The following is a 56,270-nucleotide window of genomic DNA, read 5'->3' on the forward strand; positions in this document are numbered from 1 at the left end:
CAGGATCCGAAGCCGAGGTCGAGCAGTTCTTCCAGATTTCCAGGGTCGGCCTCGCGGACCTGGTCGAGGCCCGTGATGCCCACGTCGGCGGCGCCGTCGGAGACGTACTCGGGGATGTCCGCGGCGCGGGCGTACAGCACGGTGACGTCCGGGTCGACCGTCGCGGCGTAGAGCTGTCGGTCCGCGCCGTCGACGACGTGCAGCCCGGCGCGTTCCAGCAACTCGACCGACGGGTCGTGCAGGCGGCCCTTGTTGGGCACGGCAATGCGCATAGCGGGACGTGGCGGGCCCGAGGCAACTGTCTTTCCCTCCGAGAGTGCCCCCTGGACCCGACACCGGCGTGGCCGACGGTCGAAATGCGGTTCCGTGGCCGCCCGAGCGAGCGGGTACGGCCATACGCCGACCGACCGGTGTCGGACGAGAGGGGCCTCTGATGTCACGGAACGTTTTTATCTCACCCGAACCACGCCAAATTAACGATGGCTTCACCCGCCGTTGGGCTGATCGCCCCGTTCCTGCTACTCTTCCTCGTCGTCTCGATGGCGACGCATGCCTGGCGACTGCGACGGCTGGACCGCGAGATAGCAGTCCGGAAGTGGCGCGGCGCGAATCGCGGCGTCGGCGTGCTCGTCTGGATTCCATTCCCGCTGCTACTGGGGCTCGCGGGGCTCGGCGTGGCCGTCAGGCGGACGACGGTGGACTTCGCGGGGCTGTCGTCCTCCCACCCGCTGCCCTACCTGGCGGAGGCCGCAGCGCTCCTCGCGGTCGCCGTTCCCGCGAACGTCGCGGTGTACACGGTCGGGGCGGCGGTGGCTCGGGAGTATCGCGACCTCGACCGGTCGCTGCCGTCGACAGTCGGCCGGGCGACCGTCGGGATAGCGATGCTCGCGCTCTTCGCGCTCGTCCCCGTGACTGTCTTCGTCGTCCCGTGGCTGGGGACCGCCGCGCTCGTCGCCTCGTTGCTTTTCGTCTACCTCGCCTGGTGGCTCACGTGGTGGACCACCCGCAATCTGCTCCACTCGGTCCGGGAGCCGACGGCGGCCGAGCGCGAACGGCTGGCGGCGGCGTTCGCGGGGACCGGCTTCGAGCCGCAGACGACGCGCGTGGTGAATACGGCGCCCGAAGAAAAAGTGAACGCGGCGCTCAGTGGCCCGGCCCCGTGGCGGAGCGTCGTCGTCACGAACTACCTCCTCGAGACGGCTGACGACGAAGTCCTCCGGGCCATCGCCGGCAACTTGGCCGTCGCGGATCGACTGCGGGCACCCGAACGAGGCATCGCCCGGGTCGCCGGGGTGTTCGCCGCCATCGCAGTCGCCCTCTTCCTGCTCCAGCCCCCGTGGTCGAGCGCCGCCGTGCTGGCCTGTCTGCTCGGATTCTCTCTCCTCCAGTGGCACTCACGCCGAGTCGTCTACCGAATGGACGAGGCCGCCGCAGACCTCGTCGGGGCGGAGGCGCTTCTCGCGGCGTTCACGTGGCGCGTCGAACGCCACGGTGCGCCTCTGGACCACTCGGTGCTCCGGACAGTCTTCACCGGCGTCCCGCCCCGGCGTGAACGGATGCGACGGCTGATCGACGACCCGGACGTCGCGCCGTCGGACCTCGTCCAGACGACGGACGAGGAACCCGACGGGACTCCCTCACGCGAGACTGACGACGACCGCGATCAGGTGCAGTCTGACGGGGCCCAGCCGGGCAGAGACGGTGAGTCGCCCGACGGCGTGGTGACAGACGGCGAGGCCACTCCGAACGAAGCCGAGGGCAGTGACGACGCCGACGCCGACCGGACGGACGTCGACGCCTGGGGCGTCTCCGAACCCGCCGACGGGCATTCCGGCGGCGGTCGCCGGTAGGACGACCTGGCGAACCGCTAGCGGTTCGTCGTGCATCGAGCGCCGGCCGGTTGGACCGGCAGCGGTTTTCGGCCGAGCTACTGGCCCGTGAGCGGGCCAGCGAGTCGTCCCAATCCAGCACAGTGACGTACCCGCGCCCAGAAACCCACGTCCATGAGCGAACTTCTCGTCTCGGGCGGGCAGGTCCTGCTGCCGGACCACACGGTCACCGAAGCTGACGTCCTCGTCGACCAGGACACCGGGAACATCGTCGACGTCGACGACCCCGGCGCACTGGAGGGCGACACCCAGGCGCTCGACGCCAGCGACGGCCTCGTCATCCCGGGGCTCGTCAACGCCCACACGCACGTCTCGATGACGCTCCTGCGGGGCTACGCCGACGACAAGCCCCTCGACGCGTGGCTCCAGGAGGACATCTGGCCCGTCGAGGCAGAACTCACCGCCGAGGACGTCCGCGTCGGCGCGGAACTCGGGCTGATCGAGATGATCAAGTCCGGCACCACCGCGCTGGCGGACATGTACTTCTTCATGGAGCAGGTCGCCGAGGCCGTCGACGACGCCGGGATGCGCGGCCTGCTCGGGCAGGGATGTATCTCCGTCGGCAAGGACGAAGAGGACGCCCACGAGGACTTCCAGTCCGGCCTCGCCTTCGCCGAGGAGTACGACGGCTACGCCGACGGGCGCGTCCGGACGGCGTTCATGCCCCACTCGCTGACGACCGCCGGCGAGGCGTACTACCGCGAGTACGTCCCCGAGGCCCGCGACGCTGGCCTGCCCATCCACTTCCACGCCAACGAGACCGAGGGCGAGGTCGACCCCATCGTCGAGGAACACGGCGAGCGCCCCCTCGAATACGCCGACGACCTGGGACTGCTCGAACCCGAGGACTTCCTGGCCCACGGCGTCCACGTCGACGAGACGGAGATCGACCTGCTCGCCGAGCGTGGGACCGGGGTCGTCCACAACCCGGCCTCGAACATGAAACTCGCCAGCGGGATGGCGCCGGTCCAGGCGATGGTCGACGCGGGCGTCCCGGTCGCGCTCGGCACCGACGGCGCGGCGTCGAACAACGACCTCGACCTGTTCGACGAGATGCGCGACGCGGCGATGCTCGGCAAGCTGGCGGCCGACGACGCCAGCGCGATGGCCGCCGGGACGGTCCTCGAAATCGCGACCCGCGGCGGCGCCGAGGTGCTCGGCTTCGACTCGGGACGCGTCGCGGCGGGCGCCAACGCCGACCTGGCGGTCGTGGATCTGGACGCCACCCACCTCACGCCCCATCACGACCTGGTGAGTCACCTCGTCTACGCCGCGAAGGGGAGCGACGTGCGTCACACGGTCTGCGACGGCGAGGTTCTCATGCGCGACCGGGAGGTGCAAGTCTTCGACGAGGAGTCCGTCCGGGAGCGGGCCGAGACCGCGGCCGGGGACCTGGTGGCCCGCGCCGAGCGCGACAGCGGGCAGTAAGCGGTCCGCGGCGATCCGCCGTGATCCAGGGCCGGGAGGGGCGGCGAGCGGTCACGAAAACGCACCGGGGAGCCGTTCCCGGTTGTCGACCAGCAGTTCGAGCATCACCGCGACCTCGCCGTAACAGGGACCGCGGCGGACCACCTCCTCGTCGCTGTCCCAGTCGACGTAGTCGTATTCCGCGAGTTTCGGCAGGTGTTTGTGGACCATCGTGGTCACGTACCGTCTGTAGTCGGTGTGGTCTGGCGCCAGCTCGGCGAGCGACGGCGCGTCGCCGACCTCCGGACAGGCGTCGCTGAGCAGGAGCAGCACGCGACGTCGGTGGAGAGAACTGAGAGCATCGAAGGTCCGATCCAGTGCCTGCGTCGACCGGGAGTTGTCGTTCATCTCACGAGATAGTACCCGGCGTCGGTGGGAGAATGTTGGGTTGATCCAGAAACAGTACTAAAGGCCTTTGGCCGGTCAGCTACCGGGGCGCCGCTCGCCGCTCCCGGACATCTCCTCGGCGACCAGTTTCCGAACGCCGGCCCGAATGTGTTTCGAGAGCGCCTGGGACGAGATGTCCAGGTCGGCGGCGAGTTCGTCGAGGGTCGCCTCGCTCGGCGTCTCGAAGTAGCCCGCCTCCAGGGCCAGCCGCAGGCACTCGCGCTGGCGATCGGTGAGGTCACCGGTCCCACGTCCGGGGGTCTGCTCGGAGTAGATTCGGTCGACGACGGGGTTCGAGCCGAGCTCTCGCAACTCTCCGACGATGGTCCTGAGCGTCTCGCGGTCGGGCACGCGTAGCCGGAGCCAGAACCCGTCGACCGAGCCCTCGTTGTCGAGGATGGAGACGTCGTGACGGCGAAAATGGGGCGAGAGCATGTGGTTCTCCGAGAGCGAGTTCGTGGTCAGCCGGTAGAGTCGCCGTCGTCGACGGTCGCGAGTTCGCGGATTTCACAGACGTGCTGGTACTCCCGCAGCCGGCGTTCGAACTCTTCGAGGTCGCTTCCCTCGACCCACCAGAAGAAAGCGTAGTGCTCGCTCGGACCGTCGCTGAAGTGATGGAAGTTCTCGATCGTCGCCGTCGTATCCGGGACCGCACGGAACACCTCGGAGAACAGCGGTGGATCCCGAATAGTAAGCTCGACGACAACACCCATTACGCTATCTAGAGACGACCAGAAGGGGAGATTTAGGGGTAACGCTCGTCTCTTCGTTCAATTCGCCGTCACGTCACCATCCGGAATGGGGAAAATGACAGATCTGTTCCAATCGGTGTCCGACGCGTTCCGGACGCCACGGGGCAGTCGAGAACGGCCCCGTCGGCCGCGAGTCAGGACCGGTGGCGGACGAGCCAGGCTGCGTGCGTAACGCCGAGTCCCCGCTCAGAACGAGTCGACGACGGGAATCCCTACCGTCTCGAAGTCAGTCATCGCGTCGAGGGTCTCGGAGACGTCTTCGAGGCCGATGGTGCCCGAGACGACGGAGGCGGGGTCGAGCTTTCCGGTCGCGACCATGCGGAATATCTCGTCGTAGTCGGCCGGTGGCATCCCGAGCGCGCCGTGGAAGTCTACCTCGCTGGTGACCATCTCGTCGGTGGGCAGGGGGATCTGGCCGTGTTCCTCGCTCGTGGTCAGGCCGATCTGGATATGCGAGCCCATCGGGCCGAGACTGTTCACGGCGTTCTGGCACGTCTCGGCGATGCCCAGGGCGTCCATCGAGACGTCGGCGCCGCGGCCGATGAGGTTCTGGACGGCGCCGGGGACGTCCTCGACCCCGGCGGCGTTGAGCGTCTCGTCGGCGCCCAGGTCCTCTGCGAGGGCCAGTTTCTCGTCGTCGAGGTCGACGCCGACGACGTTGAGGCCCAGCGCGTCGCCGATGTGGACCGCGGAGAGGCCGACGCCGCCGCAGCCGTGGACGGCGAGCCAGTCACCGGCGCCGGCGTCGGCCCGGTGGGCGAGGCCGTGGAACGCGGTCATGAACCGGCAGCCGAGGCCGGCCATGTCGACCGACGACACGCCGTCGGGCAGGTGGACGAGGTTGTGGTCGGCGTGGGGGACCGGCACCTGTTCGGCGAAGGCCCCCGGCGCCGACGGCTGGAGGCCCAGCGCCTGGCGGTTCTCGCAGATGTTGGCGTGGCCCTTCCGGCACAGCGGACAGGTCCCGTCGCCGAGGCTGAACGGGATGGCGACGTGGTCGCCCTCGCGGACGTGGTCGACTTCGGACCCGACCGCGACGACGTGTCCGGCGGGTTCGTGGCCGAGGATGTGACCCGGGACGGGGTCGAGGCCGCGCCACTCCCAGTCGCCCTGCCAGGCGTGCCAGTCGCTGCGGCAGACGCCACAGGCCTCGACGGCGACGACCGCGCCGTCGGGTTCGGGTTCGGGGTCCTCGACTTCGCGGACGTCCAGGGGTTCGCCGTAGTCGGTAAACACTGCTGCGCGCATGCCCGTGTCGAGGGCCCTGGGGACCAAATACGCTTCCCTGGCGTTCGGCCGAACTGTGAGAGGCCGGGCTCGGGAGACGAACGGAGCGAGTCTATCGGCGTCCACGCGAACGAAGTGAGCGTGGGCTCGATAGACGAACGGAGCGAGTCTATCGGCGTCCTGTCGAGCGAAGCGAGACAGGGCTCATCGGATGAGCAGCGCGAATCCGATGGCGTTCGGCCACGTGCGCCCCTCGCGTTCGGCCCGTTCGCTTCGGGCGGATCGTGGGTGAGAACCGCCACAGCCCCGCCAACCAGAACGCTTCGCGATGGCGAAATAAACACTGAGGGGAGCTTTTGAACCGTATAACTATGTCTGGGGCGGTATCTCTGTGGCGGTGAACGACCTGAACCACCTGAACGAGATTACCGGTTTATCCCCATCCAGTCTCCAGTAGCGAGTACGATGCACACGAAACTGTTTGCACTGGTCGCGGCGGTCGGCATGCTCGGGCTCGCAGTTGGCCCTGGCGTCGCCGCGGCCGCGGCGAGCGACTCGGGCAACGCAGCGGCGAACGAACCCCTGAACGTCAGCGTCACGCAGGAAATGGGTGTGAGTATCTCCGTCACCCAGAACGGGACGGATGTCGAGAACGCAACCGTCGACGTCGCCGTCGTCGGGAACGGCTCCTACGACGAGGCAGGCACGCACACGACCAACGAGAATGGCGCGATCCTGCTGTCGCCGCCGGAGGAGGACGTCACTATCGACGTGACCGCGAGCGCGAACAACCAGACGGCGACCACGACGGCCAGCCTGACGGGGACGAACGGGACCGACGCCGCGTTCGGTCACCAGGTCTCCTGGTTCGTCCAGAAGCTACTGGGTAATGGCGAGACTGATATCGGTCAGCAGGTCTCCGAGTTCGTCCGGGCGAACAACCCCGGCAACGCGCCGGACCACGCTGGCCCGCCGGCCCACGCCGGCCCCGGTGACGGGAACGAGTCCGTGGACGAGAACGAGAGCGCCAACGAGACTAACGGCGGCAACGGCCCGCCCGCCCACGCCGGCGGCCCCGACGAGGGCGACGGTGACGCCGAGGGCAGCGCCAGCGGCAACGGCAATGGCGGCGGTCCGCCGGCCCACGCCGGCCCCGGTGACGACGCTGACGAGGAAGACGACGCAGACGAATAGGGCGACGAGACTGCAACCGAGACCGACGCTGAGTAGACTGGCCTCTGGACCCCGGTCCAGTTCTCGCAGTCCGGTTCTTTTCACGCGATGACAGGCGACGCTCCCGTAGCGGTAGCGTTTTCAGCGGTCTTCCCGTCTTTTCCCACATGACTGCACCCATTACGGAGCAACTGGACGACCCCGAATCGGCCCGCGAGTCGGGCCAGCGGAAGATGGACTGGGCGCGCCAGCACATGCCGATCATGGCCGCGCTCCGCGAGGAGTTCGAGGAGGACCAGCCCTTCGCCGGCGAGCGTATCGCGATGGCGATGCACGTCGAGGCCAAGACCGCCGTGCTCGCAGAGGTCCTGGCCGCCGGCGGCGCCGAGGTGGCGATGACCGGCTGTAACCCGCTCTCGACCCACGACGACGTGAGCGCGGCGCTGGATTCAGTGGAAGGCGTCACCTGCTACGCCAAGCGCGGCGTCGAGGACGAGGCGTACTACGGCGCCATCGAGGCGACCATCGCCCACGACCCGACCATCACCGTCGACGACGGGATGGACCTCGTCGCGGCCATCCACGAGGACTACCCCGAACTCATCGACACCATCGTCGGCGGCGCCGAGGAGACCACCACTGGTGTCCACCGCCTGCGCGCGATGGACGAGGATGGCGAACTGAAGTACCCCGTCTTCGCCGTCAACGACACGCCGATGAAGCGCCTGTTCGACAACGTCCACGGCACGGGCGAGTCCTCGCTGGCCTCAATCGCCATGACGACCAACCTCTCGTGGGCCGGCAAGACCGTCGTCGTCGCCGGCTACGGCTACTGCGGCAAGGGCGTCGCCAAGAAGGCCAGCGGCCAGAACGCCGACGTCGTCGTGACGGAGGTCGAACCCCGCCGCGCGCTGGAGGCCCACATGGAGGGCTACGACGTCATGCCGATGGAAGACGCGGCCGAAATCGGCGACGTCTTCCTCACGACGACGGGCAACCGCGACGTCGTCGTCCGGGAGCATTTCGAGCAGATGCAGGACGGCGTCCTGCTGGCTAACGCCGGCCACTTCGACGTGGAGGTGGACCTCGACGCGCTGTCGGACCTCGCCGTCGATACCTACGAGGCCCGCGACGGCGTCCAGGCCTACGAGATGGAGGACGGCCGCCGATTGAACGTCCTTGCTGAAGGTCGACTGGTCAACCTGGCGACACCCATCGCGCTCGGTCACCCAGTCGAAGTGATGGACCAGTCCTTCGGTGTGCAGGCTGTGTGTGTGCGTGAGCTGGTGGAGAACGGCGACGAGTACGGTGCGGGTGTTCACGACGTACCGGACCGACTGGACAAGGAAGTCGCCGAGATCAAGCTGGCTGCGGAGGGTGTGGAGTTCGACGAGCTGACGGACGCGCAGGCCGAGTATATGGATTCGTGGCAGCATGGGACGTAGGCTGGTTCCGACCGCAGGGAGGAACCAGCTTACATCCGAACGGGGAGCGTAGCGACCCGTGAAGAGGGCGGCGCCGACCGGAGGGAGGGGCCGCCTTGATTGCGAACGGCGACCGAAGGGAGCCGTGAGCAGCAGTGGCCCGTCCGCTCGTTTTTCGAGACGCGTGGAGATGCCGACCCTATGCCTCGTTATCTCGACTGATAAGCGCCAGCCAATCGTTATAACCCAGAACGGTGATCCTTCGGGAAATGAGTTCGCACACCCGCGGGTCGCCGGGCGGCGCCGACGTGGAGATGGCCCACTTCTGGCAGGAGGGCGGCGGCAAGCGGATGATCGAGGAGCTGTTCACCGACTTCCGGGCGCAGAATCCCGGCGTGGAGGTGACCGACCAGGCCAACACCATCGACGACCACGGCATGCTGGTCAAGAGCCAGATCCTGCGGGAGGAACCGCCGCCGGTGTTCGTCGAGTGGCCGGGCCAGAACCTGGCGCCGTACCAGCAGGCTGGCGCGATCCGGGACATCTCGGACCTGTGGGAAGAGAACGGCTGGGAAGACGTGTTCATCGAGGGCCCGCGTGAGCGCTCGAAACTCGACGGGGCGTACTACGGCATCCCCATCGACATCCACCGGATGAACAACCTGTTCTATCACGTCGACCTGGCCGAGGAATACGGCGTCGACCCGGCCCGCGTCGACAGCCCCAGCGAGTTCCTGGAGGTGCTGTCGGCCTGCGAGGACGGCGATCTGATCGGGATGGAACAGCCGATGAAGAACCCATCCGACGTCCTGCAGCTCTTTGCGAACATCGTCATCGGCGAGTTCGGGGCCGAGACGTACGCGGGGATCACGCAGGGCCAGACCCGCCGGTACGAGAGCGAACTCCGCCAGGCCGTCGAACTGCTCGACGCGTACGCCGACCTGGCCCGCGACGACGCGACGTTCGTCGACATGGTCCAGGCCAACGAGCGGTTCATGGGCCGCGAGTCGGTGTTCTTCCACCAGGGTGACTGGATGGCCGGCTCCTACGAGGACCAGGCCGACTTCGACTACGGCGTCGACTGGGACCACGCCGTCTTCCCGGGCACCGAGGGCGTGTTCATGCTCTCGACCGACGCGCTGGTCGCCGCCGAGCACGCCGACTTCGGCGAGGACACCCGCGCCTTCCTGGAGTTCATGGCCTCGCCGCCGGCCCAGGGGACGCTGAACCGGATCAAGGGATCGATCCCGCCCCGCGAGGACGTCGACATCAGCGACTACCCCCAGATCCTCCGCGAGCAGTTCCAGGACTTCAAAGCGGCGAGCCACTTTCCCGCGGGCCACGCCCTCCAGATCACGCCGGATGCGTTCGTCGAGGCGAAGATCGCCGCCTCGGAGTTCGTCACGACGCGCGACGTCGAGCGAACGGCCCAGGGGCTCCTCGAGGCCTACGAGTAACGCGGCGTCGGCCAGCGCTGTTCCCGGCGCCGGAGAACGACAGCTCGAAAACACTTTTGCGGCGTCCTCGAGAGTTCGAGTCATGACCGAGACGAGTCGGAGCGAGGTCGCGGCGGAAGCGGGAGGAACGTGAGCGACGACAGTCCGACGAACCGCTGGGACGCCGACGACTACGACGGCGACCACGCGTTCGTCCACGAGATGGGTGCGAGCGTCGTCGACCTGCTCGACCCTGCCTCGGGCGAGCGAGTCCTCGACCTGGGCTGTGGGACGGGCCACCTGACCGCCGAAATCGCAGCGGCGGTCGGCGACGAGGGCGCAGTCGTCGGCGTCGACCAGTCCGCCGAGATGGTCGCCGAGGCGCGCGACCAGTACCCCGACCTCGCGTTCGAGCGGGCAGACGCCACGGAGTTCGCGTCCGACGAGCCCTTCGACGCCGTCTTCTCCAACGCGGCGCTACACTGGATGACCGACCAGGACGCCGTCGTCGAGCGGGTGGCAGACGTCCTCCGTCGAGGGTCGGACGATTCGACCGGAGGTGGCAGGTTCGTCGCCGAGATGGGCGGCAGCGGCAACGTCGCGACCATCGTCGATGCAACTATCCGGGAACTGGCCAACCGGGGGTACGAGGCGAGCAGTCCCTGGTACTTCCCCACGGTGGGCGAACAGGCGAGTTTGCTCGAACGCCACGGCTTCGAGGTCCGCCTGATGCGACTGTTCGACCGGCCGACCGAACTCGACGGCGGACGGGAGGGCCTCCGGAACTGGCTCGGGATGTTCGGTGACTCGCTGCTGGCCGGGCCCGACGAGGCCGAACGGCGGGCGGTCGTGGCCGCCGTCGAGGACCGCTGCCGTGACGCCCTGTTCGACGCGGAGTCGGGGACGTGGACGGCCGACTACCGGCGGTTGCGGTTCGAGGCAGTCCGGACGACAGCGTGAAGAGCGCGTGGTGACGAGACGGCTGGACGGAGGAACAGCCTCGAGCGGTGCTCAGTCCTCGTCGACGGGCCGGTCCGAGACGGTGAACACCAGGCTGTCGTCGTCGAGGGCGTCGATGCGCGTCTGGGCGGTGAAGGTGGAGCCGTCCGCCCGGCGAAGCTCGCAGTCGCCGATCCAGCGCCAGCCGTCCGCGAGGCTGGGGAAGGCGTCCTCCGCCAGGCGGCTCACCTCCGCGTCGGGGAACAGCGCCCGCCACGGGCGACCGACGAACTCCGACGGCGCCGCGCCGAACTGGCGGGCGAACAGGGGGTTGACGTACTCGACGGTGCCGTCCGGTGCGACGATGGCGACGGCATCGGAGCCGTGAGCCAGCGCGGCAAGCGACCGGCGAGCCATGGCCGTCACCCGGCGGTATCCCACGACGGTACGGATCCGGTCGGCGAGGTGCGCGCGCTCGCTGCGGGTGGCCGCCGGCCGGAGCCGGTCAGTCCAGTCGAGTTCGGTGAGGGCGTCGCGGACCGCTCGCGACGGGGCGTGCGCCAGGAGGACCACCGGGACCGTCCGGTCGCGCTCCAGTATCGTCTCGAGCAGTTCGAGGGAGTCGTCCTCGGAGAGGTCGGACCCGACGACGACGCAGTCCGCCGCGTCGACGTGGGCCGGAGCCGCCGCCGGCGTCGTGACCGTCGGGACGCTGATCCGGTCGGCGTCGGCGAGGGGATCACCGGCGAGCAGCTCGCCGAGCCCCTCCTCCGCGTCGGGGTCGGCGGCGACGCCGAGGACGCTAATCGACGCGGCGGGCTGCTCCTCTCCCGGCAGGAGTTCGGCCGGCGAAGACCCTGACTCTATCATGGCCATCACGTGACGGTGAGCCGCGCTCGACGGACCATCGGCCCGTGCCGCCGAGACCCTGGTCTGTGTCGTCTCATGGGGCGATAGACTGGATTCGGTCCGACCGGATCCAGGCGTGGCCGTTCTCCGGGTCGGCGATGGTCGCGACCGTGCGCTCGCCGTCGGTGTGGACCTCGTAGGTTTCCCTGATCTCCCCGTCGGCGTTCGGGAGGCGTTCGCCCGTCGTCATCGGCCTGCGTCCACCGACGGGGAGACGTACTCCTCGCCGTCGACCGTGACGACTCCATTCGCTCCCACGTCGACGGCGTGGTCGCCGTACTGAAAGGTGACACGGACGCCGGAACCGGTCCTGACGAGCGCGTCGAGGGCGTCGGTGTCGATGACGGTCGCGAGGGGCGTCATCTCGAGGGGGTCCGTCTCGGTGTGGTCGGCGATGGCCTGGACGATGTCTGCACAGACGGCGTCGGTCTCTCGCACGGCGGTGGTGGCTTCCATTGTACTCGTACAAACGAGCAGACTGGTCATTTCGCTGTCCGCAATATGCGTTGCGACGGCGGGCGACGGGGGTAACGTGTATAGTGTCCCCGCCGATTCGCATCCGGCCCGACCCGCCGCGACGGGGCAGGCTCGCCGTGCTTCCGGCGGCTCTGCAGTGCTCCGGGGAGCATCCGTCTTTCTGAAATGCATCTGAATGGACGTGTATAATGAGTGTCGAACTCTAATGACACGATATGACTGCATCATGGGGCGTGGTTCCCGCGACCGACCGGTGGCGCCACCGGTGGAACCGGGTTCACGCGTGGTTCGTCCTGTCCGTCGCGTTCTGCGTCGCCGTCTCCGTGGGCATCGTCGGCGACCCGGCAGTGTTCGGGAGCCCCGGCGGTCCGGGCCAGGTGTTGGTGGGATTCGTCGGACTCGCCGTCGCGGGCGGTGACGACGACGACGACGCCGTCGCCGACCTCCTCGACCGGATCGAGCGCTTCGAGGACGGCGAGGACGTCGACTTCGAGAGCGACCGCGAGGACGATATCGGCCTGCTGTACGACGCCGTCGGGTCGCTGGCTGACCGTGCTGGGGGCAGTGACCGGCGCACTGGGGGTGCCGGACGGGAACTCGAACGCCACGCGACCGCCACCGACGACGCGCTCGACGCCGTCGAGGACGTGTTTGCCGTCATCGACGAGGACGGCTACCCCCAGCGGTGGAACGAGCGTCTCGCCGACGTGCTCGGATACGACGACGCGGAGATGGCGTCGACCCACGTCCTGGAGTGGTTCCCGGCGGACGACCACCGGACGGTCGAGGGGGCGATACGGGCTGCCTCCGAGACGGGCAGCGTGCGAGTCGAGGCGCCACTCACCACGGTCGACGGAGAGCAGACCACCTACGAGTTCGTCGCCTCGGCGCTCGAAGACGCCGACGGGAATCCGGTCGTCGCGGCTATCGGACGTGACGTCTCCGAACGCACGGCGCGCGAGGCGGAACTGGAGCGGCAGGCGAGCCTGCTGGACTCGCTGTTCGAGCGGCTCCCGGTCAGCCTCTACGTCAAGGACCGGGAGGGGCGCCACGTCCGGACGAGTATCCCCTACCACCGCGAGCAGTATCCCGACGACGAGGAGTGGTTCATCGGGAAGACGGACCCGGAAATCTACGACAGCGAACTCGCAGCGGAGACCCACGCCGACGACCGGCGCGTGATCGAGGAGGGGGAGCCGATCGTCGAGAAGGTCGAGTTCGACCCCGCGGACGAGGAGTGGCTCCTCACGTCGAAGGTACCCTGGCGCGACGAGGACGGCGACGTCCGCGGTCTCATCGGTATCTCACAGTACGTCACCGAGCAGAAGGAACGCGAGCGGGAACTGCGCGAGACGAAACGGAAACTCGAACTCACACTGGAAGGGACGAGAACCGGGATCTACGACTGGAACATGGAGACGAACGAAGTCGACTGGAGCGAGACGTTCGAACGGATGCTGGGGCTCGAACCGGGCACCTTCGAGGGGACCTACGACGACTTCGAACGGCGGGTTCACCCGGACGACGTGTCACGAATCGACGCGGCGGTTGACCGGGCGCTCGAGAACGACGAACTGTTTCTGACGGAGTTCAGGCTCCGCCACGAGGACGGACGGTGGATCTGGGTCAACGCTCGTGGTTGGGTCGTCGTCGACGAGGAGGGCCACCGGCGGATGGTCGGGATCAACCACGACATCACCGAACGCAAGGAACGAGAACAGCAGTTACAGCGCTACAAGGAGTACACCGACGACATCCTCGACGCGCTCGACGACGTGTTCTACGTGCTCGACTCGAACGGCAACCTCCAGCGGTGGAACGAGAGCATGAGCGAGGTGACCGGCTACACGGACGACGAGCTGCGGGGGAAGCAGGCGCTGGAGTTCTTCTCGGAGCAGGACGTGGAAGCCGTCTCCGCCGCGATCGAGGAGGTGTTCGAGACGGGAAACACCCGCATCGAAGTAGAGGCCCTGACCAAAGACGGACGGTCGATACCCTACGAGCTCGTCGCTGCCAGGCTGGAAGACCCCGAGGGAAACCAGGTACTGGCCGGCATCGGGCGGGACGTCAGCGAGCGCAGGCGCCTCGAGCAGGACCTTCGGACCGAGAAGGAACACTTTCGCGTGGCCCTCGAGAACTCCCCCCTCGTCGCGTTCAGGCAAGATACCGACCTCCGCTACACGTGGGTCGGCAACCCGCAACGTGACTTCAGGGACCACGAGGTGATCGGGAAGCGTGACGACGAAATATTCCCGCCCCAGTCGGCGGAAACGCTCACGGAGATCAAACGGAGCGCGCTCGAGACCGGTGACGCCGTGCGCGAGGAGGTGACGTACGAACTCCCCTCCGGCGAGGAGGTGACGTACGACCTCACGGTCGAACCGTTCCGGAACGAGTCCGGGGAGATCGTCGGCCTGACCATCGCTGCCCTGGACATAACTGAACGCAGGGAACGGGAGGCGGAGATCGAACGGACCACGGACCTCCTCGAACAGGCGGGACGGATCGCCCGCATCGGCGGGTGGGAACTCGACCTCACCACCGACCCGCCCGAGATGACGTGGACCGACGAACTGTACGACATCCACGGCGTCGAACCCGGGACGCCGGTCGACGTCGAGACGGTCGTCGACCGCTATCACCCCGAGGACCGGGAGTACATCGAGAACCGGCTCGAGGCGGCCATCGAGCGGGGCGAGAGCTACGACATGGAGGTCCGGATCCAGTCCGGCTCGGACCAGCACCGCTGGGTGCGCGCGCTGGGCGAGGCCGTCTCCGAGGACGGCGAGGTCGTCAAACTCCGCGGCTCGATACAGGACATCACCGAACAGAAAGAGCGCGAAGCGGAACTGCGGGCGACCAAGAACCGGATGCAGAAGTTCATCGAGACGTCACCGGTCGGCGTCGTCGGGACGACCCCGGAGGGCATCGTCACGCTCTGGAACGACGCGATGGAGCAGATATTCGGGTGGTCCGCCGAGGAGGTGCTGGGAGAGCCGTACCCGGCGATCTCCGACGGCGACGACGACCCGGACCCGGTCCGCCAGCGTGTCCTCGACGGCGAGGCCATCTCGCAGGTCGAACTCGAACGGGTGACGAAAGACGGCGAGCAGATCGACGTCTCGCTGTCGACGGGACCGGTGTACGACGCGGCGGGGGACATCAGCGAGGTCGTGGGGTACATCGAGGACATCACCGAACGAAAGGAGCGCGAGCGCGAACTGCAGGAGACGAACGAACGGCTCAACGCCGTCATCGACGCCTCGCCGGACGCCATCGTCGCCCTCGACACGGACGGGACCGTCACGCTGTGGAACCCGGCGGCCGAGCGAATCTTCGGCTGGCGCGAAGACGAGATACTCGGCGAACCGATGCCCATCGTCCCGCCGGAGCGGGCCGAGGAACACGCAGACATCCTGCGTCGTCTCGCCGACGGCGAGACGGTCCGGGGCGCCGAAGTCCTCCGCCAGACCAGGGACGGGGAGCGCATCGAGCTGAGTCTCTCCGCCGCGCCGCTGCGCGACGCCGACGGCACCATCGTCGGCAATCTCGGTGTCAGCGAGGACATCTCGAGGCGCAAGGAGCGCCAGCGGGAACTCGAACGGACGAAGGACATGCTCGCCCAGGCCCAGCAACTCGCCGCGGTCGGCGGGTGGGAACTCGACCTGGCGGGCGACGAGCCGGTCCTCGAGTGGACCGACGAACTGTATCGCATTCACGGCCTCCCGCCAGGGGCGGACGTGACTCTCGACGAGGCTCTCGACTTCTACCACACCGAGGACAGGCCCCGCATTCGCGACGCCATCGATCGCGTCGTCGAGACGGGCGGTACTTACGACGAGGAGACCCGGTTTTACGCCGCGGACGGCGAGCAGCGGTGGGTCAGGGCCATCGGTAAGGCGATCCAGCAAGACGGGGAGACCGTCAAGCTCCGCGGGGCGTTCCAGGATATCACCAGACAGAAGGAGCGCGAACTGGCCCTGCAATCGCTCCACGACGCCACGAGGGGCCTGCTCCACACCGAGTCCGAGACGGAGGTCGCCGAACTGGTCGTCGAGACGGCGGCGGAGCTGTTCGACGTCTCGGGCGTCGCCGTCTACACCATCGACGACGCCTCGAACCGGCTCGTCCCGGCGGCCTACACGGACGCGTTCGATGCGCTCTCCGACGGGGCCCCCTCGGTCGGCGTCGGCGACGACGCGGCCGTGTGGAACTGCTTCGCGACGGGAGAGCGAGTGGTGTTCGACGACGCCGAGACCGCCCGCCAGTCGCGGGTGTTCGGCGAGTCCGTCGACGGCGGCCTGCTCGTCCCGATGGGCGACCACGGCGTGTTCGTCGTGGCGACCGACGGCCCCCGCATCGACGACGACACCCGGCGGCTAGCCGAGACGCTCGTGGCGACGACGGAGGCAGCCTTCGACCGCCTGGCCAGCGAGGCCGACCTCCGGAAGCGCGACGAGGAACTCGAGGCCCAGAACCGGCGGCTCCGCCGGCAGATCCAGATCAACGACATCATCCGCCGGGTCGACCAGTCGCTCGTCGGCGCGACCAGCCGCGAGGAGGTGGAGTCGGCCGTCTGCGACCGCCTCGTCGAGTCCGACGACGTCGCCTTCGCCTGGATCGGCGGGTTCGACGGTGACGGCGACGAACTCGTCCCCCGGGCGTGGGCGGGGCCCGGCCAGACCTACCTCGACACGCTCGCGCTGGACGACCTGAAAGACTCGACCGAGCCGTCGCTGGCGACCGCCCGCTCCGGGGAGGCGACGGTCGTCGGCAACGTCGTCGACCGGTTGCGCGAGGACGCCTGGCGCCGGGGAGCGCTGGCCAACGACTTCCACTCGGTGATCAGCGTCCCGCTGGCCGTCGACGAGTACAGCCACGGCGCCCTCACCGTCTACGCCGGCGAGCCGGACACCTTCGGCGACCTCGAACGGACGGTGTTCGCCGAACTCGGCCGGTCCATCGCCAACGCCATCAACGCCGTCTCGGCCCGCGAAGCGCTCCACGCAGACACCGTCGTCGAGCTGACGCTCCGGTTCGACGACCCGAACGGCGTGCTGTCGCGGGTCGCCCGCGACGCCGACTGCGACGTCGAGTACGAGGGCATCTCGACCCGGTCGGCCGACGAGACCCGGCTGTTCTTCGCCACCACCGGCGCGGCCGCCGACGCCGTCGCCGACGTCCTCGAGGGCCTCTACGCGGTGACGGAGTGCCGACTCGTGAGCGAGAGCGACGACGGCCGGTGCCTGTTCGAAGTCACCGTCACCGGGACGGTCCTCCCGTCGGCGCTGGTCGACCAGGGCGCCTCCCCGCGCTCCATCCGCGCCACGCCGATTGGGACGGAAGTCGTCGTCGACCTGCCGACGTCGACGGACGTCCGCGAGTTCGTCGAGACCCTCGGCGAGGAGTTCCCCTCCGTCGAACTCGCCGGCCGGCGCAACGTCGAGCGCGGCATGGGGACTCGCCAGCAACTGCTCTCCTCGCTACTGGGCGAGTTGACCGACCGACAGCTGGAGGTGCTGCGGACGGCCTACTTCGCCGGCTTCTTCGAGTGGCCCCGCCAGAGCACCGGCGAGGAGGTGGCCGAGATGCTCGACGTCACCCAGCCGACGGTGAACCGGCACCTCCGCCTGGGCCAGCAGCGGCTGCTCGCGCAGCTGTTCGACGAAGAAGCGCCGGACCTGGTGGCGGCGTAGGAGTCCGCGCCCCACTCTTCCGGTTCCGGATTACCGCGACTCGACGCACTCACCGGCCACTTCGACGCGCTCGTCGGTGACCCTGACGGTGCCGTCGAAGCGCGCGCACGTACCCGCGTCCCAGGCGAGTTCGCCGCCCCAGTCCTCGCCCGAGACGGTTACTTCGTGGCGCCCGCTCGTTCCGACCGTCATCTCGAAGGCGCGAGCGACGCCGCTATCGATTCGGTCGGACTCGTCCTCGTAGGTCGTCCCCTCGTCGTCGAAGACCGTCACCTGGGCGGTGACCGGGTCGGCGCGGTCGTTCTGCACGGTCAGGTCGAGCCGACTGGGATCCTCGTTCCCGGCGATGCCCAGACAGCCGGCGAGCGACGCGGTCGCGGCGACGCCGAGGAAGCGACGACGGTTCATATCCTACGACGGGCGGTCCGACACTTGAGTCGTCCTACTGGTAGCTTAGTCCGCACCGACCTCGCCCACCTGTACCTTCCAGAGGTCGGCGTAGGCGCCCTCGCGGGCGACGAGTTCGTCGTGAGTGCCGACCTCCTCGATCTCGCCGTCGTCGAGGACGACGATCTGGTCGGCGTCCCGGACCGTCGAGAGCCGGTGGGCGACGACGAGCGTCGTCCGGTCGGCGGTCACCTCGGCGAGGCTACGCTGGATCAGGACTTCGGTCCGGTTGTCGACCTGGCTGGTGGCCTCGTCGAGGACGAGCAGCGGCGGGTCGGTCAGCAGGACGCGGGCCAGGGCGATGCGCTGGCGCTGGCCGCCCGAGAGCTTCGTCCCGCGCTCGCCGACCTCGGTGTCGTAGCCCGCCTCCATCGAGGAGATGAACTCGTGGGCGCCGGCCTGCTTCGCGGCGGCGACGACCTCCTCGTCGGTGGCGTCGCGCTCGTCGCTGCTCGCGGTTTCACCGCTCGCACTGTTCGAGGACTCTCGGCGGTCGTCCTCGCTGACCCCGTACGCGATGTTCTCCCGGACGGTGCCGGTGAAGAGGAACGGGTCCTGGGCGACGTAGCCGATGGACTCCCGGAGCGAAGGCAGCGAGACGTCCCGGACGTCGTGGCCGTCCAGCCTGACCGCGCCCTCGTCTGGGTCGTAGAAGCGCAACAGGAGCTTCGTGAGCGTGGACTTGCCCGCGCCGGTGGCGCCGACGAGCCCGACGGTCTCGCCGGGGGCGACGTCGATGGCCACGTCGCTGATGACCTGCTCGTCGCTTGCTCGCGGGTCGCTTCCCTCCCCGCTCGCATTTTCCGAGCCGCTTCGCGGCTCGCTCCCCGGATACCCGAAGCTCACGTCGTCGTACTCGACGCGGCCCGCGACATCGGTCAGTTCGACGCCGTCCGTCTCGCGGGGCGGCTCGACCTGCTGGATGCCGACGACGCGCTTGGCGGCGGCCTTCGCGCCCTTGTAGAAGCCGGTCACTCTGGCGAGGACGCGCATCGGCCCGACGAGGTTCTGGGTGTAGTAGAGGAAGGGGATGAGTTCGCCGGCGGTCAGTGTCCCCCGGAGGACCCAGAAGCGGTCGTCGAGCACCCACTGGGTGCCGACGACGAAGGTGAGCAGGAACGCCATCCCGGCCAGCAGGCGGAGCGCCGGTTCGTGGCGCGAGCGGGTGACGTGCGAGCGCCAGATGGCGCCGCGGTGGACCCGCGACCGGTCGGCGACGCGGTCGGTCTCGTGGCGCTCGCCGCCGTAGGCCTTGACGACGGGGACGCCGCTGATGGCCGTCTCCAGCGCGGCGTTGAGCTTGCCGGTCTCGGCGCGGACGGCGTCGTGGCGGCGTTCGTGGCGACGGCCGAACCACCAGTTGGCGACGGCGACGACGGGGGCGAGCGCGACGGCGACGAGCGCGAGCCGCCAGTTCAGCAGGGCCATGTAGCCGAAGGAGCTGATCGTCACCACCGTCGCGTAGACGGTCATCTGCGGGCCGTTCGTGAGGAACTCCTCCAGCCGGTTGACGTCGTTGTTGAGCACGCTCATCACGTCGCCCGTCTGCTGGCCGTCGAAGAAGCCCATCCCGAGGCGCTGGACCGTGTCGAAGGCGTCGACGCGGACGGCGTGCTGGATGCGCTGGGCCAGCAGGTTCCAGCAGTACTGGCCCGTGATGGCGAGGCTCACGTCGGCCACTTTCAGCCCCACCAGCAACGCGACGGTGAACGCGAGCATCCTCGCGGGCTCGTCGCCCGGGACGACGCCGGTCGGCAGGAGTGGCAGGTCGTAGGGCTGGCCGTTGAACATCGCGTCGAAGGCGATCCCGATGACGAACATGTCCGCCGTCGCGAGCACCTGGGCGATCCCCGTCCCGAGAATCCCGACGACGACGAAGAGGGCGTTCTCCCGGCCGCTCTCGGCGACCAGTCGATAGAGCGGCCAGCGGTCGACCGCCGCGTCGGCGACGTTGTCCGGGCGGTCGCAGTCTGCGGGGGAGTCGTCCGAACCTCCGTCGTCGCTCGCGTCGCTCATCGAACTACCTCCTCACCCTCGCTCACTCTGTCGAGGAACGAATCGGAGAGGGCGTCCGTCTCACCGACCTGGACGCGCCAGAGGTCGGCGTACAGTCCGTCCTCGGCCACGAGTTCGTCGTGGGTGCCCGCCTCCCGGATCCGGCCGTCGTCGAGGACGATGATCTGGTCGGCGTCCCGGACCGTGGAGAGCCGGTGGGCGATGGCGATAGTGGTCTGTTCGGCGCCCAGCGCGTCGACGCTGGCCTGGATCTGGCGTTCGGTCTCGTTGTCGACGTGGCTCGTCGCCTCGTCGAGGACGAGGACGTCTGGCTCGCGCATGATGGCCCGCGCGATGGCGATGCGCTGGCGCTGGCCGCCGGAGAGGCGGCCGCCGCGCTCGCCGACGTGGGTGTCGTACCCCTCGGCCAGGTCGGTGACGAACTCGTGGGCGCCCGCCTGCTTCGCGGCGGCGACGACGTCCTCGTGGTCGGCGTCTGCGACGGCGTAGGCGACGTTCTCCCGCACCGTCCCGTAGAAGAGGAACGGGTCCTGGGAGACGTAGCCCAGGTGCCGGCGGAGGCTGCGCCGGGAGACCGTCGCGATATCCGTCCCGTCGATGCGGACGGTCCCATCGCTGGGGTCGTAAAAGCGGAAGAGGAGCTTGACGATAGTCGACTTGCCCGCGCCGGTTGGGCCCACGATACCCACGAGGTCGCCGGGGTCGGCGGTGAAGTCGACGTCTTCGACGGTGGCCTCCTCGGCGCCGTCGTAGGCGAAGGCGACGTCCTCGTAGTCGAGGCGGGCCTCGCGGACCGAGAGCTCGCCGTCTTCGTCGCCGGTGTCCAGCTCGTTCGTCCGCTCGAGCACCGCGACGATGCGCTTGCTGGAGGCCAGCGCGTTCTCGTAGCTGTCGAGCACTTCGAGCATGAGCTGGCGGATGGGGGCGTAGAAGGACTTCCCGTAGAAGAGGAAGGTCACGAGCGTCCCGGCCGAGAGGGGCTCGACGAAGGCGGGGACGTCGCCCATCACGACGAGCGCGCCGGCGGCGAAGACGCCGATGAACACCAGCGACGCGAGCAGCCAGGTGCTCAGGTTGTACGCCAGCCGCAGGCGGATGACGGCCCACTTGTCGTCCCGGTACCGGGCGGAGACGTCCCGGATGGCGTCTCGCTCGTCGTCCTCACTGGTGAAGGCCTTGACCGTCGTGATCCCGTCGATGGAGTCCTCCAGCCGGGAGTTGACGGTCCCGATGGTCTCACGGACGGCGTCGTAGCGGGGCTCGACCCGGACGGCGTACCAGTAGCTCAGGCCCGCGAGGACGAGCGGCATGAGCGCGAGCAGTATCGCCAGTTGCCAGTGGAGCAGCGCCATGAAGGCGAAGGAGACGACGACCTGGAGGAGGAATCGCAGGCCCCGGAACGAGGCGTCGCCGAACTTCCGGAGGTTCCCCACGTCGTTGTTGAGGACGCTCATCAGGTCCCCCGTCTGGCGGTCGTCGAAGTAGCCCATCTCGTGGCCCACGAGCGCGTCGAAGGTGTCCACGCGGACGTCGTGGAGCGTCCGGTAGGTCGCCGTCCCGGAGATCCGGCCGCCGAGCCAGCTCAGGACCGCCTCGGCGGCGAACGCGACCGCGAGCAGGGTGATGGTGAAGACGACCTGCCCCGCTTGCTCCTCTGGGATCAACGACTGGGGGACGAGCGGCAGCGAGTACCGCTCCCTCTCGAGGAAGATGGCGTCCAGCGCGACCCCGACGAGCAGCGCCGGCACTCGCCCGGGAATCTGGGAGAGCCCCATCCCGGCGCCGCCGAGGACGAACCGGCGGCTGTGCGGTCGCGCGTACCGCCGGATCAGGTGGCCCAGCGGGTCGCCGTCGACGGGAGTGGTCTCTGAATCGGTCACGTGTTTCCTCGCGAACTGCGGTGGTCGAACCGCTCGGGAGCGGGCGGTGATCTGCAACCGACGGAGACGACGTGTCGGTCCAGAACCCTGTGGTTTATGTGGGTGTGACTAGCACAGGCACGCTGCACCGCCTGGCGACTGTGTGGGGTCGAACCGGATCCGGCAGCGTCGCTCTGAGGCTGAAGAGAACCTGGTCGACGGACCTGACAGTAGTGAGCCATCGGTGGGTTCGAGTTCGTCAGTCGGCCGGCGTCGGCGCCAGGTCGTCTTCGTCGACGACCCGGTCCGACCAGGTGTCGCGGGCGAACCACGCGGTCACGAGCAGCGCCGCGCCGGCGTGCATCAGGGCGATGGCCCACCAGGCGCCGTCGGTGCCCATGTCGAACCACGCGAGGAGGACGTACGCGGGGACGACCTGCAGCCCCCACACGGCGGTGACCGAGAAGATCATCGCCGCGCGGGTGGAGCCGGCGCCGTTGAAACAGCCCTTGATGACGTGGAAGACGCCCATCAGCCCCCACGTCGGCGCGACGATGTAGAGGAACCGGACGCCGATGTTGACCACCTCGCCGGACCTGGGGTCGTCACCCTCGATGAACACCGAGACGATGGGTTCGGCGTAGGCGACGGCGACCAGCGTCAGGACGAGGTAGACGGAGACGAGGATTCCGACGGCCATGAAGACGACGCGGCGAGCGCGCTGGGCGCGTTCGGCCCCGAGGTTCTGGCCGACGGCGGTCTCGACGCCCATCCCGAGGCCGACCGCCAGCAGGAAGACCAGCGAGTTGATCCGCGAGGAGATGCCGAAGGAGGCGACCGCGGTCGGGCCGACGATGGCGACGATGGCCGTCATGGCGCTGTAGGACAGCGCCCCGGAGCTCTGCTCGATGCTGGCGGGGTAACCGATCTCGACGATCCGCTTCATCGTCTCCAGTTCCAGGCGAAGGTCCGAGAAGGACAGCGAGAGGCCCAGATGGCCGGTGAACAGGAGCGCGACGCCCGGAATCGTCGCGAGCGAGCGCGAGATGATGGTCGCGATGGCCGCGCCCTGGACGCCGTAGCCGGTGAAGCCGGTGGCGGCGTACAGCGGCGCCTGCAGCGACTCCAGGCCGACCAGCGCGAACAGCGGATTCTCCTGGAACCCGAAGATGAAGATCGGGTCGAGGACGATGTTGACGGCGACGCTGAGTGCCATCAGATACATCGGCGTCTTCGTGTCGCCCCATCCGCGCAGCAGCGACTGGAAGACGAAGAAGCCGAACATGAACCAGACGCCCACGAAGATGACGCGCATGTACTCGACGGAGTAGGTGAACACGTCGGTGCCCGGCTCTGCGCCGATGAGTCGCAGGAACGTCGGGGCCATGAAGTACCCGACGACGCCGAGGACCAGCGAGAACAGGGTGACGAACGCCAGCGTCTGGCCGGCGACCTCGTTTACCCGGTCCAGCTTGTCGGCGCCCTTGTTCTGGGCGACCAGGACGCTCCCGGCCAGCGTCAGCCCGCCGCCCAGCGAGATGAGGACGAACACGGGCGGCCAGGAAAAGGAGAGGGCGCTCACCGCGTCCGTCCCCAGTTGACCGACCCAGATGGTGTCGACGAGGTTGTACAGCACCTGCAGGAGCTGCGTGACGACGATGGGCGCAGAGAGGGCGAGCAGGGGGCGCCACAGCGACCCCGAGGTCAGGTCGCGGTCCGCGTCCTCGCTCACTCGCCGCCCTCCTCGCCGTCCGCTTCACCGCCTTCTCCGCCGACCAGCAGCCGGTTCACGAGCAGGTCGTCGACGGCAGCCATCACCTCGTCGGTGGGGGCCGCGTCACCGAGGACGACGCCGTGTGCCTGGGCGCCCTCGATGGCCGAGCGAAACAGCGCGGCGAACTCCTCGGGGTCGACCGACTCGTCGAACTGTCCCTGCTCCTGTCCGTCACGAACGATGTCGGCGATCAGTTCGCGGATCCGCGCGTCGTTGCGCGCCAGTTGGTCGCGCAGCTTCTCGTCGTACGGCGCCTGGGCACGCAGGCCGAGTAGCGCCGTGTGGAAGTCGTTGGCGTCGTTGCCGTCGTCAGCACCGACGACGACGATATCGGCCATCCTGCGGAGTTCCTCGACCGGGTCCTGGCCGCCGCAGCCGGTGACCATCTCGACGAAGTTCTCCAGCAGGTGGTCCATGAACGCCGCCAGCAGGTCGTCCTTGGAGTCGTAGTGGTAGTGGATGAGCGACTTGCTCTTGTCGAACTCGTCCGCGATCGACTGCATCGTGAGGTTCGCGTAGCCGTGCTCACAGAGGGCGTCGAACGTGGCCGACATTATCTCCTCTTTCGACGAGTCCTCCGCGGTCATTACCGACTGACTATCTGGTCAGTATACAAATAGGCGTCGGTCGTCGGCCGCGCCCGCGCGGTCACCCTGCACTCGTCGACGCCGGCTCGGGGTTACGGGATCCGTGCGTGGTGCTTGCCAGGAACGCCCCGGACAGTCAGCGAGATGCCACGAGCCGGCCGGACGCGTCGTGAAACGAGCGGTACCACTAAGCAACTCGCCACCACATGCCCAGTTGGATGCAAGTGTTCGGGTCGAGCGGCGTCCGGGGAGTCGCTAACGAGGAGCTGACGCCGTCGTACGTCCTCCAGATCGCGCAGGCGGCGGGGACGGTGTGGGAGGCCGACCGCGCCGCGCTCGCGCGCGACACCCGGACGACGGGACAGCTGTTCGCGAACGCGGCCGCCAGCGGCCTGGCCAGCGTCGGCCTCGACGTCGACCGGCTCGGCGAACTGCCGACGCCGGGGCTGCAGGCCTACTGCGCCGCGGAGGGGGTACCGGGACTGATGATCACCGCCTCGCACAACCCGCCGGCGTACAACGGCGTGAAGCTGGTCGGTCCGGACGGCGTCGAACTCGACCGGGCGACGCTCGACAGCGTGGAGGAGCGACTCGCGGCCGAGTCCTGGGAGCGGGTCTCCTGGGCCGACGTCGGCGCGGCCCGCCACGTCGACGGCGTCGGCGAGTCCTACGTCGAGGGGATCCTCGACGCCGTCGACCGCGAGGCCATCGCCGACGCCGACCTCACCGTCGTCGTCGACCCCGGCCACGGCGCTGGCTGTCACACCAGCCCCGACTTCTTCCGGGAGCTGGGCTGTACGGTCCACACCGTCAACGCCCAGCCCGACGGCCACTTCCCCGGCCGGGACCCGGAGCCCGTCGCCGCCAACCTCGCCGACCTGGCCGAACACGTGAAGGCGACCGACGCGGACCTGGGCGTCGCTCACGACGGCGACGCCGACCGGGCGACGTTCGTCGACGAGGACGGCGCGTTCGTCAACGGCGACGCCGCGCTGGCCGCGCTGGTCGAGGCCGCCGTCGAACCCGGCGACGCGGTCGTCTCGGCGGTCAACGCCTCCCAGCGCGTCGCCGACGTCGTCGAGGCGGCCGGCGCCGACCTCACGCTGACCGCCATCGGCAGTACGAACATCATCACCCGGGTCAGGGAGCTCCAGGCCGACGGCGAGCGCGTCGCCGTCGCCGGCGAGGGCAACGGTGGCGTCATCTACCCCGACTACCGCATCGCCCGGGACGGCGCCTACACCGCCGCGAAGTTCTGCGAACTGGTCGCCGAGCGGCCGGCCAGCGAGATCGCCGGCGCCTTCGACGGCTACGCCAACGTCCGCGAGGCCGTCGGCTACGCCGACGAGACCGAGGAGACGGCGATGATCGGGGCCATCGAGGAGACCGCCCGCGACGCCGTCGCCGAACTGGACACGACCGACGGCTATCGCCTGGACTACGGCGACGGCTGGGTGCTGGCTCGTCCCTCGGGGACCGAACCGGTGATCCGTATCTACGCCGAGGCCCGGACCGAGAAGCGGGCGGAAGAACTGGCGGCGATGTTCGGCGACGCGGTGCGGCGCGTGCAGGACTAGTCGGTCCCGTCGTAGTCGACGTCGTCCCGGTTCTCTAGCAGCTTCGATAATACTGTGCCGTCGAGTTTGTAGAGGAAGTCCGCGATCTCGCTATCGGCGTTGAACTGGTAGCGTTTGCTCGGACCGGTCTCTCTGGTGAACTCGACGACGCCGAGTTCGACGAAGTCGTCGAGGTGGTCGTAGACGGTGCTCCGGGCGACGCCGGCCTGGCGAGCTATCTCGCTGACGCTCAGGTCGCGCGTGCGCTCGTCGACGAAGACGCTGAGCATTCGCGCCCTGGCTCCGTCGCCGAACAGTTCGACGAGCGGGGTTCCGTCGGCGTAGGCCTCTTCGTGCGCTGTCTCGGACATTGTGGTCTCCGTACACGCAAGTGGGTTCTGGAAGCAACATAAATGTTTGTACGAGACTGCACTATTGTAGCTTTCAAACTACACACTTCGGTTTATCTATGGAGACGGGGCCAGGCAGTCCCGATGCAAGCACAGGCGATCCGGAATTGTCTCGTTCGAAAGATGCTCCGCAAGGATGTGGTTGGCGCGCACAAGATACAAATCGACACCATCGTCGGGTATTCACTCCCGACCGACGAGCGAGGGCGTGGACGGACGTTACTCGAAGAGATGGCCACGGATCCGGAGTGTCCAGTCGAATCGTACGGTGGTGGTCATCGTGAAAACGTCAGGTTGACCAGTATCGAAGCTGCGGTTCGATATCTCGAATCGAACGACGGCGACGTGCCCTTCGGATTCGGATAAGTGAGACAGCGCTCACCGGTCCGGATACGTCTCCAGCGCGTCTTCCAGTTGCTCGCGTTCCTCGCGCAGCTCCGCGAGTTCTTCCTCGACGGCACCGCTCCGGAGCCGCTCGCGTTCCGCGTCGGTCAACTGGTCGCGGGCCTGCGCACTGGTCCGCAACCGGTCGTAGTCCTCGCGCCGGGTGAGTTCCCGGACCGCGCGCAGATCGGGCACTACGTCCGGGGCGAACCGGCCGACAACCGAGATGCGCTCGTTACACTGCCAGCGTAGCACGTCGGCTTCCGGCGGCGGCCAGCCGACGGTGAGCGGGTCGGCGTCGAGGCGCTCCAGGTAGGTCTGCTGGGTAGCCACCGCCCGTTTGAGCGCGTCGGGGTCGTCGACGTAGTGGTCCAGCTTCGACCGGGAGAAGCCCGCGTACTCCAGCAACTGGGGGATCGACTCGGTCCCGGCCTCGTGGGTCCGGACGAACGTCCGGAGGTCGTCGGGCGGCCGCTCGAAGGGGACGAGCGGAAAGTTGGCCGTCGTCGCCAGGAAGTCGAGCACCTCGCGGGCCGAGGAGTCGGATCTGAACGACGCGAACGCCTCGCGCACGTTCTGGTCGTACGTCTCGATAGGGTCTCGAAGGCGTTCGACGGGTGCGTCCAGGTCGGCCTCGCCGAGACGCTGGAGGCGTTCCCGCTCGGCGATTTCGTCCCGGACCTCGTCGAGTCGGCGGCCCACGGCGCGGCGGGCTTCGCGGTAGCGGTCGGTGGCGTCCTCCCAGTCTTCCAGGGGCGCCAGCGCGGATTCGGCGTCCGCCAGGCGCTCCCTGGCGTCCTCGAAGTCGCTCTCGACGAGGCGGCGCTGCTGGAGCAGGTCGTCGATGTCCTCGAAGGTCTCTCGCTCGGGCAGGTCCTCCGGGAGGTCGTTCGTGAAGTGGCCGATGCGGTCCTGGAACTCGATGAAGGCCGCGAAGTCCTCGTCGCGGACGGCCCGGTCCTCGTAGGCGGTGAGGATCTCCCGCAGGTCGCCGACGGCCTCGCGGAGGTCGCGGAGGTTCTCCTCGCCGACGGACTCGACCTGTGATTTCGCCTCCCGCCGGTCCGCGTCCGCGCGTTCGAGGCGGGCGACCGACTCGACCATCGGCCTACTCGTACACCTCGTCCGGGTCGAAGACGCGCTCGCCGACCACATCGCCGTCGACGGTCCGGTAGAAACAGGACTCGTAGCCGGTGTGGCAGGCGCCGCCGTCCTGGTCGACGAGGTAGAGGATGGCGTCGCCGTCGCAGTCGACGCGAACCTCCTCGATTGCCTGGGTGTGACCGCTGGAGCCACCCTTCTTCCAGAGTTCGTCGCGGCTGCGCGAGTAGTAGTGGGCCAGCCCCGTCTCGCGAGTGTGCTCGAGGGCCTCCTCGGTGACGTACGCGAGCATCAGCACTTCGCCGGTGTCGGCGTCCTGTGCCACCGCGGGCAGCAACTCCTGCTCGTCGAAGGCCAGGTCTGGCTCGGTGGTCTCGGCGGCGTCGCTCATGGACGAGCGGAGGCGCGTGGCCCGGATAGGCTTTCTGCTAGCGACGGTCGACGACGGCAGCGGGCGTCGGCGCCCGGAACTAGGCGAATCCGAGGGCCGCGACCGCGGTGAACAGCACGTCGCCGTAGGTGAGCGAGAGGACCAGTCCGAAGAACATGGGGACGATGAAGGGGATGCCCGGCGATATCCACACCTCGTCGGCGGTCGTGAGCACCTCCAGGCCCTCGCGCAGTTGCGCCGGCGAGGTGCCGTAGGCCGAGTGGTCGATGTCGTCGAGGAACGCCTGGGCGCCCCAGGGGTCCTCGGCTCGCGGTGCGGGGGGAACAGCGCCGCTCCCACCGTCGTCCGGCGCGGCCGTCCCATCGACGGGCACGCCGCCGTCGGTGGCCATCCCGCCGTCACCCGGCGCGTTGGGGACCCTGGGGAGACTGTCGGGATGGCGGAGTCGCTCCGGGTCCTCGCGGAGCGCGGCCAGCGACTCGTCGCGCCACTGGAGGTACATCCGGAGCGCGTCGAGGTCGAGGCCACCGCGGGTGAACCCATCGGGCGTCTCCAGGAGCATCCCGTACTCGTCGGTCGTCCGGTCCCAGGCGACGGGTTTGCCGATGAGCATCGGCCAGGCGACGTGGCCCCGGAGGAGGTTCCCCAGCGCGACCGCCAGCGGGTAGGCGGCGCCGACGACGACCGTGTTCGAGAGGATGGTCAGCGAGAAGACGCCGACCCGCGTCGGTTCGAGCGGCAGCGCCGCCCACGGCAGGTAGAACACGGGATACACCGGGAACAGTATCGCGACGACGTAGAACGCCTTGGCGTCCGCGCCGCCGAAACTCCCCACGTACCAGAACGCCGTCGACAGCGGCACGATGAACCCGACGCTGATGGCCACCTGCAGGAAGAACAGCCGGTCGCCCGTCGCCCAGGCCTGCGGCGCTTCCCAGAGGAGGAGCACGACGGCCAGGACGGCCAGCGGTTTCCAGGTCCGGTTGGGGACGCGACGGGTCTTCACGTCGCGCCAGGCGGCCCACCCCAGGACCGGGACGGCGACGAGTCGGAGCAGGTCGGGCGTCGATGCAAGCACGATTCGGTGATGCGACCGGTCCGGTATAGCGTTTGCGGCGCTGCATACCGCTCCCCGATCAGCCGCGCTGACCGGGAGACTGACCGACGAGACGCTCGGCTCGCGTTCGGATCCCTCGAAGCATGCCGTGGGTCATGACGAACGAAACTGGATCCAGCACTCCGAGGGCGCTGAACCGGACGATCGGATTCTCGGGCAGTCGGATTCGCGAGCGGACGAGTAGTCGGGTCGTCGCCTCGTCAACCGGATGCAAGACGAACGACCAGACCCACCACGTCGGTTCTGCCGGTGTCTGGAGTACCAGTGAGCGATTCGGTTCGAACTCGACCACTTCGAGCGTCGCGTCGGGGAACCGGTCGGCAGTGCCGAGTCGAACGGTGTCACCCACTGCGAGACCTTGCCACTCGTCGACGATCCGGTCCGCGTTGTGAATGTCGAGGCCGGCGAGGTTCTCGGCCCACTCGTAGCTATAGAATCCACCGCGGTCCTGGCCTATCTGTCGAAGCCACGGCCAGATGGCGTCGGGGGGTGCGTCGATACGAATCGCCATGGTCGACTCGGCATCCGGGTCCGGAAGGCGGCGGTCACCGGGGAGTGACGCTTTGGCTTCCGTTTCGGAGGCCCCCCAGTTCAGCAGCCGCGGCCGAACGAGCGTCCAGTAGCCGACTCCGACTACGGCTGCGCCAACGATCCGTCGAAGGCGTCGCTTCTCCGTACCCGTCTCTGACGTAGCTGTCTGCTGTAACACGCGGTGGTCTGATTCACGAGGTGGGGCCATGATTCATCCTCGGTGTGAACGTACGTGGCGAGAACACCTGAACCAGGGGGTCACTCCGCCGTTCGGGTCCCGTTCGCGCTCCGTCTACCGAGCGGCACTCACTGCCGAGCAATCCGTTTGCAGACGGTCGAACGCGTGACTCCCGCCGTTCCGATTCTTCCAGCACCGGGGGCGACGCGAGAGCGACGAGAACGGCGATGGGTAGGTCTCTGGAGTGACCAGCTCGCACTCGAGCGATCAGATCGCGCTGTGCTCGCAGTAGCGCCGCCGAAACCCGGCACAGGCTACGGATTCCACGACGGCCGTTCGGTTCGAGTTACAGGCCGTCGCTAACTGTGATGACGGGAACAGGCGCAGACCGGACGGTCTTCTCAGTGACACTCCCGAGGAGGATTCGCTCGGTCCCACGCCGTCCCGTCGTCCCCATCACGACGGCGTTGATCTCGTTCGAGTCGATCGTATCGAGTATCTTCCGGACGGGTGAGCCGCGTTCGATGTGACGGACCGTGTTCCTGACTCCCACGGCCTCCGCCCTGGTGACGACGTCCTCGACGGCATCGGTCGCCGCCCGCTCACGGTCCTGGCTACCCTTGCTCGAACGAACGTCCACTCCGAGCGGTCCCTCCTTCACGACGGACAGCGCGTGAACGGTCGCGTCGAGAGCCGATGCGAGGGAGATGGCGTACTCGGCGGCACGAGCGGCGTCGTCGCTCCCATCAGTCGGTACCAGAATATTCTCGTAGGGAAACGTCAGCTGTTCGTCGGCGTGCATCCGCACTGTGAGAACAGGGACAGAAGCCAGACGGACGACCTTCTCGGTGACGCTTCCGAGAAGGTATCGTGACACTCCCTTCCGACCGTGCGTCGGCAGTACGATCAGGTCGTGGTCGTATCGCTCGGCGTACTCGACGATCATCGGCGCAGGATTCCCCTGGACGACGTCGGACTCGGAGTCCGAACCGAGCGTGTGCAGCGTCTTCTCCGCATCTTCGACGACGGCCTCGCCTTTCTGGACGAGCACGTCGACGGCCTGATTCTCGACGACGGTGACGCTATCGCGCGTCGTGTCCGCGACGAAGAGCACGTGGATCGTAGCGTCGCTCCAGTGAGCGATTTCGGCGGCGTGATGCAGCGCCGCCGCCGCCCCATCGCTTCCGTCGAACGGGAGCAGGATGTCCTCGTACATCTCTGTGAGTGGCTACGGGAATTACGTTCAAATGGCTTGTCACCGACCAGATTTCGACGCACGGACCCACTGTGCCCGGACCGCTCCAGTGGGGCGGTCTCGTTCCCGTGCCGCCCGTCCTGTCTCGGCTGAAACAGGAGTTCAGGCCGGACCGGGGAGTCACGCGACCGCGTGCTGGTGATTATACACGTGCGGTGAGAAATGCCGACACCGGGCACGAGGCCAGATGACCGACAGCGGACTCCTCGCATTCGTCACGTTCGGCGTAAGCATCGGAGCCCTGTGGCTCGGCGCGGACGCGTTCGTGTCGAACGCGGCGAGGGTGGCGCGCCGCTTCGGGCTCTCGGAGCTCGTCGTCGGCCTCACTGTCGTCGCGATGGGCACCTCGGCACCGGAGGCCGCCGTCAGTATCGACGCCGCGCTCGTCGGCAACGGGAACATCGCGGTCGCGAACGTCGTCGGTTCGAACCTCTTCAACGTCGGTATCGTTCTCGGCGGGACCGCCGCTCTCGTCGGCGTTCGAAGCTCCTCTCGAATGGTCCGCCGGGACGGACTGGCAATGGTACTCTCGGCAGTGCTGATGCTGGCGTTACTGTGGGACCTGCGGGTAACCCGTCTCGATGGAGTCGTCCTGCTCGTCGCGTTCGCCGGCTACCTCTTCATTCTGTTCGACCGACCGGACGAATCGGCGAGAGGACCGGCCGACGAGCGTCGGGCAACGTGGTACACGGCGCTCTTTCTTCTGGGCGGACTCGGTACCATCGTCGTCGCTGCGCACTTCCTGGTGGCGTCGGCAGTGGTCATCGCCGAGGCGGCGGGGCTCTCCGAGTGGGTCATCGGGGAAACGATTGTCGCAGTCGGTACTTCGACCCCGGAGATCGCCGCCTCCGTCGCCGCCGCCCGGAAAGGATTGGGCGACATCGCCGCCGGAAATCTCATCGGGAGCAACGTCTTCAACACGTTGCTCGTCTTGGGCGTCACGTCGACCCTGACGCCCGTCCTCGTCGTCGAGACCGCCATCGGAACCACGGTCTGGCTGCTCGGGCTCTCCGTGCTCGCCGTCGTCCTCCTCGGAACGAACGGGCGGCTGGGGCGGCTCGAAGGGGCGGTACTCGTGGCGATCAATCTGATCCGGTGGATACTGGACATCGCGTGACCGCCGAACGAGCGTCCCGCAGCGTTCGCCAACAGCTCTCAACGCGCGCCGACTGTGCGCCGTGTGTCCAGAGTACGCCGAGATCTGTCACCGGTGGTGGTTTCAACGGGGCCGCTCCGCTCGTTCCCACGGTCCTCGTTCCGGACGACTCGCCCCGATCGCTTCCCGACGGTCGGCTCACCGTCGCCGGGGTTCGTCCGGAACGCCGCCCCGTTCGGTCCCCGAAGACGCTACTCGTAGGCCTCGAACTCCTCGCCGAACAGGAGGAAGTAGCCCGTCCCGAGGAGGCCGATGGCAGCGGCGACGGTGAAGGCGACCTCGGGGGTGACGTACTGCCAGAGGTACCCACCGAGGGCGGCGCTGGGGATGACGACGGTGTTGCGCAGGAGGTAGTAGGTCCCCGTGACGCGGCCGCCGGCGTCCTGTTCGGCGGGGCCGACGATGAGGGCCTTGTGGGATGGCAGGCCGGCGAAGCGGAGGCCCGAGAAGGCGAAGACGAGGACCATCGCCGTCGCGCTGGCGGGCGCGTTGATGAGGACGACCGGGAAGATCGCGTAGACGGCGAAGCCCAGCGCGACGACGGGTTTGAGGCCGACCCGCTCGGCGGCCTTGGCGGCGGGGGCCATCACCAGGAGGGCTATCAGCATCTCGACGCCGAGCAGGTAGCCGAAGAAGGCCGCCGGCGAGAGGTCGATAGTCTGGGAGAACCCCGCGACCGAGACAGTCGTCTCCAGGCCGACCTGGAGGTACTGGGTGACCACGAGCACGAAGAAGACGTACACCATCCCGTTGGCGAAGCGGACGAGCGTGTCGCCGACGAGCAGCGGGCGGAGTTCGTCGGGCATGTCCCGGAGGTCACGGCGGATCTGGTCGACTCCTTCGAAGGAGCCGCCGATGGTGTCCGAGGAGGCGTCGTACAGGAGGTGCTGGACGACGGTGCCGAGAATCCCGAACAGGACGGCGACGGCGAGGACGTACTGGAAGCTCACCGTGAACGCGGGGTGGAAGCCGATGAGGACGGCGGCCAGCACCGGGCCGACCAGGAACGCCGTCCGGCGGAACGTCTCGGTGCTGGCGAAGCCCGCCGCCAGCCGCGAGGGGTCGGTGGCCTGCTTGACGACGGCGAAGGTGGCGCCGAGGCCGAAGGACTTCCAGGCCTGCGCGAGGACGAGGCCGACGAAGATCCAGATCCACGGTTCGACGGTGACGCCGCCGAACTCGAACGCGCCGATGCCGGGTGCCACGAGCCAGACCGCGAAGCCGAGCGTCGAGAGGAGGCCGAAGAGGGTGAGGGCGTACCGGGAGCCGATGCGGTCCGAGACGGCCCCGCCGGGGTAGGGGAACACCGCCGAGATGACGTTACCGAAGGTGCCGAACAGGCCGACGACGAAGCCCGAGGCCCCGAGCGCGACCATGTACTCCGGCAGGAACCGGCTGGTCATCTGGAACCCCAGGCTGAAGGCGAACATCGCCAGCGAGAGGACCAGGACGTCCCGCCGGAGCGCGAAGAACTGCCGGAACGCGTCGATCGGTCCCGCGGCCTCGGCCCGTTCCTGTGTCATATTCTGGGTGTCCCGCGCGCGTACTAAATCGTTGTCGTGGCGACGGGGTCGCGGGACTGGCGGGAGACAGAGGCAGCGCGACGGCTCCGAGAAGATCGCATAAGAACGACAGAGTTGCCGAGTGCAACCCTGGGTGGCCGACTCTCGACCGGTGGTCGAACGTCGACGTTCAGATGACGCGGTTCTGCAGGTAGTCGAGGTGCTTGGCGTTGTAGACGATCTTGACCTCGTCCTCCGCGGCCGACCCGATGCAGGTCAGGCGGACGTTCTTCTCCTCGACCTCCTCGTCGGAGAGGATCTGCTGCATGTCCATGTCGATGTCGCCCTCGAGGACGATGGCGGCGCAGTTCGCACAGGCGCCGGCGCGACAGGAGAAGGGCCAGTCGTAGCCCTGTGCCTCGGCGGCCTCGAGGATGTACTCGCCTTCGTTGACGTCGAGGGTACCGTAGTCCTCGTCGTCGAGGCCCATATCGGCGGCCTCGCCGAAGACGTCGTCGTCGTACATGTCCCAGCCCTGATCGTCGACTACTTCGTAATTTAGGTATTCTACCGTGGGCATCAGTAGACCAGTTCGCCCGCCCTACTGTTAGACTTTGCTGTTCGTTCAAGCGAAAGCGGAAAATATCCTCTCTATCGTAACCCAGGCCCCGTTTCGCTACCGCGGGTGACAACCTGGTTGGCACGAGAGTGGTAGATACTCACACCCACTGCGGAGGCGGGCGCGCTGGTGATCACCTCACGCTATCGGGGTGAACCGGAAGACCAGAAACGCGGCGACCGTCGCGACCATCGGGACGATGTTCTGGAGCAGGATGATCCGGGCGGTGGCCTCGGGTTCGAACAGGTCCGAGGACCGGGGAATGTCCTCGCGTGCTTCGTCGCCGATGGGCGCTCGTTTGCCCGGCGTCGGCGTCGACTTGCCGCCGCCGACGGTCGGCGCGTCCTCGGCGTCGGCCTTGAGCGCGCCGGGTGAGGCGCCGGGCACCTCGCCGCGGACCGTCTGGGAGAGCTTCGTGGTCCGCGTCGCCCGTCCCCAGCCGAGGCCGACGATGCTCATCGTGGCGATGATGACGAAACTCGCCGGGACGCCCAGCGCCGAGAGGAACGTGACGATGGTGGAACTGACGACAGCGACGAGCAGCGCAGCCAGCAGCGGCAGGTCGGTCAGGTCGTTGCCGACGGTGTCCATCGTCCGGCGGGCGATGGTGAACGCGCCCAGCCCGATGGCCCCGCCGCCCAGCAGGATGGCCGGCGTCATCTCTAGCGATTCGTTACCCACCAGCGGCGCGACCGCGTTGGCGATGTTCGAGGCTCCCGCCGAGAACGCCATGTAACAGCCGATGCCGACGACGAGGACGGTCCCGACGAACTCCCGCCGGTTCGTGTTCTCGCCGAGCACGGGCCGCGGGACGGTACCCGACCGGTCGAGTACGACCAGCGACCCCTCGGACTGGGGGATGGCGAACCGCTCGACCAGCGCGGGGTAGAAGTAGCGGCCGACGACGCCGCTGACCCAGAACGCCAGGATGGGAGAGACGAGCCACCAGGCGACGATGCGCCCCATCTGGTCCCAGTTCAGCGTGCCCTGGGCGATGCCGAGTCCGGCCATCGCGCCCACGGCAGTCATCGACGTGGAGGCCGGGACTCCGATGATGTTCGAGAGGAACAGCGCGAAGCCGATGAAGAACAGCACGACGATGCTGACGACCATCGTGAACTCCGAGTCGACGAGGCCGCTTCCCAGGGTGTCGACGACTTCGCGACCGACGAAGTGACCGCCGGCGAGCGCGAACACAGTCATCAGCGCGGCGGCGCCGAACTTCGACACCGTGCCGGCGCCCACCGCGGGCCCGAAGGCGACGCCCGTCGACGATCCGCCGATGTTGAACCCGACGAACACGGCGACGAGAAGGCCGAACAGGAAGAGGACCTCGACCATACCGATCGGTGGACGACCGGCGGTTAAAGGCTACCGACAGCGGACTCGGCGAGGTTGCAGTCCGGCACGAGCGGTCGAGAGTCCGGTACGAGCGAGCGAGAGTCCGGAGCGACGGCGGGATGGAAGGGACGCCGACGGCTGGCGGCGGTCACGCCACCCTGACGGCGGTGGCGACCACGCCGAACGACAGGAGCGCGGCGGCGGCAGCGGTCGGGTGCTCGATCGCGTACAGTATCGCGGGGAACGCAGCGATGCCTGCGGCGATCGCCAGCAAGCGCGGCGGCGTTATCGGCGGCGGTGGCGGTGGCGGTTCGTGCGGATTGCGTGTGTCTCTCATTGGCAGGGGAGTACGTGTAGACGGTCGGCGGACTGTACTCGCGAACGGGGAGCCCTGCCACGGTAGTCTCGGCTGCACCACCACGACGGGCTCGCGGTCAGCTAGTCACGTCTGGCATGGTACTCCGACCTGTGAGTGCCGATATATTAAATTTGCTTCAGGTTTGGGAGGGCGACACACGGCGGTCCCTGGGTGAGAGGAGAGCATCTGACCGCGGACCGGCGAGGTCGAGGCCGGCTCAGAAGACTGGGAGGTACTCGAAGACGAGGAACGACGCCGTCGCGGCGATGGTCGGGGTGAGAATCCACAGCATCACGACCCGGCCGGTCGCGTCCGGGTCGAACAGGTCGGCCGCACTGGCGACGTCGCCCGGGTCCTCCTCGCCGATCGGTGCGACGTCTCTGGTGCCGCCGTTGGCGGTGGCGTCGGTGCCGTCGTCCGCCGCGATGGCGTTGACGGAGACGCCGCCCCCGTCACCGCTCCCCACGGTCGCTTTCCCGGTGACGGCGGCCCCCGCGGCGTCGGCGAGGCGCGTCGTCCGCGTGGCCCGGCCCCAGCCGAGGCCGACGATACACATCGTCGCGGAGACGGCCAGGCTCGCCGGGATGCCGATCTGGGAGAGCCCGGTGATGATGCTCGCGCTCACGATCTCGACGATGAGCGACGCCAGTATCGGGAGCTGCGTGAGGCCGCTGCCCACCGTGTCCAGCGTCCGGCGAGCGATGGTGAACGCACCGAGGCCGATGGCCGCACCGGCGAGCGCGACCCCCGGGTAGAGGCCGAGGTCGCCGCTCCCGACCAGCGGGGCGACGGCGTTGGCGACGTTCGACGCGCCGGCCGCGAACGCCATGTAACAGGCGATGAGGACGACGAGTATCCCGCCGACCCGCTCGCGCATCGTCTTCTCCTCCCCCGGCGATTCGATCGCGAACCGGGCTTCGAGGTGGGGATAGAGGTAGCGGCCGATCATCGCACACACCCAGAACGCGGTGATGGGCGCGACGAGCCACCAGGTGACGATCTGGCCCATCACCTCCCAGTCGATGGTGCCCGAGGCGACGCCGAGGCCGGCGATGGCGCCGACGGCGGTCATCGACGTGGAGGCGGGGACGCCGAAGAGGTTCGAGATCAGCAGCGCGAGGCCGACGAAGAAGAGGACCGTGACGCTGGCCGCCAGGGTGAACTCGGCCTGGGGGACGATGTCGCCGCCCATCGTCTCGATGACGCGCGTGCCCACGGTCGCCCCGCCCAGCAGCGCGAACCCGGTCATCAGGCCCGCGGCGGCCGTCTTCGAGATGATACCGCTCCCGACCGCGGGCCCGAAGGCGACGCCCGTCGACGACCCGCCGATGTTGAAGCCGACGAACACGGCGACGAGGAGACCGACGACGAGAAGAACCTCGACCATACACGGGCAACGCCGTGGCTCGGTTAAATGGTGTCGACATCCGGAGAAATTGTACGGGTCGGTGGGCCTCGGCGGGGCCGCCTACGTCCGGTCTTCGTCGTTCGTCCCGCCTTCGTCGCCCTGCGGGAGATGTTCTTTCTCCTTCTCGACGGTCTCCTTGACCGAGTCGGCCGTCTCCTTGGCCTCACCGGTCTTCTGTTTGGCCTCGCTGGCCTGCTCGACGGCCTGGTCGACCTGTTCGGTCACCTCGTCGACCTGCTCGGTGGCTTCCTTCACCTGCTCGGTGGCCGCCTCCGCCTTCTCCGGGTCGGCGGCGACGTCGTCGGCCTGCTCGACGACCTCCTCGACCGTCTCGGCGCTCTGGTCGACCTGGCCCGCCGCCTCGTCGACCTGCTCGGCGGCCTTCTCCACGGTCTCGACGGTCTCGTCGAGTTCGTCGGCCGTCTTCGCGACGGTGTCGGCCGCCTCTTCCAGTTCCTCGGCGGTCTGGGCGACCTCCGTCGCGCCGCGGTCGTACGCGCGGGCGAGCACGACGAACTGGACCATCCCCATCACGACGTAGGCCGCGACGGCGACCCCCGCGGCGGTGGCGAACAGCGACGACAGCGCCGGGTCGAGGCCGAAGACGCCGAACCGGGTGAGCAGCCAGGCCAGTACCAGCGCGATCGTGACGACCGTAATCGCTCTGACGAACTGGCGATAGGTCGACTTCTCTCGGCCGACCATGGTCCGTTCGAGCCGCGACATGGGTGAGTCCGCAGTCATTGGCTGGGAATGACGGACGGCGCGGATAAGGCTTCGGGAGCGATTGTTCGAGGTGATAGCGCCAGCGCTGGTTCCAACAAGAGCAAGAAGGGCCGACCCTTGCAATACTGCTCGACGGTCAATCCACGGGACGGGACTGAAAGGGGCCGGTCGCTGGGGGGAAGCACGACGAAGTAAGCACGCGAGCGCAAGCGAGCGCGCACAGCGAGTCGTGCGACTCCAGCGACCGGGGGCTTTCGTGCTGTTCTTGGTAACGTCTACTGCTCCGGCGGTAGCGGTCACTCCAACACACGGGACCGACACGCTTTCACGGGCACCGCGACCACCACAAGCCATGTTCGAGACGTTCGAGGTGATTCCGGCGGTGGACATGCAGGACGGGCAGGTCGTCCAGCTCGTCGGGGGCGAGCGCGGGACCGGGAAGACGTACGGCGACCCCGTCGAGGCCGCCGAGCGGTGGGTCGCGGCGGGCGCCGAGACGCTCCACCTGGTCGACCTCGACGGAGCGTTCGAGGGGGAGCGACAGAACGCCGACGCCATCGACGCCGTGCTCGACGCGGTCGACGTGGACGTCCAGCTTGGTGGAGGGATTCGCACTGCCGAGGACGCCGTTTCGCTGCTCGACCGCGGCGTCGACCGCGTCATCCTCGGGACGGCAGCGGTCGAGGAGCCGGACCTCGTGGCCGAGATCAGCGACGAGCACCCCGGCAGCGTCGTCGTCAGTCTGGACGCGAAGGACGGGGAAGTCGTCGTCTCGGGGTGGACCGAGGGGACCGGACTCGACCCCGCCGAGGCCGCCGCGCGGTACGAGGACCTGGGCGCCGGTGCCATCCTGTTCACGGACGTCGACGTCGAGGGGCAGCTGGAGGGAGTCCGGACCGAGCCGGTCAGGGACGTCGTCGACGCGGTGGAGATTCCAGTGATCGCCAGCGGCGGCGTCGCGACGGTCGACGACGTCGTGGCGCTGCGGGACGCCGGTGCCGGCGCGGTCGTCGTCGGGAGCGCGCTGTACGAGGGACGCTTCTCACTGGCGGACGCGCGCGACGCGCTGTAGAGCCGCCGTAGTCGTGCAGGGTGGGGCCGCCGCAGTCGGGCGCTTCGGCCCGGCTGACTGACTAGTCAGTGAGGATCTCGAAACGCTTTTGCCGACCGGTACGCAGGAACGGGCATGACCGCACAGATAGCCCCTGCTGGCCGGCGCGTGGGACCGTCGGCGTCGTGGGAGGGTGGGGCGTGACGCGGTCGGACGACCGGGCCGATACGTCGTCGTCGGACGAGCCGTCGTCGGACGAGCCGTCGTCGGCCGATGCGTCGTCGGAGTCTTCGTCGGCTGTTCCGTCGGATGGCTCGCCTGCCGACGACGGGCCGGCCAGCGACGTCGGGTCGAACAGGCGGCTCTGGACGCTCGCGATCTTCGCGGCGATGGTGCTGGCCGGCATCGCGATGATGGCCCGCGGTCCGGTCATCGTCGAACTCGGCGAGACGTTCGACGCGCCGGAGTGGCAACTCGGCCTCATCGCGCCCGCCGGGACCGCCGGCTACCTCGTCGTCATCGCGTTCGTCGGCTTCGGCGCCGGCCACCTCGACGCCCAGCGCTTCGTCACGCTCGGGCTCGTGGGGAGCGCCCTCGCCTTGCTGGCGATGGCGATCGCTCCCATGCTCGCCGTCTTCCTGCTGGCCGTCCTCGTCCGCGGGACGATGAACGGCGTCGTCCGCGGGCTCAACCGGCCGCTGCTGAGCCACTTCTACCCCGACAGTCGCGGGCGGGTGTACGGCTACTACGACATGGCGTGGGCCGCCGGCGCCGTCGTCGGCCCGCTGCTGGTCATCGTCGCCGTCGCCCTCCTCGACTGGCGGCTCACCTACTACGCGCTGGCCGCCGGCATGGGCGCGCTCGCCCTGCTGGTCTGGCGCCTCGACGCGCCCGCCGTCGAGTCCTCCGAGGAACCGATCGACCGCGCGGAGGTCGCCCAGCTCCTCCGCCGGCCGGAGGTCGTCGGCATGGCCGCGGCGATGTTCTTCGGCACCGGCGTCGAGGGCGGCCTGTTCATCTGGCTGCCCACCTACGCCAGCGGCGAACTCCCCTCCCACCTGGCGAGCATCACGCTCTCTGTGATGATCGCCGGCTACGTCCCCGCACGATTCGTCTACGGCCGCGTCGCCGACCGCATCGGGTACCTTCGACTCCTGCTTCCCATCCTCGTCGGCCTCGTCCCGCTGTTCTACGTCACGTTCGCCTACGCCGAGGGACTGTGGATACTCGCCTGCGTCGCCGCCATCGGCGCCGGCATCGGCGGCATCTTCCCGCTCCTGATCAGCTACGCGACGGAGGCGGTGCCCCACCACAGCGGCCCCGTCACCGCCATCGCCGCCGTCTCCTCCTCGCTCGGCGTCGGCTCCGTGCCGGCCCTGATGGGCGTCGTCATCAGCGGCTCCGACGCCACACTCGCGATGCAACTCCTGCTCGTCCCGCTCGGGCTGGCCCTCGTCGTCCTCGTCGCGGCCCGCGTCGCCGAACGCCGCCGGGAGGCGATCGCGAGCCCCGACGCCTGATTACCACGACGTCGACGTCCCGGACCGGACGACCCGGGGGAGCACCATCGCCCACGCGCCGACGGTGACCAGCACCGCGCCGACGATATCGGGCTCCAGCGTCACGTAGAAGAAAAACCCCGACGCCATCAGCAACGCTCCACCCACCTCCGTCTCGTAGTTCACGTCCACTCGTGGCCGAAAATCGGGCATAAACCCCCAGCAGACGCCCCGATGACGAGTGTCTGACGATGAGATGGTTACTATACGAACTGACCAGTTGGGAGTGACTTGACCGCAAACACTTCGAAAGCCCTCGGCGGGCTCCAGTCCCGGGGCTCGTTGCGCTCCTCGCTGCGCTCCGGTGCTTACTGCGCCCGGGTTCCCGGAGCGGACGGTCGGCTCCGCCGACCGTCGCATGAGCTGGCGGCTACGCCGCCAGCCGCCCCTCGCCCTTTCAGTCCACCGGAAGACTCACTCTGTTCGTCTTCCGAGCCCTGCTTCGCTTCGCTCAGCAGGACACCAGGCACAGCACCGCAGCCTGCCCTTCCCCTGGTCGCGGCATGAAAGCCGCTCCCGGCCGGGCGGTTGCGGGGCGGTCAGGAAGCGTGTCGCGCCGCGAGGGTGGCGCGTCAGCGCCACCTCACCGCGAACGGCGCCAGCCGTGAGCAAGGCGCGACCGGGGAGGTTTGGCGGCATCAATCGCGAGCGCAGGAAGGCGCCGAGCAGAGCGAGGGGCCTTCGGATGAGCGAACGGCGAGCGAAGCGAGCCGTGAGCGCGTGCCGAAGGCCGCGCGAGCAAGGCTGGTCCTGGCGGATGAAAGGGCGAGGCTCGGTCGGGGAAGCCGGGACTCTCAAGCACCGCAACGGAGTGAGGAGCGCAGAGTGGTCCCCGCGACCCGAGCGGGCCGAGGGCTTTCCTCTGTTCGCGGTGCTGTGATCGATTGCTAGGGGGTAGGCCGAAGAATCCCCACCTCAACCGACACTCTCACCCAAAACAACCTCTCCTAGACGCAATCGCCAAGTACGAGGGCCGAAACAGTCGAACCATGACCGACAGAACCGCGGCCGTCGCCCGGGAGACCGCCGAGACCGACGTGGAGGTCACCCTGGACCTCGACGGCGACGGCGACTCCACGGTCGACACCGGCGTCGGCTTCCTCGACCACATGCTGGATTCGTTCGCGACGCACGGGCTGTTCGACCTCACCGTCACCTGCGACGGGGACCTGGAGGTGGACGAGCACCACACCGTCGAGGACGTCGCCATCACGCTGGGCGAGGCCCTGGAGGAGGCGCTGGGCGACAAGCGCGGCATCGTCCGCTTCGCCGACCGCCGGGTGCCCCTTGACGAGGCCGTCGCGAGCGTCGTCGTGGACGTCTCGGGCCGGCCGTACTTCGAGTTCGAGGGCGAGTTCTCCCAGGGCCGGGTCGGCGGGCTGACGAGCACCATGGCCGAGCACTTCTGTCGCTCGCTGGCGCACAACGCCGGCCTCACGCTCCACGTCGAGGTTTCGGGCGAGAACGCCCACCACGAGATCGAGGCGCTGTTCAAGGGCCTCGCGCGCTCGCTGGACGACGCGACCCGCATCGACGAGCGCCGCGGCGACGTGGCGAGCACGAAAGGGGAGCTGTAGGCGGATGCGAGGGAAGCGATGAGCGACGGCGGCCCACCGGGCGGCGCGACGTTCGACGAGATCATGGAGAAGTTCTCCGACTCCCCCGGCCAGCAGGCCGTCATCCGCCTGCTGCTCGAACGGGGCTTCTCCGTCAACGAGGAGGGCCGGGTCGTCTCGGGGGGGATCGAGATCCCCAACACCGGCATCGCCCGCGAGGTGGGCGTCGACCGCCGGGTCGTCGACGCGACGACGAGCGCTATCCTCGACGACGAGGAACTGACGCGCATCTTCACGAACATCTCGGCCATCCCGAGCCTGATGGATCTCGCGCCGGTGCTCGACCTCACCGTCCTCACCGTCGCGGTGCGGGACGCCGAGGAGACGGGCATCGTCGCCACCGTCACCGACGCCATCGCCGACCACGAGCTCACCATCCGCCAGGTCATCTCTGAGGACCCGGAGTTCACCGACGAACCCGTGCTGTACGTCATCACCGACGAGGACCTGCCCGGGGAACTCATCAACGAACTCCGCGCGTTCGAGTTCGTGCGGCGTATCGAAATCGAGTGAGAATGAAACTGGTTCACGGGGTGGCGCGGTCTTCCCTTCCAAGGCGGCTATTAGTGCTTGCCCTGTGCACTGTGTGTCTCGTTGCGTCGCTCTCTGTCGCCCCTGTGTCGGCAACCGGGGCAGGTGACTCCGGTGACGTTGCTGTGTACAGTACGACGGAGACTGACTTAGATAACGCCACCGCAGTCCACACGGGGATAACGAGCGGATCTATCCTCCCCACCGAGCGGATGGTTGCCGGTGAAACGCTTGTCGTGGTCGTCGACTCCAAGCGACTCGCAACTGACCTCGACGCAGGTGCCGGCTCGCCGACCGCGCGGTTCTTCGACGCGCTCGACGGGGAGGCAGGGTTCCGAATCGTCCAGACGAACATGGATAGTCACAGCCCGCCGAAGGTCCCACGGTTGGGGCCCGAGAACGTGACGATCTACCGGAACGGGGCAACGACGTACTTCCTCGTCGACACGGGGGTGCTTGAGTTCCCCCAATATCTGGCCGGGAAAGACAAATACGAACCAGCCGGGCTACAGGACGGGGATCGGTTTGCCGTAGAGTTCGGTTACGGGCTCGGCGAGGTGCCGTTCCACGGGGCGAGCAAGTACGAACCTGCAGGCCCGGCCGTCACCCTGTACACAGCCGAAAGCGGACTGCCCGAGACGCCGACGGAGTCGGCCACTGCGGCCCAGACTGCGACGCCGGGTGAAACAGAGACGGCACCGCCGGTCGATTCACGCACGAATGAGACGGAGGAACGAACGCCGTACGCGACCGGGGAAGATGGTGCTGGCTTTACGCTAACCGCTGCCTCCGCTGCCCTGATCTTACTGGCCGCTGCTGTGGCACGTCGCCAGTCCGGATAACCGTTCAGGATGAATCGAAGCAAGCCACGCGATGTGAGTCTCCAGTTACCGACGATCCCAAACTCACAGATACTCGAACAGATCGGCCCGATCCTGCTCCGAAAACCGATAGCCGTCGTTCTCACGGAGTGAATCGATCACCGATGAAAGGGCCGACTTCGACGCAATGAGGTCTCTCACAAGCGCCGCTTCCAGAAGTAGTTTCAGATCCCACACCTCAACACCACGTTGAGCAGCCATTTCGCCCGCATGTCCGTCGTCGGTTAGGAGCCGCTCGTCACGATTCTGTGCCACTGCAATACATTCTGCGTCGGTAAACGCGAGCGTCGCATCGGCAACGTCGTCGGCCAACTGGAGTTCGGCTTCGGTCAGCGAGCGAATTTCTAGCCACCCGCCTCGATAGGCTTTGACGTCGTCGATCCGTCCGACAAACTCGTATCCGGCGACGGCGTCCTGACTGAGTTCGTCGAAGACGGACGAAACTGTGCCGACGTCGTCGAACAGGCCGGGAAGCAGTTCCAGACGGCTGATCTTCGCCAGCGAACTCAAAACGTTGTTATCGACGACGACCATCTGAAAACCTCCTACTCCAGTCCTTCGAGGCGACTCTCACGTTCGTCTTCGTCGAGGAAGCCAATATTCCGGCCGACGCCGCGGTCCTGCAGTATCTCCTTGAACTCCTCCGGGCTATACCCGGCGAGCTCTGCCGCGCGATTGAGGCTCACGTCCCCGGTTTTGTACTGCTCGACGGCGAGTTCGACGCGGAGCTCCGGTCGCTTCTCCAGTAACGCCCGGAACGCTTCTTCGAGGAACTCCTCCTCGGTGTCGAAGCGTCCTGACTTCCTGAGAAGGTCGATGTTTTCCTGAACGTCGATCATTGACTGGGGACTCCTTGCGGGGACTTCTATCTTCAGCGTAATAAACGGTGAGGCAGACACGATGCCCCTCGTCAACTCGGTTTTCCGGCCGGCGACCCAACCATACGCATGCGCATCCACCGACGAGCCGGGGCCCTCGGCCGGGCCGTCTGGCGAGAGATTCGCGCCGAGCGGCTGACGTTCATGGCGGGCTCGATCGCTTACCACGCGTTCGTCTCGCTGCTCCCGTTCATGCTCGTCGTCCTGTTGCTCGTCAGCAGAGTCGACGACCAGGCCACCGCCGTCGAGGTGATTACGGCGATGACCACGTACCTCTCGCCGAACGCCAGCGACCTGGTGACCAGCACCGTCAGAGAGGCGACCGCCCAGACCAGCCTCTCGGTCCTCGGCGTCGGCGTGCTCCTCTGGGGAGCCATCAAGATCTTCCGGAGCCTCGACGAGGCCTTCTCCGACATCTACGACGTCACCACAGAGAAGGGGCTAGTCGACTCCTTCACGGACGCCATCGTCGCGCTGGCAGCGGTCGGCCTCGGCCTCGGCGTCGCGGGGGTCATCGGCTCGGTGGTCACCTTCGGCGACGGGCAGGTGGGGAGCCTCCTCGGCACCGTCGTCTCGACGGCGAGCCTCGCCATCGTCTTCCTGCCGCTGTTCTACCTCTTCCCCGACGAGGACGTCACCGTCCGCGAGATCGTGCCGGGAACAATCCTGGCGGCCGTCGGCTGGACGGTCCTGGAGTTCCTCTTTCGCTACTACGTCGCCGTCGCCAGCGTCGGCGAGCGCTACGGCGTCCTCGGCACCGTCCTCCTGCTCCTGACGTGGCTCTACTTCAGCGGGTTCGTCCTGCTGGTCGGCGCAGCGGTCAACGCCGTCCTCGCCGGGCGGTCGGTCGATAGCTCCGAGGCCGGGTGGGGCGAGAACCGCGACGCGAAGGAACGGGCGCCCTTTACCGACCCCCTCCGCAGAATCGAGGACGCACTCGACGCCGGCGAGCCCCTGTCGGTCGCCGTCCGCGACGAGTCGGTGGCCCTGCCGACCCCGGACGAACACGAGGTCACGGTGTCGGCGCCGAACCGCCCCGAGTCGCTCGGTGGCGACGAGGTGGAGGGACGACTCATCCTCCGATGGGTCTACGGCCGCTCCGTCGGCGAGGGCAAGAGCGAAGAGCGGGAGGTCCCAACCGACGGACGTGAGTAGCGACGACGAGGCGTACCGGACGGTGGGGGAGCGAGGCCGGGCCGCCTTCGAAGTCCGGGGCTCGGAGTTCATCGGCCACGTCGCGCCCGTCACGACCGTCGACGAGGCGGAGTCGTTCGTCGCGAGGGTCGCGGACGAGTACGACGACGCCACCCACAACGTCCCGGCCTATCGCGTCCGGGCCGACCCGCTCCGGGAGTATTCCAGCGACGACGGCGAACCCTCGGGCAGCGCCGGCAAGCCCGCGCTCAACGTCCTCCAGCAGCGCGACGTCGAGAACGCCGTCGCCGTCGTCACCCGCTACTACGGCGGGACGAACCTCGGCGTCGGCGGCCTCGCCCGCTCGTACTCCCGGGCCGTGAAGGATGCCGTCGACGACGCCGGCGTCGTCACCGAACGGCCCCACGAGCGCTTCTCCGTCACCGTCGAGTACGACGACTCCGGCGACGTCAGGGGCATCCTGGAGAGCGCCGGCGTCGAGTTCGATGCCGACTACGCCGAGGAAGTGGTGTTCGACGTTCGCGTGCCGGTCGTCGAGAGCGACGACCTGCGAGACAGGATCGCTAGCGCGACGAGCGGTCGGGCGCGAACGGAGTGAGCGGTCGGCGGACAAGCCAGCGCCGACCAGAGGGAGCCGCGAGCAGCAGGCGTCCACTCACAGGCAGCACGGTTCGTCGTCCGACTAGTTTTCGCGCACGTTCGAAATACGACCACCGTTTCAAATGGAGAATAATACCGATTTTTCGGATCTGTCGTCCTACCCACTGGTGGTTTCCACCCGAAACGAGAGGGTTCGCGGATCGTCGAAGTAGGCGGTGGCTTCCGGGCTCACGTCGTCCGGAACGCGCGGTCGCCGGCGTCGCCGAGGCCGGGGACGATGAAGCCGTCGTCGTCGAGTTCGTCGTCGATAGAGACGGTGAGCAGGTCGACGTCGGGGAACCGTTCGTTCAGTCGCACGAGCCCCGGCGGCGCGCTCACCGCGGAGAGGACGATCAGGTTCTCGGGCTCGGGCGACCCAGACAGTATCTCGTCGAGGACGGCGACCATCGTCGACCCCGTCGCCAGCATCGGGTCGGCGACGATGACGGTGTCCTCTTCGGTGATCTCCGGCATCTTCACGTAGTCGACGGAGATGGGGAAGCTCCCGTCCTCGCCCTGGCCGGCCTCCTCGTCCCGGCTGGCGGAGATGACACCCTGGCGGGCCCGCGGGAACGCCTTGAGCAACCCCTCGACGAACGGGGTCGCCGCCCGGAGCACGTTGACGATGACGACGTCGTCGAGCCCCTTGACGCGCTCGCCCATGGTCTCGGTCAGCGGCGTCTGTATCTCGACGTACTCGGTCTCCATCCGGCCGTCGATGATCTCGTAGCCGCAGATGCGGCCCAGGCGGACCAGCCCCTTCCGGAAGGCGACCTGTTCGGTGTCGACGTCGCGCAGCGTCGAGAGCTGATCGCGTGCGAGGGCGTGCGTGACAACGGACGCGTCGCCCCGGTCCTCGATTGTCATTGGAGGGTCGTTGCCCGCCACGGTCTAAACGATGTTGGGTTCCCGCGAGTGGGGTTGGTGAGCGTGAATGTGTTTTAGAGTGTGTGGTGTGTGTGGGCGATTCTCAACTGCATTGGTTAAACGATCGCCAACAGCAAGACGTCGAAAGCCCTCGGCGGGCTCGACTCGCGCGCCACAGTCTGCGCTCCTCGCTGCGCTCCGGTGCTTGACGTGGCGTGCTTCGTCGACCCCGCCTCGCCCTTTCAGTCCACCAGGTCAGCACCGCTCCTGCCCTTCCCCTGGTCGCGCGTCCCTCGCGTCTGCTCGGGGACGCGCTCCCGGCCAAGCGGTTGCGGAGCGGTCAGGATGCGTGATTCGCGCCAGACGGCGCGAATCCGGGGAGGTTTTGGTGTCTTGGCGAGCGAAGCGAGCCAAGGCTCGTCAGAGCTCGCTCTGACGGTGGAGTCAATCGCGAGCGCGTGGCGAACGACGTGAGGCCGCGCGAGCGACGCAGTTCCTGGAGGAATGAAAGGGCGAGGGGCGGTCGGCGATGCCGGACGAAGTAAGCACCGGAACGAAGTGAGGAGCGCAGCGAGTCCCGTGAGTCGAGCGCGCCGAGGGCTTTCAAGATGTTGCTGTCCCCAATCGCGTCTACAATTCGAATCCACCAAATCGCTCAGTACACATCCTCTACTGATCACGCGAACACACGTCCCCAATCCCCACTCAAACGGCCTCTGCCGTCCGACCCGACTCGGTACCCGCACTCCCCCGCCGACGGTTCCGTACGAGCAGGGCGGCGAACAGGAGCAGGCCGACGGCCCGGAGCACCAGGTCGAGAAACAGCGTCACCTCGCCGCTGGCGACGCCGACGAGTTCGAGGAGGTCGTACGTCCCGGAGACGGCCAGGCTCGGCGCCATCAGGAGGAGCGAACTGAGGGCGAACAGCGCGCGGTCGAGGCGGGAGACGTCGGCGTAGACGTAGCCGATCACCGTCGCCGCCAGGGCGACGACACCGAGGAAGACGCCGACGACCGGGATCACGACTTCCGGGATGGCCCAGGCCGGGTCGGTCAGGTCGGCGGCGTCGAGGACCCGGAACTTTTCGCCGGGTGGGAGGTCGGCGGCGTCGGGGTTCTCCCGGAGCAACACGATGCCGGGCGTGAGGACGAACGCGAAGGGGACGATGGCCTTGTTGAGCGACAGCGAGAACGCCTCGATGCCCGTCTGGAACGGGTCGGACTTCGCGACGCCGGAGGCGGCGTAGGCCGCGACGGCGACGGGCGGCGTGATGTCGGCGATGACGCCGAAGTAGAGGATGAACAGGTGGGCCGCCAGTTCCGGGATGCCGAAGCCGACCAGGGCGGGGCCGAGCATCGAGACGAGGATGATGTAGGTGACGGTCGTCGGCATCCCCATCCCGAGGATGATACAGGAGACGGCGGTGATGAGGAGCAAGAGGACGAGCGACCCGCCGGCGACCGACCGGATGAGCGCGACCAGGTTCGGGCCGAGGCCGGAGACGCTGATGACGCCGGGAATCACACCCGCGGCGGCGACGGCGATGACGATGGGAACCGCCGTCCGGGCGCCGGCGTCCATGGACTTCCCGATGAACCCGACGAATCGGGCGAGGCCGTTGTCGCGCAGGTCGGGCCGGTCGATCCAGCCGGTGACGGCGGCCAGCGAGTCGTCGACTTGCTGGTCGAGTTCCAGCAGTGACGAGTCCAGCCGCGGTTTCGACGCCAGCGTGAGCACGCCGGCGCCCATCAGTATCCAGCCGATCTGGCCGAGCGTCGCGTTCAGGGCCGCGCCGACCGTTCCCGCGTCGGCGCTGCCGACCAGGTTCCAGGCGAACGCGAGCAGCGAGATCCCGACGAACGAGGCGACGAGTCGGCCGCGCGTCTCGTCGCTATAGGCCGCGACGAGCGCGATGAGCGCCGTGATGGCGATCAGCGTGAACCAGGCCGAGCGGGCGACCGACAGGCGCTCGACGATGAGGTAGTACAGCAGCAGGAGGATCGGCGCGAGGTAGAACCAGCCGCTCCGGAGGTGGTTCCACGGCTGCACGAGGTCAGCGGGGTCGAGGCCGCCGATGCCGACCCGGGACGCCTCGAAGTGGACCATCACCCAGACGCCGAAGAAGAAGACGATGGCCGGGATGGTCGCGACGATGATGACGTCGGCGAACGGCGTCGCCGTGTACTGGACGATGAGGAAGGCGGCGGCGCCCATCACCGGTGGGAGGATCTGGCCGCCGGAGGAGGCGGAGGACTCGACCCCGCCGGCGAACTCGGGGCTGTACCCCGAGCGCTTCATCAGCGGGATGGTGAACGCGCCCGTCGTCACCGTGTTCGCGATGGAGGAGCCGGAGATGGTGCCCATGAAGCCGCTGGCGAGGATGGACGCCTTGGCCGGGCCACCCTTCCGGGTGCCCGTCGCCGCGTAGGCCAGGTCGATGAACCACTGGCCTGCGCCGGACATCTCCAGGAACGCGCCGAAGAGGATGAAGATGTAGATGAACTGCACCGACACCGTCACCGGGATGCCGAAGACGCCGTTCTCCGTGTTGTACCAGAGGTTCTGGACGATTGACTCCCAGGAGAGCGGCGGGATGGAGAGCACGCCGACGTAGGCGGCGTCCTGGGGGATCACGAACCCCCACCGCGCGTAGACGACGAAGGCGGCGACGATGATCATCAGGTAGAGGCTGATCGCCCGCCGGGTCGCCTCCAGGACGAGCAGGACGCCGACGACGCCCAGCGCGAACGCGTATGAGGTGTCGGCGAGCGGGCCGAACAGCCAGGCGACCGGTTCGAGGAACGTGAACACCTCCACGACCGGGCGGCCGGACCGGAGGCCGAACACGCGCATGTTCTGGATCTCCTGGAAGTCCGTGACGAAGTAGGCCACCGAGAGGAAAGCGATCGCGATGAGGACCAGATCCATCGGCGTGACCCGGTCCAGGTCGGGGTCGACGAAGGCCCACCGCAGGCCGTCGCCGACTCGCTCGACGCCGCGGGTCACCGGGTGACCGGCGCCGAACCGATCCCGGACCCCTTCGCCGAACGCTGCCAGCCGTCGCGTCACCGGCCCGTCGCCGGTCGTCGCGGGGTACATCAGGAAGGTGAGGACCAGGGCGAAGCCGACGTGGATGGCGTTGACCTGGAGCAACTGGAGCGTCGCCAGTTCGAACTCGCCGTACACCGGGAGCGTCACCTCGAACGCCTGGCCGCGCGCGGCGAACCACAGCTGGAAGGCCGAGAAGGCGATGCCGATGGTCGCCACGGCGACGGCGAGCCACCCCCGGATGGACCGCTTGCGCTCTATCTCCTGAAGGATGGCGTCGGTGTCTGTCTCCTCGTCGGCGTCCGGTCGATCTGGGTCGTCTCCTGGGTCGGCAGTCATGGAAGCACATCCTCGAACGTCGCGGCTATCGTCGAACGGTTGGTCACGTGGATCCGGACCGAGCGCGCGTCGGTCCGGTTCACCAGGTCGTAGGTTCTGTCACCGACGTGGAGGCGGTGGCCGGCGACGCGGCCGGGCTTGACCGTCAGCTCCGAGACGTTGCCGTCCGGATCGTAGACGAACGTCCCGTTCTCCAGGGTAACGTTCGCGTCGGCGGGCAGCCCCCAGCCGTAGGACTCGAACTCCATGCGGGTCATCTCCAGGCGGTCGCCCCGGACCGTGTACTCGTCGTAGACGCGGGACTTCTCGACGCTGTGGGTGTACTCCAGCGCCACCGTCGTGCCGTTCTCGACCGGTGTCGAGAGGTACCGCTCGCCGGTCTCGACGTCGGCGACGACGAGCGTCCGCTCCGCGGGCCCGTCGAGCGCACCGCTCACCGCGGACCCGACACCGGCCGCCCCGAGCGCACCTGCTGCGACGACGATGACCAGCACGCCGCACGCGCCGAGGACTGCGCCTGTCCGGACCATCCGACGCGGTTCAGGCGTCGAAGTAGGCGGCCGCTCCCTCGTGGAGCTCGATCGACATGCCGTCCTGTGCGGAGTCGGCGGTGATGAAGTCCGTCTTGATCGACAGCTGGTCGGTGTTGTCGAAGATGGCCGCAGTGACGGTCTCGACGGTCTCGGCGGGCTGTTCGGCGTTGGTGGCGATCATCGCCTGGACGGCGACCGTGGGGACGGCGTCCTCGACGCCGGAGTACGTCCCGCCGGGGATCTCGTCCTCCGAGAACCAGTCGGCCGCGTCCATGACGGCCTGGCGGTTCTCGCCCTCGATGGGGACGATGTTGATGTCGTTGGTGTTGGCGAGATCTTCGATGGCACCGACGGGCCAGCCGCCGACGACGAAGGCGGCGTCGATGTCGCCGTTCCGGAGCTGGTCGGCGGCCTGCGAGAAGGAGGCGTTCTGCTCGTCGAACTCCTCGATGCCGACCGCCTCCAGGATCTGCAGGGCGTTGACCTGCGTCCCCGACCCGAGGTCGCCGGTGTTGATCGTCGCGCCCGCCAGGCCGGAGAGCTGTTCGATGCCCGTGTCCGCCAGCGTGACGATGGTTATCGTCTCGGGGTACAGCGTCGCGACGCCTCGCAGGTTCTCGACGGGGTTGCCCTCGAAGGCCTCGATGCCCGTCCCGTTCTTCGCGAACGACGCGACGTCGTTCTGGATGAGCGCGAAGTCGGCGTCGCCGTTGGCCAGGCTGCCGACGTTCTCCACGCTCGCGCCCGTCGACTGGACGTTCAGCGTGTAGTCGGTGTTGTCCTCGACGATAGTCTTGAACTCGTTCGAGAGCGGGTAGTAGGTCCCGCCCTGGCCGCCAGCGTGCCAGGAGAGTCGGGTTTCGGCGCCACCACCGCCGTCGCCGCCGTCTGCCTCGCTCGTCGTCGTCGTCTCCGTGGGAGAACCGCCGTCCTCGCCGTCGGCCTCGGTCTCCGTCTCGGCGCCACCGTCGCCACCGTCACCGCCATCGCCACCCTCGCCACACCCGGCGAGCGCGACGACGCCACTGAGTCCGGCTACTCGAAGAAATCTCCGTCGGGTCTGATCACGCGTCATACCCCACATGTAGCGTAGCCGGTCGCATAGTTATGCGACGCAAAAATCGGCGTATGGGTGTCTCTACTGGGCGGCAACGCCCAGTTCGTCGATCAGCGTCTGGGCGGCCTCGGTCGAGGACTCCGGCCCCCGTGCGGTGATCAGGTCGCCGTCGACCGTGACGCTCGAATCCGCGTCCAGTTCGGCGTCCCAGTTACCGCCCGCCGCGACGACCTCGTCCTCGACCCAGTAGGGGAGTTTCCGGCCGTCCGGCAGGCGGTCGTACTCGTCGACGATGCCCTCCTCCCACTCGTTCGGGAAGCCGGTGACGTCGCGGCCCTCGACGAGCAACTCGCCGTCGGAGTTCCTGGTGAAGGCCAGGATGCCGACGGCGTGGCAGACGACCAGCGCCGTGCCCTCCTCGCCCTCGACCGCGTCGCGCAGGAGCGCGCGGGCGTGGGTGTCCTGATTGACGTCCCACTCAGCCCCGTGGCCGCCCGGGAAGACGACGGCGTCGTAGTCGGCGGCGTCGACCGTCGCGACCGGTTCCGGGTCGTTCAGGCGCTCGTCGGTCTCGTGGATTTCGCGGATCCGCTCGGCCTCCTCCTCGCCGACGCTGTCGGGGTCGACCGAGCGCTCGTCGATCTCCGGCGGGTCGCCCGACGGCGTCGCGACGGTGGCGTCGACGTCGGCCGCGTCCAGCGCTGTCAGCGGGTCTATACATTCTTCGCCCCAGTAGCCGTGTTCGCTGACGACGATCAGTGCCGATGGCATGGTGACTCTGCTTCGGGTGCCACGGCAAAAAATGTCACTGCGGGTGTCACTGTCTCTCCTACTAGAAGGTTTATGGGTCAGTATCGACTACGGCCTCTAACGACGAATGGCCCCCCGACGCAGCCACCCCTGGGCGGTGCCGCACGAGTATTCTGAGCTACCATGAAGGACATAGAGGAGAGCGTCTCCGGCTTCAAACGACGCGGCGGCTGGGTCGACGTCGTCGAGCACGGCGAACGCATCACACAGGCGCTACACGACCTGGCCGACGACGAAGACGTGGAAGAGGAAGTGGGCAGCGACGCCCTCGACGGGTTCGACGAGTGGCGACCCAAGAGCCACGAACGCCTCGACGACGACGTCAACGAGAAGACCGCCGAGCAGGCGAGCGTCGGCGAAGGCAAGGGCGAGAAGGCCGGCAAGGACCCCGACGACGACCTCCGGACCGCGGGCGAGAAACTGGCCGACTCCTACGAGAACCTCGACGAACCCGAGGACGCCGTCGAATCCTGGGGCGAGAGCCTGGACTACGTCGCGCGCGCCGCGGACTCGGCCGGCAGAAAGGCCCTGCGCGCCGTCGAGGACAAGGTGTACAAGAACGTGATGACCCAGATCGCGCCCTACTACTTCGACAACGAACTCGTCAGCGCGAACCTCCAGCGCGTCAACGGCGACGACCGGCCGGAGTACGTCTTCGAGGTCAACGTCAACGACGACGACCTGAAGGAACGGGTCTCCAATCGCCTGGCGGACTACGAGACCTCCGTCGACCGCTGGCACGTCAACACCGAGAAGGAGACCGAGGTCGCCCAGGCCGCCGAGGGGCTCGAAGTCACGGAGGAGGAAGTGATGGCGGAACCGGAGAAGGATCCCGGCGGCAAGACGAACTGACGAGGCGTTTTATCGCCGCGACCCTTCGGCGTCACCACTCCCGTCGTTCGATGCGGTAGCTGTCACAGGTCGGGCAGACCTGTCGGCGGTGTTCGAACGCTCGTCCGCAGCGCTGGCACTGGTACTCCCCGTGCTCGCCGTCGTCACCGAACAGGCCGCGAACGATCTGTCGAAACATCCTCCTCCCCGGACGTGAAGTGACACCTCGAATTGATATAAATCTGATCGTAGCCGCCGCGGTGGGTGTCGCTCGCGCTTGGCTCGACACGCTGAACACCACGCAATCGGGACAGGTAACCGGCAGCCTAATACAGAGTCGACAATAAGTCGGGGGCAGATGGTCGCGACAGCCACACTGGCTACGCTGGTCGTCGCGGCAGCGGCGAGCCTCTTCATGGCGTGGGCCATCGGCGCCGGGTCCTCCGGCTCCACGCCGTTCGCCCCGGCAGTGGGCGCCAACGCCATCTCGGTGATGCGAGCGGGCTTCTTCGTCGGGATTCTCGGATTCGCGGGGGCGGTGTTGCAGGGCGCGGCAGTCACCGACACTGTCGGGAACGAGCTGGTCGTACTACCCGGCGGCGGACTAACTGCCGTGGCCGCGACGATTGCGTTGACTATCGCCGCGCTCCTGGTCGCCGTCGGCATCTTCGCCGGCTACCCCATCGCGACGGCCTTTACCGTCACGGGCGCAGTCATCGGCGTCGGGATCGCGATGGGCGGTGGCCCGGCCTGGGACCAGTACGCCGTCATCGGCGGGATGTGGATCGCGATGCCGTTCGTCGGTGCCGCGATGGCGTACCTGACCGCGCGATTCCTTCGGAACGAGTCCGTGCCCGAACGCCGGGCTGTGGCGCTGCTGGGCGCGCTCGTCGGCCTGGCGCTCGTCCACATCAAGTTCGTGCTGCTCGCGCCGGGCGAGAACCAGGCCTCTATCGCGACGGCGGTCGCGCGGGCGGTCGGCGGCGGATCGCTGGTCGAAATACTGGTCTCACTCGCCGCCGTCGTCCTCGCCGCGGGCCTCCTGACGGCCGACATGCGCCGCGACGCGACTGGCGGACAGCGACGGTTCCTGCTTGCGCTCGGCGGGCTGGTGGCCTTCTCCGCCGGGGGGAGCCAGGTCGGGCTTGCTATCGGACCGCTCCAACCGCTATTACTCTCGGAGTCCGGGCCGACGGTTTCGATAACCGTCCTGCTGGTGTTCGGCGGCATCGGGCTGATCGCGGGCTCCTGGACCGGCGCACCGCGGATGATCAAGGCCGTCAGCCAGGACTACTCCTCGCTGGGGCCGCGCCGATCCATCGCGGCGCTGATGGCGGCGTTCGCGCTGGCCCAGTCCGCGGTGTACCTCGGCGTGCCCGTCTCGTTCAACGAGATAATCATCTTCTCGATCATCGGCAGCGGCTTCGCGGCCGGCGAGGGCGAGGTTAGTGCCCGAAAGATCGGGTACACGGTACTGGCCTGGATCGGGTCGCTGGTGCTCGCGTTCGGTCTGAGCTACGGCGTGTACACGGGCATCGCGATGGCGTTCTTCTAGTCGACGACGCCGGCGCGGATCAGCACTGCTTCGCTAACGGTCCAGAGGAGCGCAACGGCGACGAGTAGCGTCCCCGTCGCGACCAGTCCGAGGAAGGTGAGGATGGTGTTGACGATGCCAGTTACCTGGATAGCGACGACCGGGGCGACCAGACTCGCCACGAGAACGCTCAGTCCAGCGCCGGAGAGCTGGCGCTGGCGGCGACCCACCGTGAGAAGGCCGCCGCCGTCCGCCCGCGCGGGCGAGATGACCAGTGCGAAGCCGATGCCTGCGACCCCGACACCGCCGAGCGCGTACGTGCCGAAGTAAGCGAGTCCTGCACCGAACGCTTCACCCTGCGGGGGGGTAGCGTGGAAGCCTGCCACCACCCACGCAGAAAGCCCGACGAGAGAGAACCCGAAGAGGAAAGCGAGCGAACTGAGGGCCCC

At 68.0% G+C, this 56,270-nt stretch carries 54 protein-coding genes (2 of these 54 running past the window's edge); 19 read left to right on the forward strand and 35 right to left on the reverse strand.

The genetic code is table 11. The features are described 5' to 3' along the window. On the reverse strand, positions 1–272 hold the beginning of the coding sequence (gene hisG, locus BM337_RS18965; protein ID WP_089818923.1) for an ATP phosphoribosyltransferase. It extends 577 nt beyond the left edge of the window; only the first 272 of its 849 coding nucleotides appear in the window; its start codon is at positions 270–272; the stop codon falls past the left edge of the window. Positions 273–479: 207 nt separating this feature from the next. On the opposite strand from hisG, the gene BM337_RS18970 reads away from it, so the two are divergent. Continuing rightward, positions 480–1,850 (forward strand): ICP22 family protein, encoded by a 1,371-nt coding sequence (locus BM337_RS18970; protein WP_089818925.1) that lies wholly within the window; start codon positions 480–482, stop codon positions 1,848–1,850. Positions 1,851–2,003: 153 nt separating this feature from the next. Continuing rightward, a complete protein-coding gene (locus BM337_RS18975) occupies positions 2,004–3,317 on the forward strand; it encodes an amidohydrolase (protein WP_089818927.1) in 1,314 nt (437 codons plus the stop codon). Between the two features lie 51 nt (positions 3,318–3,368). Here BM337_RS18975 and BM337_RS18980 read toward each other — a convergent pair whose 3' ends face one another. The 4 genes from BM337_RS18980 to BM337_RS18995 all read right to left on the reverse strand — a co-directional run bounded on the left by BM337_RS18980 (position 3,369) and on the right by BM337_RS18995 (position 5,743). After that, a complete protein-coding gene (locus tag BM337_RS18980) occupies positions 3,369–3,704 on the reverse strand; it encodes a DUF7344 domain-containing protein (protein ID WP_089818929.1) in 336 nt (111 codons plus the stop codon). Between the two features lie 75 nt (positions 3,705–3,779). Beyond that, complete coding sequence (locus BM337_RS18985) at positions 3,780–4,178, reverse strand: helix-turn-helix domain-containing protein (RefSeq protein WP_089818931.1); 399 nt, start codon at positions 4,176–4,178, stop codon at positions 3,780–3,782. Between the two features lie 26 nt (positions 4,179–4,204). After that, positions 4,205–4,456: a hypothetical protein gene (locus BM337_RS18990; protein WP_143117764.1), complete on the reverse strand. Its 252-nt coding sequence runs from the start codon at positions 4,454–4,456 to the stop codon at positions 4,205–4,207. 225 nt (positions 4,457–4,681) lie between these two features. After that, a complete protein-coding gene (locus BM337_RS18995; protein ID WP_089818936.1) occupies positions 4,682–5,743 on the reverse strand; it encodes a zinc-dependent alcohol dehydrogenase family protein in 1,062 nt (353 codons plus the stop codon). A 444-nt stretch (positions 5,744–6,187) separates the two neighbouring features. On the opposite strand from BM337_RS18995, the gene BM337_RS19000 reads away from it, so the two are divergent. The 4 genes from BM337_RS19000 to BM337_RS19015 all read left to right on the forward strand — a co-directional run bounded on the left by BM337_RS19000 (position 6,188) and on the right by BM337_RS19015 (position 10,715). Continuing rightward, on the forward strand, positions 6,188–6,916 hold the full coding sequence (locus tag BM337_RS19000) for a hypothetical protein (RefSeq protein WP_089818938.1): 729 nt from the start codon (positions 6,188–6,190) through the stop codon (positions 6,914–6,916). A gap of 146 nt (positions 6,917–7,062) precedes the next feature. After that, positions 7,063–8,340 carry an adenosylhomocysteinase gene (locus tag BM337_RS19005; protein WP_089818940.1) on the forward strand — a complete coding sequence of 426 codons (1,278 nt, stop codon included), beginning with the start codon at positions 7,063–7,065 and terminating at the stop codon, positions 8,338–8,340. 248 nt (positions 8,341–8,588) lie between these two features. Next, complete coding sequence (locus BM337_RS19010; protein ID WP_089818942.1) at positions 8,589–9,776, forward strand: ABC transporter substrate-binding protein; 1,188 nt, start codon at positions 8,589–8,591, stop codon at positions 9,774–9,776. 129 nt (positions 9,777–9,905) lie between these two features. After that, positions 9,906–10,715 carry a class I SAM-dependent methyltransferase gene (locus tag BM337_RS19015; RefSeq protein ID WP_394327774.1) on the forward strand — a complete coding sequence of 270 codons (810 nt, stop codon included), beginning with the start codon at positions 9,906–9,908 and terminating at the stop codon, positions 10,713–10,715. 51 nt (positions 10,716–10,766) lie between these two features. On the opposite strand, the gene BM337_RS19020 is transcribed toward BM337_RS19015, so the two are convergent. The 3 genes from BM337_RS19020 to BM337_RS19025 form a co-directional block, all read right to left on the reverse strand. Then, positions 10,767–11,564, reverse strand: coding sequence for a PAS domain-containing protein (locus BM337_RS19020; RefSeq protein WP_177227724.1), 798 nt, complete (start codon positions 11,562–11,564; stop codon positions 10,767–10,769). Between the two features lie 73 nt (positions 11,565–11,637). Continuing rightward, positions 11,638–11,793, reverse strand: coding sequence for a hypothetical protein (locus BM337_RS21320; RefSeq protein ID WP_177227726.1), 156 nt, complete (start codon positions 11,791–11,793; stop codon positions 11,638–11,640). Beyond that, positions 11,790–12,059 carry a HalOD1 output domain-containing protein gene (locus BM337_RS19025; protein ID WP_089818946.1) on the reverse strand — a complete coding sequence of 90 codons (270 nt, stop codon included), beginning with the start codon at positions 12,057–12,059 and terminating at the stop codon, positions 11,790–11,792. Before BM337_RS19025 ends, BM337_RS21320 begins: the two co-directional genes overlap by 4 nt. A 236-nt stretch (positions 12,060–12,295) precedes the next feature. Between BM337_RS19025 and BM337_RS19030 the strand changes: the two genes are divergently transcribed. Further along, a complete protein-coding gene (locus BM337_RS19030) occupies positions 12,296–17,776 on the forward strand; it encodes a PAS domain S-box protein (RefSeq protein WP_089818948.1) in 5,481 nt (1,826 codons plus the stop codon). A gap of 30 nt (positions 17,777–17,806) precedes the next feature. Here BM337_RS19030 and BM337_RS19035 read toward each other — a convergent pair whose 3' ends face one another. From BM337_RS19035 to BM337_RS19055, 5 genes are all read right to left on the reverse strand, one after another. Further along, complete coding sequence (locus BM337_RS19035) at positions 17,807–18,184, reverse strand: hypothetical protein (protein WP_089818950.1); 378 nt, start codon at positions 18,182–18,184, stop codon at positions 17,807–17,809. Positions 18,185–18,229: 45 nt separating this feature from the next. Further along, a complete protein-coding gene (locus BM337_RS19040) occupies positions 18,230–20,239 on the reverse strand; it encodes an ABC transporter ATP-binding protein (RefSeq protein WP_089818952.1) in 2,010 nt (669 codons plus the stop codon). After that, positions 20,236–22,119 (reverse strand): ABC transporter ATP-binding protein, encoded by a 1,884-nt coding sequence (locus BM337_RS19045; protein ID WP_245778706.1) that lies wholly within the window; start codon positions 22,117–22,119, stop codon positions 20,236–20,238. Before BM337_RS19045 ends, BM337_RS19040 begins: the two co-directional genes overlap by 4 nt. A gap of 238 nt (positions 22,120–22,357) precedes the next feature. Next, positions 22,358–23,830 carry an MATE family efflux transporter gene (locus tag BM337_RS19050; protein ID WP_089818954.1) on the reverse strand — a complete coding sequence of 491 codons (1,473 nt, stop codon included), beginning with the start codon at positions 23,828–23,830 and terminating at the stop codon, positions 22,358–22,360. Further along, entirely contained in the window at positions 23,827–24,459 is a 633-nt protein-coding gene (locus tag BM337_RS19055) for a TetR/AcrR family transcriptional regulator (RefSeq protein ID WP_089818956.1), read from the reverse strand. The genes BM337_RS19050 and BM337_RS19055 overlap by 4 nt, the downstream gene beginning before the upstream one ends. A 218-nt stretch (positions 24,460–24,677) precedes the next feature. Here BM337_RS19055 and glmM point away from each other — a divergent pair, with 218 nt between their 5' ends. Next, on the forward strand, positions 24,678–26,036 hold the full coding sequence (glmM, locus tag BM337_RS19060) for a phosphoglucosamine mutase (protein ID WP_089818958.1): 1,359 nt from the start codon (positions 24,678–24,680) through the stop codon (positions 26,034–26,036). Here glmM and BM337_RS19065 read toward each other — a convergent pair. Further along, the gene (locus BM337_RS19065) at positions 26,033–26,386 is read right to left on the reverse strand and encodes a winged helix-turn-helix domain-containing protein (protein WP_089818960.1); all 354 of its coding nucleotides are present in this window, start codon (positions 26,384–26,386) and stop codon (positions 26,033–26,035) included. The two genes, glmM and BM337_RS19065, sit on opposite strands and share 4 nt — an antisense overlap. Positions 26,387–26,509: 123 nt before the next feature. On the opposite strand from BM337_RS19065, the gene BM337_RS19070 reads away from it, so the two are divergent. Next, on the forward strand, positions 26,510–26,791 hold the full coding sequence (locus BM337_RS19070) for a hypothetical protein (RefSeq protein ID WP_143117765.1): 282 nt from the start codon (positions 26,510–26,512) through the stop codon (positions 26,789–26,791). 12 nt (positions 26,792–26,803) lie between these two features. On the opposite strand, the gene BM337_RS19075 is transcribed toward BM337_RS19070, so the two are convergent. From BM337_RS19075 to BM337_RS19095, 5 genes are all read right to left on the reverse strand, one after another. Then, positions 26,804–27,913, reverse strand: coding sequence for a DUF7118 family protein (locus BM337_RS19075; RefSeq protein WP_089818964.1), 1,110 nt, complete (start codon positions 27,911–27,913; stop codon positions 26,804–26,806). A gap of 4 nt (positions 27,914–27,917) precedes the next feature. Next, positions 27,918–28,301 carry a phosphoribosyl-AMP cyclohydrolase gene (gene hisI / locus BM337_RS19080; protein WP_089818966.1) on the reverse strand — a complete coding sequence of 128 codons (384 nt, stop codon included), beginning with the start codon at positions 28,299–28,301 and terminating at the stop codon, positions 27,918–27,920. 79 nt (positions 28,302–28,380) lie between these two features. After that, positions 28,381–29,379 (reverse strand): A24 family peptidase, encoded by a 999-nt coding sequence (locus BM337_RS19085; RefSeq protein ID WP_089818968.1) that lies wholly within the window; start codon positions 29,377–29,379, stop codon positions 28,381–28,383. A gap of 58 nt (positions 29,380–29,437) precedes the next feature. Next, positions 29,438–29,929 (reverse strand): SRPBCC family protein, encoded by a 492-nt coding sequence (locus tag BM337_RS19090; RefSeq protein ID WP_218155604.1) that lies wholly within the window; start codon positions 29,927–29,929, stop codon positions 29,438–29,440. 544 nt (positions 29,930–30,473) lie between these two features. Then, the gene (locus BM337_RS19095; RefSeq protein WP_089818970.1) at positions 30,474–31,343 is read right to left on the reverse strand and encodes a universal stress protein; all 870 of its coding nucleotides are present in this window, start codon (positions 31,341–31,343) and stop codon (positions 30,474–30,476) included. Positions 31,344–31,569: 226 nt separating this feature from the next. On the opposite strand from BM337_RS19095, the gene BM337_RS19100 reads away from it, so the two are divergent. Next, on the forward strand, positions 31,570–32,499 hold the full coding sequence (locus tag BM337_RS19100) for a calcium/sodium antiporter (protein WP_089818972.1): 930 nt from the start codon (positions 31,570–31,572) through the stop codon (positions 32,497–32,499). 230 nt (positions 32,500–32,729) lie between these two features. On the opposite strand, the gene BM337_RS19105 is transcribed toward BM337_RS19100, so the two are convergent. From BM337_RS19105 to BM337_RS19125, 6 genes are all read right to left on the reverse strand, one after another. Beyond that, positions 32,730–34,061, reverse strand: coding sequence for an MFS transporter (locus BM337_RS19105; RefSeq protein ID WP_089818974.1), 1,332 nt, complete (start codon positions 34,059–34,061; stop codon positions 32,730–32,732). A gap of 169 nt (positions 34,062–34,230) precedes the next feature. Then, the gene (fer, locus tag BM337_RS19110) at positions 34,231–34,620 is read right to left on the reverse strand and encodes a ferredoxin Fer (RefSeq protein WP_089818976.1); all 390 of its coding nucleotides are present in this window, start codon (positions 34,618–34,620) and stop codon (positions 34,231–34,233) included. A 177-nt stretch (positions 34,621–34,797) separates the two neighbouring features. Then, positions 34,798–36,000, reverse strand: coding sequence for an inorganic phosphate transporter (locus tag BM337_RS19115; RefSeq protein ID WP_089818978.1), 1,203 nt, complete (start codon positions 35,998–36,000; stop codon positions 34,798–34,800). Between the two features lie 148 nt (positions 36,001–36,148). Beyond that, positions 36,149–36,337 (reverse strand): hypothetical protein, encoded by a 189-nt coding sequence (locus BM337_RS20825; RefSeq protein ID WP_143117766.1) that lies wholly within the window; start codon positions 36,335–36,337, stop codon positions 36,149–36,151. A gap of 238 nt (positions 36,338–36,575) precedes the next feature. Next, positions 36,576–37,745, reverse strand: coding sequence for an inorganic phosphate transporter (locus BM337_RS19120; RefSeq protein WP_089818980.1), 1,170 nt, complete (start codon positions 37,743–37,745; stop codon positions 36,576–36,578). 81 nt (positions 37,746–37,826) lie between these two features. Then, positions 37,827–38,510: a hypothetical protein gene (locus BM337_RS19125; RefSeq protein ID WP_089818981.1), complete on the reverse strand. Its 684-nt coding sequence runs from the start codon at positions 38,508–38,510 to the stop codon at positions 37,827–37,829. Positions 38,511–38,844: 334 nt separating this feature from the next. On the opposite strand from BM337_RS19125, the gene hisA reads away from it, so the two are divergent. Beyond that, a complete protein-coding gene (gene hisA, locus BM337_RS19130) occupies positions 38,845–39,564 on the forward strand; it encodes a 1-(5-phosphoribosyl)-5-[(5-phosphoribosylamino)methylideneamino]imidazole-4-carboxamide isomerase (protein WP_089818983.1) in 720 nt (239 codons plus the stop codon). 179 nt (positions 39,565–39,743) lie between these two features. Continuing rightward, a complete protein-coding gene (locus tag BM337_RS19135; RefSeq protein WP_245778707.1) occupies positions 39,744–41,063 on the forward strand; it encodes an MFS transporter in 1,320 nt (439 codons plus the stop codon). On the opposite strand, the gene BM337_RS21325 is transcribed toward BM337_RS19135, so the two are convergent. Continuing rightward, entirely contained in the window at positions 41,064–41,228 is a 165-nt protein-coding gene (locus BM337_RS21325) for a hypothetical protein (RefSeq protein ID WP_177227731.1), read from the reverse strand. It abuts the gene before it with no gap. An 863-nt stretch (positions 41,229–42,091) separates the two neighbouring features. On the opposite strand from BM337_RS21325, the gene hisB reads away from it, so the two are divergent. The 3 genes from hisB to BM337_RS19150 are packed head-to-tail and all read left to right on the forward strand — an operon-like array spanning position 42,092 to position 44,091. After that, on the forward strand, positions 42,092–42,679 hold the full coding sequence (hisB, locus tag BM337_RS19140) for an imidazoleglycerol-phosphate dehydratase HisB (RefSeq protein ID WP_089818985.1): 588 nt from the start codon (positions 42,092–42,094) through the stop codon (positions 42,677–42,679). Positions 42,680–42,697: 18 nt separating this feature from the next. Continuing rightward, positions 42,698–43,231 carry a TrpY family transcription regulator gene (locus BM337_RS19145; RefSeq protein WP_089818987.1) on the forward strand — a complete coding sequence of 178 codons (534 nt, stop codon included), beginning with the start codon at positions 42,698–42,700 and terminating at the stop codon, positions 43,229–43,231. Positions 43,232–43,233: 2 nt separating this feature from the next. Continuing rightward, entirely contained in the window at positions 43,234–44,091 is an 858-nt protein-coding gene (locus BM337_RS19150; protein ID WP_177227733.1) for a hypothetical protein, read from the forward strand. Between the two features lie 63 nt (positions 44,092–44,154). Here BM337_RS19150 and BM337_RS21330 read toward each other — a convergent pair whose 3' ends face one another. Both BM337_RS21330 and BM337_RS19160 read right to left on the reverse strand, forming a co-directional pair. Next, positions 44,155–44,664, reverse strand: a complete 510-nt coding sequence (locus BM337_RS21330) for a PIN domain-containing protein (protein ID WP_177227735.1) — start codon at positions 44,662–44,664, stop codon at positions 44,155–44,157. A gap of 11 nt (positions 44,665–44,675) precedes the next feature. Further along, positions 44,676–45,029 carry a UPF0175 family protein gene (locus tag BM337_RS19160; protein ID WP_245778708.1) on the reverse strand — a complete coding sequence of 118 codons (354 nt, stop codon included), beginning with the start codon at positions 45,027–45,029 and terminating at the stop codon, positions 44,676–44,678. Between the two features lie 48 nt (positions 45,030–45,077). On the opposite strand from BM337_RS19160, the gene BM337_RS19165 reads away from it, so the two are divergent. Both BM337_RS19165 and BM337_RS19170 read left to right on the forward strand, forming a co-directional pair. Next, a complete protein-coding gene (locus BM337_RS19165; protein WP_089818993.1) occupies positions 45,078–46,163 on the forward strand; it encodes a YihY/virulence factor BrkB family protein in 1,086 nt (361 codons plus the stop codon). After that, complete coding sequence (locus BM337_RS19170) at positions 46,156–46,761, forward strand: IMPACT family protein (protein ID WP_089818995.1); 606 nt, start codon at positions 46,156–46,158, stop codon at positions 46,759–46,761. Before BM337_RS19165 ends, BM337_RS19170 begins: the two co-directional genes overlap by 8 nt. 230 nt (positions 46,762–46,991) lie before the next feature. On the opposite strand, the gene upp is transcribed toward BM337_RS19170, so the two are convergent. The 5 genes from upp to BM337_RS19195 all read right to left on the reverse strand — a co-directional run bounded on the left by upp (position 46,992) and on the right by BM337_RS19195 (position 53,417). Next, a complete protein-coding gene (gene upp, locus BM337_RS19175) occupies positions 46,992–47,669 on the reverse strand; it encodes a uracil phosphoribosyltransferase (protein ID WP_089818998.1) in 678 nt (225 codons plus the stop codon). A gap of 705 nt (positions 47,670–48,374) precedes the next feature. Beyond that, positions 48,375–51,056, reverse strand: coding sequence for a TRAP transporter permease (locus tag BM337_RS19180; protein ID WP_089819000.1), 2,682 nt, complete (start codon positions 51,054–51,056; stop codon positions 48,375–48,377). Further along, entirely contained in the window at positions 51,053–51,586 is a 534-nt protein-coding gene (locus BM337_RS19185; RefSeq protein ID WP_089819002.1) for a DUF1850 domain-containing protein, read from the reverse strand. Before BM337_RS19185 ends, BM337_RS19180 begins: the two co-directional genes overlap by 4 nt. A gap of 10 nt (positions 51,587–51,596) precedes the next feature. Further along, the gene (locus BM337_RS19190; RefSeq protein WP_089819199.1) at positions 51,597–52,664 is read right to left on the reverse strand and encodes a TAXI family TRAP transporter solute-binding subunit; all 1,068 of its coding nucleotides are present in this window, start codon (positions 52,662–52,664) and stop codon (positions 51,597–51,599) included. Positions 52,665–52,727: 63 nt separating this feature from the next. Then, positions 52,728–53,417: a type 1 glutamine amidotransferase domain-containing protein gene (locus BM337_RS19195; protein ID WP_089819004.1), complete on the reverse strand. Its 690-nt coding sequence runs from the start codon at positions 53,415–53,417 to the stop codon at positions 52,728–52,730. A gap of 162 nt (positions 53,418–53,579) precedes the next feature. On the opposite strand from BM337_RS19195, the gene BM337_RS19200 reads away from it, so the two are divergent. After that, positions 53,580–54,308 carry a DUF5828 family protein gene (locus BM337_RS19200; RefSeq protein ID WP_089819006.1) on the forward strand — a complete coding sequence of 243 codons (729 nt, stop codon included), beginning with the start codon at positions 53,580–53,582 and terminating at the stop codon, positions 54,306–54,308. 31 nt (positions 54,309–54,339) lie between these two features. Here BM337_RS19200 and BM337_RS21335 read toward each other — a convergent pair whose 3' ends face one another. Next, positions 54,340–54,486 carry an FmdB family zinc ribbon protein gene (locus BM337_RS21335; RefSeq protein ID WP_177227737.1) on the reverse strand — a complete coding sequence of 49 codons (147 nt, stop codon included), beginning with the start codon at positions 54,484–54,486 and terminating at the stop codon, positions 54,340–54,342. 159 nt (positions 54,487–54,645) lie between these two features. Between BM337_RS21335 and BM337_RS19205 the strand changes: the two genes are divergently transcribed. Then, entirely contained in the window at positions 54,646–55,842 is a 1,197-nt protein-coding gene (locus BM337_RS19205; protein WP_089819008.1) for an inorganic phosphate transporter, read from the forward strand. Here the strand turns inward: BM337_RS19205 and BM337_RS19210 are convergent. Further along, on the reverse strand, positions 55,839–56,270 hold the 3' portion of the coding sequence (locus tag BM337_RS19210) for a hypothetical protein (protein ID WP_089819010.1). It continues 21 nt past the right edge of the window; 432 of the gene's 453 nt are visible here — the last part of the coding sequence; its start codon lies off the right edge, out of view — the gene reads right to left on this strand; it ends in the stop codon at positions 55,839–55,841. The two genes, BM337_RS19205 and BM337_RS19210, sit on opposite strands and share 4 nt — an antisense overlap.

This window comes from Halomicrobium zhouii (genome assembly GCF_900114435.1).
Classification (GTDB): domain Archaea; phylum Halobacteriota; class Halobacteria; order Halobacteriales; family Haloarculaceae; genus Halomicrobium; species Halomicrobium zhouii.

Coding starts and splice junctions, on each gene's coding strand:
- BM337_RS19030 (WP_089818948.1), top strand. CDS start 12,296: ATGACTGCATCATGGGGCGTGGTTCCCGCGACCGACCGGTGGCGCCAC.
- BM337_RS19005 (WP_089818940.1), top strand. CDS start 7,063: ATGACTGCACCCATTACGGAGCAACTGGACGACCCCGAATCGGCCCGC.
- BM337_RS19120 (WP_089818980.1), bottom strand. CDS start 37,745: ATGGTCGAGGTTCTTCTCGTCGTCGGTCTCCTCGTCGCCGTGTTCGTC.
- hisA (WP_089818983.1), top strand. CDS start 38,845: ATGTTCGAGACGTTCGAGGTGATTCCGGCGGTGGACATGCAGGACGGG.
- BM337_RS19040 (WP_089818952.1), bottom strand. CDS start 20,239: ATGAGCGACGCGAGCGACGACGGAGGTTCGGACGACTCCCCCGCAGAC.
- BM337_RS19115 (WP_089818978.1), bottom strand. CDS start 36,000: ATGGTCGAGGTCCTCTTCCTGTTCGGCCTTCTCGTCGCCGTGTTCGTC.
- BM337_RS18990 (WP_143117764.1), bottom strand. CDS start 4,456: ATGGGTGTTGTCGTCGAGCTTACTATTCGGGATCCACCGCTGTTCTCC.
- BM337_RS19025 (WP_089818946.1), bottom strand. CDS start 12,059: ATGGAAGCCACCACCGCCGTGCGAGAGACCGACGCCGTCTGTGCAGAC.
- BM337_RS21330 (WP_177227735.1), bottom strand. CDS start 44,664: ATGGTCGTCGTCGATAACAACGTTTTGAGTTCGCTGGCGAAGATCAGC.
- BM337_RS19020 (WP_177227724.1), bottom strand. CDS start 11,564: ATGATAGAGTCAGGGTCTTCGCCGGCCGAACTCCTGCCGGGAGAGGAG.
- BM337_RS19190 (WP_089819199.1), bottom strand. CDS start 52,664: ATGACGCGTGATCAGACCCGACGGAGATTTCTTCGAGTAGCCGGACTC.
- BM337_RS19145 (WP_089818987.1), top strand. CDS start 42,698: ATGAGCGACGGCGGCCCACCGGGCGGCGCGACGTTCGACGAGATCATG.
- BM337_RS19185 (WP_089819002.1), bottom strand. CDS start 51,586: ATGGTCCGGACAGGCGCAGTCCTCGGCGCGTGCGGCGTGCTGGTCATC.
- BM337_RS18975 (WP_089818927.1), top strand. CDS start 2,004: ATGAGCGAACTTCTCGTCTCGGGCGGGCAGGTCCTGCTGCCGGACCAC.
- BM337_RS19165 (WP_089818993.1), top strand. CDS start 45,078: ATGCGCATCCACCGACGAGCCGGGGCCCTCGGCCGGGCCGTCTGGCGA.
- BM337_RS19095 (WP_089818970.1), bottom strand. CDS start 31,343: ATGTACGAGGACATCCTGCTCCCGTTCGACGGAAGCGATGGGGCGGCG.
- BM337_RS18995 (WP_089818936.1), bottom strand. CDS start 5,743: ATGCGCGCAGCAGTGTTTACCGACTACGGCGAACCCCTGGACGTCCGC.
- BM337_RS19125 (WP_089818981.1), bottom strand. CDS start 38,510: ATGACTGCGGACTCACCCATGTCGCGGCTCGAACGGACCATGGTCGGC.
- BM337_RS19195 (WP_089819004.1), bottom strand. CDS start 53,417: ATGCCATCGGCACTGATCGTCGTCAGCGAACACGGCTACTGGGGCGAA.
- BM337_RS19000 (WP_089818938.1), top strand. CDS start 6,188: ATGCACACGAAACTGTTTGCACTGGTCGCGGCGGTCGGCATGCTCGGG.
- BM337_RS19075 (WP_089818964.1), bottom strand. CDS start 27,913: ATGGTCGAGTCGGTCGCCCGCCTCGAACGCGCGGACGCGGACCGGCGG.
- BM337_RS19070 (WP_143117765.1), top strand. CDS start 26,510: ATGCAAGCACAGGCGATCCGGAATTGTCTCGTTCGAAAGATGCTCCGC.
- BM337_RS20825 (WP_143117766.1), bottom strand. CDS start 36,337: ATGAGAGACACACGCAATCCGCACGAACCGCCACCGCCACCGCCGCCG.
- fer (WP_089818976.1), bottom strand. CDS start 34,620: ATGCCCACGGTAGAATACCTAAATTACGAAGTAGTCGACGATCAGGGC.
- upp (WP_089818998.1), bottom strand. CDS start 47,669: ATGACAATCGAGGACCGGGGCGACGCGTCCGTTGTCACGCACGCCCTC.
- hisB (WP_089818985.1), top strand. CDS start 42,092: ATGACCGACAGAACCGCGGCCGTCGCCCGGGAGACCGCCGAGACCGAC.
- BM337_RS19150 (WP_177227733.1), top strand. CDS start 43,234: ATGAAACTGGTTCACGGGGTGGCGCGGTCTTCCCTTCCAAGGCGGCTA.
- BM337_RS19205 (WP_089819008.1), top strand. CDS start 54,646: ATGGTCGCGACAGCCACACTGGCTACGCTGGTCGTCGCGGCAGCGGCG.
- BM337_RS18985 (WP_089818931.1), bottom strand. CDS start 4,178: ATGCTCTCGCCCCATTTTCGCCGTCACGACGTCTCCATCCTCGACAAC.
- BM337_RS19010 (WP_089818942.1), top strand. CDS start 8,589: ATGAGTTCGCACACCCGCGGGTCGCCGGGCGGCGCCGACGTGGAGATG.
- BM337_RS19180 (WP_089819000.1), bottom strand. CDS start 51,056: ATGACTGCCGACCCAGGAGACGACCCAGATCGACCGGACGCCGACGAG.
- BM337_RS19065 (WP_089818960.1), bottom strand. CDS start 26,386: ATGTCCGAGACAGCGCACGAAGAGGCCTACGCCGACGGAACCCCGCTC.
- glmM (WP_089818958.1), top strand. CDS start 24,678: ATGCAAGTGTTCGGGTCGAGCGGCGTCCGGGGAGTCGCTAACGAGGAG.
- BM337_RS19055 (WP_089818956.1), bottom strand. CDS start 24,459: ATGACCGCGGAGGACTCGTCGAAAGAGGAGATAATGTCGGCCACGTTC.
- BM337_RS18980 (WP_089818929.1), bottom strand. CDS start 3,704: ATGAACGACAACTCCCGGTCGACGCAGGCACTGGATCGGACCTTCGAT.
- BM337_RS19105 (WP_089818974.1), bottom strand. CDS start 34,061: ATGACACAGGAACGGGCCGAGGCCGCGGGACCGATCGACGCGTTCCGG.
- BM337_RS19035 (WP_089818950.1), bottom strand. CDS start 18,184: ATGAACCGTCGTCGCTTCCTCGGCGTCGCCGCGACCGCGTCGCTCGCC.
- BM337_RS19100 (WP_089818972.1), top strand. CDS start 31,570: ATGACCGACAGCGGACTCCTCGCATTCGTCACGTTCGGCGTAAGCATC.
- BM337_RS18970 (WP_089818925.1), top strand. CDS start 480: ATGGCTTCACCCGCCGTTGGGCTGATCGCCCCGTTCCTGCTACTCTTC.
- hisI (WP_089818966.1), bottom strand. CDS start 28,301: ATGAGCGACGCCGCCGAGACCACCGAGCCAGACCTGGCCTTCGACGAG.
- BM337_RS21320 (WP_177227726.1), bottom strand. CDS start 11,793: ATGACGACGGGCGAACGCCTCCCGAACGCCGACGGGGAGATCAGGGAA.
- BM337_RS19090 (WP_218155604.1), bottom strand. CDS start 29,929: ATGGCGATTCGTATCGACGCACCCCCCGACGCCATCTGGCCGTGGCTT.
- BM337_RS21335 (WP_177227737.1), bottom strand. CDS start 54,486: ATGTTTCGACAGATCGTTCGCGGCCTGTTCGGTGACGACGGCGAGCAC.
- BM337_RS19200 (WP_089819006.1), top strand. CDS start 53,580: ATGAAGGACATAGAGGAGAGCGTCTCCGGCTTCAAACGACGCGGCGGC.